The 50,412-nt window shown below is 68.1% G+C and carries 41 protein-coding genes, 3 tRNA genes and 1 riboswitch (1 of these 45 running past the window's edge); of the genes, 21 read left to right on the top strand and 23 right to left on the bottom strand.

Going from position 1 to position 50,412, the window contains the following annotated elements; all coding sequences use genetic code 11:
* Positions 1-173 carry the final stretch of a phosphatase PAP2 family protein gene (locus ACZYX4_RS10225; protein ID WP_463875487.1) on the top strand. The gene continues 622 nt to the left of window position 1, outside the view, so the window shows 173 of its 795 coding nt (coding positions 623-795); its start codon lies off the left edge, out of view; its stop codon occupies positions 171-173.
* A gap of 12 nt (positions 174-185) precedes the next feature.
* The gene (gene upp, locus ACZYX4_RS10230) at positions 186-821 is read left to right on the top strand and encodes a uracil phosphoribosyltransferase (protein WP_463875489.1); all 636 of its coding nucleotides are present in this window, start codon (positions 186-188) and stop codon (positions 819-821) included.
* Positions 822-899: 78 nt separating this feature from the next.
* Here upp and ACZYX4_RS10235 read toward each other — a convergent pair whose 3' ends face one another.
* The 3 genes from ACZYX4_RS10235 to ACZYX4_RS10245 form a co-directional block, all read right to left on the bottom strand.
* Complete coding sequence (locus tag ACZYX4_RS10235; protein ID WP_463875491.1) at positions 900-1,670, bottom strand: aggregation-promoting factor C-terminal-like domain-containing protein; 771 nt, start codon at positions 1,668-1,670, stop codon at positions 900-902.
* Between the two features lies 1 nt (position 1,671).
* A riboswitch (cyclic di-AMP (ydaO/yuaA leader) is annotated at positions 1,672-1,829 on the bottom strand.
* Positions 1,830-1,932: 103 nt separating this feature from the next.
* Complete coding sequence (locus ACZYX4_RS10240) at positions 1,933-3,570, bottom strand: sensor histidine kinase (protein ID WP_463875493.1); 1,638 nt, start codon at positions 3,568-3,570, stop codon at positions 1,933-1,935.
* Positions 3,571-3,573: 3 nt separating this feature from the next.
* Positions 3,574-4,314 carry a response regulator transcription factor gene (locus ACZYX4_RS10245; RefSeq protein WP_463875495.1) on the bottom strand — a complete coding sequence of 247 codons (741 nt, stop codon included), beginning with the start codon at positions 4,312-4,314 and terminating at the stop codon, positions 3,574-3,576.
* Positions 4,315-4,937: 623 nt separating this feature from the next.
* On the opposite strand from ACZYX4_RS10245, the gene ACZYX4_RS10250 reads away from it, so the two are divergent.
* The 4 genes from ACZYX4_RS10250 to ACZYX4_RS10265 all read left to right on the top strand — a co-directional run bounded on the left by ACZYX4_RS10250 (position 4,938) and on the right by ACZYX4_RS10265 (position 8,095).
* Positions 4,938-5,804 carry a winged helix-turn-helix domain-containing protein gene (locus ACZYX4_RS10250; RefSeq protein ID WP_463875497.1) on the top strand — a complete coding sequence of 289 codons (867 nt, stop codon included), beginning with the start codon at positions 4,938-4,940 and terminating at the stop codon, positions 5,802-5,804.
* Between the two features lie 87 nt (positions 5,805-5,891).
* Positions 5,892-6,419, top strand: a complete 528-nt coding sequence (locus tag ACZYX4_RS10255) for a SixA phosphatase family protein (RefSeq protein ID WP_463875499.1) — start codon at positions 5,892-5,894, stop codon at positions 6,417-6,419.
* Positions 6,420-6,540: 121 nt separating this feature from the next.
* The gene (locus tag ACZYX4_RS10260) at positions 6,541-7,074 is read left to right on the top strand and encodes a hypothetical protein (RefSeq protein ID WP_463875501.1); all 534 of its coding nucleotides are present in this window, start codon (positions 6,541-6,543) and stop codon (positions 7,072-7,074) included.
* Between the two features lie 79 nt (positions 7,075-7,153).
* Positions 7,154-8,095 carry an EamA family transporter gene (locus tag ACZYX4_RS10265; RefSeq protein ID WP_463875503.1) on the top strand — a complete coding sequence of 314 codons (942 nt, stop codon included), beginning with the start codon at positions 7,154-7,156 and terminating at the stop codon, positions 8,093-8,095.
* Here ACZYX4_RS10265 and ACZYX4_RS10270 read toward each other — a convergent pair.
* The 5 genes from ACZYX4_RS10270 to ACZYX4_RS10290 all read right to left on the bottom strand — a co-directional run bounded on the left by ACZYX4_RS10270 (position 8,065) and on the right by ACZYX4_RS10290 (position 13,759).
* Complete coding sequence (locus ACZYX4_RS10270; RefSeq protein WP_463875505.1) at positions 8,065-8,682, bottom strand: hypothetical protein; 618 nt, start codon at positions 8,680-8,682, stop codon at positions 8,065-8,067. The two genes, ACZYX4_RS10265 and ACZYX4_RS10270, sit on opposite strands and share 31 nt — an antisense overlap.
* 12 nt (positions 8,683-8,694) lie before the next feature.
* A complete protein-coding gene (locus ACZYX4_RS10275) occupies positions 8,695-9,348 on the bottom strand; it encodes a TetR/AcrR family transcriptional regulator (RefSeq protein WP_463875576.1) in 654 nt (217 codons plus the stop codon).
* Positions 9,349-9,368: 20 nt separating this feature from the next.
* Positions 9,369-11,417: a YhgE/Pip family protein gene (locus ACZYX4_RS10280; protein WP_463875507.1), complete on the bottom strand. Its 2,049-nt coding sequence runs from the start codon at positions 11,415-11,417 to the stop codon at positions 9,369-9,371.
* Positions 11,414-12,121 (bottom strand): ABC transporter ATP-binding protein, encoded by a 708-nt coding sequence (locus ACZYX4_RS10285; RefSeq protein WP_463875509.1) that lies wholly within the window; start codon positions 12,119-12,121, stop codon positions 11,414-11,416. Before ACZYX4_RS10285 ends, ACZYX4_RS10280 begins: the two co-directional genes overlap by 4 nt.
* A gap of 180 nt (positions 12,122-12,301) precedes the next feature.
* A complete protein-coding gene (locus ACZYX4_RS10290; RefSeq protein WP_463875511.1) occupies positions 12,302-13,759 on the bottom strand; it encodes a dihydrolipoyl dehydrogenase family protein in 1,458 nt (485 codons plus the stop codon).
* Positions 13,760-13,960: 201 nt separating this feature from the next.
* Between ACZYX4_RS10290 and ACZYX4_RS10295 the strand changes: the two genes are divergently transcribed.
* A complete protein-coding gene (locus ACZYX4_RS10295; RefSeq protein WP_463875578.1) occupies positions 13,961-14,713 on the top strand; it encodes a FadR/GntR family transcriptional regulator in 753 nt (250 codons plus the stop codon).
* Positions 14,714-14,833: 120 nt separating this feature from the next.
* On the opposite strand, the gene ACZYX4_RS10300 is transcribed toward ACZYX4_RS10295, so the two are convergent.
* Positions 14,834-14,907: transfer RNA gene (locus ACZYX4_RS10300), tRNA-Arg, on the bottom strand.
* Between the two features lie 274 nt (positions 14,908-15,181).
* Here ACZYX4_RS10300 and ACZYX4_RS10305 point away from each other — a divergent pair.
* The 3 genes from ACZYX4_RS10305 to ACZYX4_RS10315 all read left to right on the top strand — a co-directional run bounded on the left by ACZYX4_RS10305 (position 15,182) and on the right by ACZYX4_RS10315 (position 18,243).
* Entirely contained in the window at positions 15,182-17,014 is a 1,833-nt protein-coding gene (locus tag ACZYX4_RS10305; RefSeq protein WP_463875513.1) for a phosphoenolpyruvate carboxykinase (GTP), read from the top strand.
* Between the two features lie 365 nt (positions 17,015-17,379).
* Complete coding sequence (locus ACZYX4_RS10310) at positions 17,380-17,538, top strand: FAD-binding protein (protein WP_463875515.1); 159 nt, start codon at positions 17,380-17,382, stop codon at positions 17,536-17,538.
* Positions 17,539-17,604: 66 nt separating this feature from the next.
* Positions 17,605-18,243, top strand: a complete 639-nt coding sequence (locus ACZYX4_RS10315; protein ID WP_463875517.1) for a hypothetical protein — start codon at positions 17,605-17,607, stop codon at positions 18,241-18,243.
* A gap of 94 nt (positions 18,244-18,337) precedes the next feature.
* On the opposite strand, the gene ACZYX4_RS10320 is transcribed toward ACZYX4_RS10315, so the two are convergent.
* From ACZYX4_RS10320 to ACZYX4_RS10335, 4 genes are all read right to left on the bottom strand, one after another.
* Positions 18,338-19,498 carry a globin domain-containing protein gene (locus ACZYX4_RS10320; RefSeq protein ID WP_463875519.1) on the bottom strand — a complete coding sequence of 387 codons (1,161 nt, stop codon included), beginning with the start codon at positions 19,496-19,498 and terminating at the stop codon, positions 18,338-18,340.
* A gap of 176 nt (positions 19,499-19,674) precedes the next feature.
* Positions 19,675-20,124: an RrF2 family transcriptional regulator gene (locus ACZYX4_RS10325; protein WP_463875521.1), complete on the bottom strand. Its 450-nt coding sequence runs from the start codon at positions 20,122-20,124 to the stop codon at positions 19,675-19,677.
* Between the two features lie 20 nt (positions 20,125-20,144).
* Positions 20,145-20,579, bottom strand: a complete 435-nt coding sequence (locus tag ACZYX4_RS10330) for a hypothetical protein (protein ID WP_463875579.1) — start codon at positions 20,577-20,579, stop codon at positions 20,145-20,147.
* Between the two features lie 121 nt (positions 20,580-20,700).
* Positions 20,701-22,119: a phosphomannomutase/phosphoglucomutase gene (locus ACZYX4_RS10335; protein WP_463875523.1), complete on the bottom strand. Its 1,419-nt coding sequence runs from the start codon at positions 22,117-22,119 to the stop codon at positions 20,701-20,703.
* Positions 22,120-22,291: 172 nt separating this feature from the next.
* On the opposite strand from ACZYX4_RS10335, the gene ACZYX4_RS10340 reads away from it, so the two are divergent.
* A complete protein-coding gene (locus ACZYX4_RS10340) occupies positions 22,292-24,505 on the top strand; it encodes a RecQ family ATP-dependent DNA helicase (protein ID WP_463875525.1) in 2,214 nt (737 codons plus the stop codon).
* 12 nt (positions 24,506-24,517) lie between these two features.
* Here the strand turns inward: ACZYX4_RS10340 and ACZYX4_RS10345 are convergent, their stop codons facing one another.
* The 3 genes from ACZYX4_RS10345 to ACZYX4_RS10355 form a co-directional block, all read right to left on the bottom strand.
* Positions 24,518-26,173 carry a phytoene desaturase family protein gene (locus ACZYX4_RS10345; RefSeq protein ID WP_463875527.1) on the bottom strand — a complete coding sequence of 552 codons (1,656 nt, stop codon included), beginning with the start codon at positions 26,171-26,173 and terminating at the stop codon, positions 24,518-24,520.
* Between the two features lie 102 nt (positions 26,174-26,275).
* Positions 26,276-26,363 (bottom strand) — tRNA-Ser (locus tag ACZYX4_RS10350).
* Between the two features lie 144 nt (positions 26,364-26,507).
* Positions 26,508-28,799: a prolyl oligopeptidase family serine peptidase gene (locus tag ACZYX4_RS10355; RefSeq protein WP_463875529.1), complete on the bottom strand. Its 2,292-nt coding sequence runs from the start codon at positions 28,797-28,799 to the stop codon at positions 26,508-26,510.
* Between the two features lie 119 nt (positions 28,800-28,918).
* Between ACZYX4_RS10355 and ACZYX4_RS10360 the strand changes: the two genes are divergently transcribed.
* Entirely contained in the window at positions 28,919-30,904 is a 1,986-nt protein-coding gene (locus ACZYX4_RS10360; RefSeq protein ID WP_463875531.1) for an FAD/NAD(P)-binding protein, read from the top strand.
* A gap of 144 nt (positions 30,905-31,048) precedes the next feature.
* On the opposite strand, the gene ACZYX4_RS10365 is transcribed toward ACZYX4_RS10360, so the two are convergent.
* The 3 genes from ACZYX4_RS10365 to ACZYX4_RS10375 form a co-directional block, all read right to left on the bottom strand.
* Entirely contained in the window at positions 31,049-35,620 is a 4,572-nt protein-coding gene (locus tag ACZYX4_RS10365; RefSeq protein ID WP_463875533.1) for an ExeM/NucH family extracellular endonuclease, read from the bottom strand.
* Positions 35,621-36,013: 393 nt separating this feature from the next.
* A complete protein-coding gene (locus tag ACZYX4_RS10370; protein ID WP_463875535.1) occupies positions 36,014-36,823 on the bottom strand; it encodes a VOC family protein in 810 nt (269 codons plus the stop codon).
* A 194-nt stretch (positions 36,824-37,017) separates the two neighbouring features.
* Positions 37,018-37,105: transfer RNA gene (locus ACZYX4_RS10375), tRNA-Ser, on the bottom strand.
* 171 nt (positions 37,106-37,276) lie between these two features.
* Between ACZYX4_RS10375 and ACZYX4_RS10380 the strand changes: the two genes are divergently transcribed.
* From ACZYX4_RS10380 to ACZYX4_RS10410, 7 genes are all read left to right on the top strand, one after another.
* The gene (locus tag ACZYX4_RS10380) at positions 37,277-38,260 is read left to right on the top strand and encodes an NAD(P)H-quinone oxidoreductase (protein ID WP_463875537.1); all 984 of its coding nucleotides are present in this window, start codon (positions 37,277-37,279) and stop codon (positions 38,258-38,260) included.
* A gap of 127 nt (positions 38,261-38,387) precedes the next feature.
* Positions 38,388-38,924, top strand: coding sequence for a PadR family transcriptional regulator (locus ACZYX4_RS10385; RefSeq protein ID WP_463875539.1), 537 nt, complete (start codon positions 38,388-38,390; stop codon positions 38,922-38,924).
* Positions 38,925-39,123: 199 nt separating this feature from the next.
* Entirely contained in the window at positions 39,124-41,424 is a 2,301-nt protein-coding gene (locus ACZYX4_RS10390) for a carbon starvation CstA family protein (protein WP_463875541.1), read from the top strand.
* A 13-nt stretch (positions 41,425-41,437) separates the two neighbouring features.
* A complete protein-coding gene (locus ACZYX4_RS10395; RefSeq protein ID WP_463875543.1) occupies positions 41,438-41,629 on the top strand; it encodes a YbdD/YjiX family protein in 192 nt (63 codons plus the stop codon).
* Between the two features lie 170 nt (positions 41,630-41,799).
* The gene (locus tag ACZYX4_RS10400; RefSeq protein WP_463875545.1) at positions 41,800-42,510 is read left to right on the top strand and encodes a bacterial proteasome activator family protein; all 711 of its coding nucleotides are present in this window, start codon (positions 41,800-41,802) and stop codon (positions 42,508-42,510) included.
* 7 nt (positions 42,511-42,517) lie between these two features.
* Positions 42,518-42,973 carry a hypothetical protein gene (locus ACZYX4_RS10405; RefSeq protein WP_463875547.1) on the top strand — a complete coding sequence of 152 codons (456 nt, stop codon included), beginning with the start codon at positions 42,518-42,520 and terminating at the stop codon, positions 42,971-42,973.
* A 106-nt stretch (positions 42,974-43,079) separates the two neighbouring features.
* Positions 43,080-43,925, top strand: a complete 846-nt coding sequence (locus ACZYX4_RS10410) for an aldo/keto reductase (protein WP_463875549.1) — start codon at positions 43,080-43,082, stop codon at positions 43,923-43,925.
* 104 nt (positions 43,926-44,029) lie between these two features.
* On the opposite strand, the gene ACZYX4_RS10415 is transcribed toward ACZYX4_RS10410, so the two are convergent.
* Complete coding sequence (locus ACZYX4_RS10415) at positions 44,030-44,209, bottom strand: hypothetical protein (RefSeq protein WP_463875551.1); 180 nt, start codon at positions 44,207-44,209, stop codon at positions 44,030-44,032.
* A gap of 39 nt (positions 44,210-44,248) precedes the next feature.
* Positions 44,249-44,425: a hypothetical protein gene (locus ACZYX4_RS10420; RefSeq protein WP_463875553.1), complete on the bottom strand. Its 177-nt coding sequence runs from the start codon at positions 44,423-44,425 to the stop codon at positions 44,249-44,251.
* Positions 44,426-44,884: 459 nt separating this feature from the next.
* Between ACZYX4_RS10420 and ACZYX4_RS10425 the strand changes: the two genes are divergently transcribed.
* Both ACZYX4_RS10425 and ACZYX4_RS10430 read left to right on the top strand, forming a co-directional pair.
* Positions 44,885-45,358 carry a hypothetical protein gene (locus tag ACZYX4_RS10425; protein WP_463875555.1) on the top strand — a complete coding sequence of 158 codons (474 nt, stop codon included), beginning with the start codon at positions 44,885-44,887 and terminating at the stop codon, positions 45,356-45,358.
* Complete coding sequence (locus ACZYX4_RS10430; protein ID WP_463875557.1) at positions 45,355-48,288, top strand: cation-translocating P-type ATPase; 2,934 nt, start codon at positions 45,355-45,357, stop codon at positions 48,286-48,288. The genes ACZYX4_RS10425 and ACZYX4_RS10430 overlap by 4 nt, the downstream gene beginning before the upstream one ends.
* 2 nt (positions 48,289-48,290) lie before the next feature.
* Here ACZYX4_RS10430 and ACZYX4_RS10435 read toward each other — a convergent pair whose 3' ends face one another.
* Together ACZYX4_RS10435 and ACZYX4_RS10440 are read right to left on the bottom strand one after the other, a co-directional pair.
* The gene (locus ACZYX4_RS10435) at positions 48,291-49,577 is read right to left on the bottom strand and encodes an MFS transporter (RefSeq protein ID WP_463875559.1); all 1,287 of its coding nucleotides are present in this window, start codon (positions 49,575-49,577) and stop codon (positions 48,291-48,293) included.
* Positions 49,578-49,672: 95 nt separating this feature from the next.
* The coding region (locus ACZYX4_RS10440; RefSeq protein ID WP_463875561.1) for a glycoside hydrolase family 16 protein at positions 49,673-50,412 on the bottom strand (740 nt) is incomplete at its 5' end.

The following is a 50,412-nucleotide window of genomic DNA, read 5'->3' on the forward strand; positions in this document are numbered from 1 at the left end:
TTCTGGCACACCGGCTCTTCCACGTGATCCGGCACCGGGAACACGCCGGCCCCGCACCCACCTTCGACAACCCCGCGCACCTGCACGACGGCGCCGCCCCCGGCAGTGCTCCAGGGGACAAGGGCGACGTCGGCGCCCGTGGCCCCACGGGCGGCCCCCCAGCCGCCGGGTGATAGTTTTGACCCATGCGCACTTTCGTTGTGGACCACCCGCTGGTCGCCCATAAGCTCACCGTTCTGCGGGACAAGAACACCCCGTCCCCGGTCTTCCGCCAGCTCACCGAGGAACTCGTCACGCTCCTGGCGTACGAGGCCACCCGCGACGTCCGCACCGAACCGGTGACCATCGAGACGCCGGTCAGCACCACCATTGGCACCGCATTTACCAAGCCCACCCCGCTGGTGGTTCCCATCCTCCGGGCCGGACTCGGCATGCTCGAGGGCATGACCAAGCTGGTCCCCACGGCCGAGGTCGGGTTCCTGGGCATGGCCCGCGATGAAGAGACCCTGGACATCATCACCTACGCGGAGCGTCTCCCCGAGGACCTTACCGACCGTCAGATCTTCGTCCTGGACCCCATGCTCGCGACCGGCGGCACGCTGCGCGAGGCCATCAAGTTCCTCTTTAAGCGCGGCGCTTCCGACGTCACCTGCATCTGCCTGCTGGCCGCCCCGGAAGGCCTGGCGAAGCTGGAGGAGGAGCTTGCCGACGCCAACGTGACGATCGTGCTCGCCTCGATCGACGAGAAGCTCAACGAGAAGTCCTACATCGTGCCGGGCCTGGGCGACGCCGGCGACCGCCTTTACGGCGTGGCCGGTTAAGTCAGCCGAACGGCACCGGACCTGCCCTGGTGGCCGGTTCGCGCGCGGCTCCGGCTGCTCGCTGGCTGTGCCAGGGGTTTAGTACCAGTTGTGGGCGTAGTGGAAGTTCAGGGCCCCACAGGGTGAGCCGTAGCGGTCCTTGACGTACTCCAGACCCCAGTTGATCTGGGTCCGGTAGTTCGTCCGGTAGTCCGCGCCCGCGCTGGCCATCTTCTCGGCCGGCAGCGACTGGACCACACCGTAGGCGCCGCTGCTCGGGTTCGTGGCGGTCGTCTCCCAATCCGATTCCTTGGTCCAGAGCTTCATGAGGCACGGCATCTGGCTCGGGGCCCAGCCATAGGAGCCCAACTGGCTCGCCGCGTACGCCTGGGCGCCGGCAGGGTCATCGATGGCAACGGGGGCCGGTGCAGGTGCCGGCACAGTCGCAGGTGCCGGGGCGGGCTCGGGAGCGGGGGCCGGGACAGCTGCCGGGGCCGGTGCTTCGGCCGGCGCGACCTCGGCCGGCTGGGCCGCGGCGTCGCCGGTGCCGGTGACGGCCTCACTCTCGACCCGGACACGCTCAAAATCAAGGTGCGTCAGCGGATCCGCCGAGGCGGCTGCCTGCGTGGAACTGCCGGCGTCGGCATTGCGCGCGGCCGTCTCGGACGCCTGGCCGGCGGCGCCGGCCCCCACGATCATCGCGCAGGCGGCAACAACAACGGCCGCCCGGCGGCCGGTCGAACCGGCGTGGCGGGCAAACCGGGCCAAGGCTGAAGCGGGCCTGGCCGGCTCGGCGCCGTGGCCCGACAGCTTGGAGCCGGTTGAGTTTGCGGCGTCGTCAGGGCCCGATTGTGCCTTGGAGTTAGTCATGAGTGCCTCTCAACGCCTGCGGAGTTAGCTGTCGGGTTCGGATGAGGTCACCCGGCCGCACGGAATCTCACGTGTCGGCTTCACCCCAAGGGCGCAATGTGCAAAAAATGCCCGGGAACTCTGGGTCCCCCGCCTCTGCCTGTCCAGCGGAATCCGGGAGGCGGCAGAGCGTGGCGTACATCCGGACATGCGGCCCCAGTGATGGCCGCACTTAAAAACCGTACAGGAGTTGAACAGACAAGTTACAGTTTGGTAACAAGCATCACTGCGTCGGCGGGGCGGCTTGCGCCCTGACCAGCGACGGCTTGACTTCGGGCGGCGCCGGAGCCTCCGGCAGCCGAACGGTGAACTCGGTCCGGCCGGGCACCGAGGCCACACTGACAGTCCCGCCATGGGCCTCGACAATCGACTGCACGATCGACAATCCCAGCCCGCTGGTGCCCTCGGTGGAGGCCGTCGTTGCAGGGGGCGTTGTTGTGGCGCCCCCTGAGGATGCCCCGGGCGGCCGCGGCGGGTGCAGCGGACGCCGCGGAAGGGCCCTGCCGGTTGCCGGCGTCGTGAGTGCTGCCGGATTCTTGCGGGAAGCGTCCGCGCGCGTGAAGCGGGCAAAGACACGGTCCACGAACCCGGGGGCAATCCCGGGGCCGTTGTCCGTCACGGTCACCTCGGCATGTCCGTCCGGGGATCGCTTCACACCGGTCACCACGGTCGTGCCGGGGCCCGTGTGTTTGCGCGCGTTGGAGAGCAGGTTGACCAGCACCTGATGCAGCTGGCTCGCGTCCCCGCGAACCACCACAGGCTCTTCCGGGAGCTCCAAGTGCCAGACCCGGTCCGGGGCCATGACCTTCTCGTCACTGACCGTCTCGATGGCCAACTGGGTGAGATCCACGTCGCTGAGCTTGAGCGGCTGGCCCTCATCCAGCCGCGCGAGCAGGAGCAGATCCTCCACCAGGGTCGTCATACGTTCGGACTGGCTCTGCACCCGGGCCAGGGACTTCTGGCCGTCGGGGGTGAAATGTTCGGTCATCCGCATCAGCTCGGTATAGCCGCGGATGGCGGTCAGGGGAGTACGCAGTTCGTGCGAGGCATCCGCGACGAACTGGCGGACCTTCATCTCGCTCTTCTGCCGAGCTTCCAGGGCATTGGAGACGTTGTCCAGCATCATGTTCAGGGCATGGCCCACGCTGCCCACCTCGGTTTCCGGATGCGCTGCGGACGCCGGCACCCGCACAGCAAGTCCCACCTCTCCGGCGTCGAGCGGCAGCCGCGCAACCTGCGTTGCCACCTCGGAGAGCTGATCGAGCGGCTTCATGGTCCGGCGGATCAGTGCCGTCCCGGCCAGTCCGATGACCAGGAGCCCGCCGGCGGACACGAGCACCATGGTCCAGACCATGGTGGCAAGCGTGGTCTGCTTCTCCGCGAGCGGCAGGCCGGTGACGATCACGTCGCCGCCCGCCTCGGCGGCAACCAGCCGGTAGGCTCCGGCGGACAGGGTCCGGTCCACCGGCTCGAGCCACGGGGTGAGCTCCAGGAGCACTTCGTCGTCTTCGTCGGTGAGGGATTCCCGGGTGGCGTCCTCGGAGAGGAAGCCGGCGCTGCGGACCGAATCGTCATGGATTCGCGCGTTCAGGGTGCCGATGGCCAGGCCCCGCGCCTCAAGGGGGTCGGAGCGGCCGGAGCGGCCGGACTCGCGGGCACGGACCGCTGCCTGCTGCAGCTGGGTGTCGAGCTGTCTGGTCAGGAAGAAGTCCATCGAGGCATAGCTGACGATACCGACGGCCCCGCAGATCGCAACGAGCAGGGCCATGGCGACGAGGACAAGCCGGGTGCGCAGGTGCCAGGTGGACGGGGTGCGCCAGTTGAGTCCGGAGGGGCGGATCTCGGCAGGGCCTGCAGGCACGGATCAGTCCGCCGGTTTCAGGACGTAGCCGGCGCCGCGCACCGTGTGGATCATGGGCGGGTGGCTGGCGTCGACCTTCTTGCGGAGGTAGGAGATGTAGAGCTCCACAATGTTGGCCTGCCCGCCGAAGTCGTAGTCCCAGACCCGGTCCAGGATCTGGGCCTTGCTGACGACCCGTTTCGGGTTCTCCATGAGGTAGCGCAGCAGCTCGAACTGGGTGGCCGTGAGGTGCAGTTCTTCGCCTGCGCGCCGAACCTCCCTCGTGTCGACGTTCAGGACGAGGTCCCCGACGACGAGTTCGGCGGTATCCATCGCAGCCACTCCGGAACGCTGGACCAGCCGGTGCAACCGCAGCAGCACTTCTTCCATGCTGAACGGTTTGGTCACGTAGTCATCCCCGCCCGCTGCCAGCCCGGTGATGCGGTCCTGGACGGCGTCCTTTGCTGTCAGGAACAAAGCAGGCACCTCCGGCGCGAAGGCGCGGATCCTCCCCAGCAGCTCAACGCCGTCGAATCCGGGAAGCATCACGTCGAGCACCAGCACGTCGGGGCGGAAATCCTTGGCGAGCTTCACGGCTTCGGGGCCGTCGGCTGCGACAGCAACAGACCATCCCGCCATCCGCAGCCCCATGCTCATGAGCTCGGAGAGACTGGGTTCGTCGTCCACGACCAGGGCCCGGATAGGAGAGCCATCCGGATGGCTGAGCCGGGGGAGATTATTGGTCATGGAGTGCGAAGTGGCCATGGGACAACTCTCCGATCTGCCGGTTGTATGCGGCTTTGGGGATCCTGTGCGGCGCCTGTGAATCCCAGCCTAGCGAGCCGGACATCCCCCGGACCGGCGGTGGGACCGCTTTTTTCGTCGACCGGGGGTGACCGCCCTGTGGAACGCTGGACTTCTAATGCTAAGTAGGCGAAGGGTTTGCCCGCTTCGACTTACAGTGAATGATTCCGGGCAATCGGGAGGCTGGCGCGAATTAAGTTCGACGAACCGGCCAAGTTGGCGCCCGTTGACCAGGACGGGTGTTTTTTATTGACGGCTTGGAATTGTGATCTGCACTACAATTCCGCGTTCTGTCTCAGATGGTGGACTTTTGCGTCCATTGTTACTTGCAAGTTTTCATTGTTACGTTGCACACTTCAATTGTGAACAAGAACTCAACAGCACCTGCACCCGCAGTTTTTTGGATCAGCGCACCCGCTGGTACCGAGAAGCGCTGTTGTCGAATGCACGCCTAACTTTTACACCCCAAAGGTTTCTAGGCATTCGCCCCCAGCCCAGCGTCGGGCGCCCTCCCCAGTTTTCATTGCGGGGAAAAGTAGCATTCGAGCCGCGATGACGGCCATTCACATTGAGGTAAGCAATCCATGTCAGTTGCATCCGGATACGTCCACATCTCCGTCCGTAACGCCAGCAAGGCCGGCCAGGCCTCCGGTATCCGCCAGGGCTTCGGCGGCCGGGCGTCCTTCGCCCCTGCCGGATCCGGCAACAGCTTCCCCGCGGCGGGCTATGCCCCGCAGGGGTACAATCCCAACTCCTACGGACAGCTCCGCGCTGTTACGCCGGCCACGGCCCCTACTCCTGTGATTGCCCCGGGCGACGGCAGCCCCGTCCGTCCCGTCCGTCCCGTCCCAAACGACAACGTCGCCCGCGGTTTCGTCCTCTACATGGGGATCGATGAGGAAACCGCCGCGGCCGCCGGCACGTCCATTGCCAAGCTTGCCCAGGAGATCCGGGCCTACGCCCAGTCCCTGGTCTCCGGAGCCGAAAGCTACGCTGCCGTCGCCGTCGCGCCGGCCAGCGCCCCTGGTTCCGCGCTCGACGTGGTCCGTTCCACCTTTGGTGACCCCACGGTCGGCGCCCGTCAGCGTTCCGAGACCGCCCGCCTGCAGCAGCCGCAGGACCAGCGCCCGTCCGGCGTCCTGATCGACCTTGCCCGCCGGGAGGTGGCGCTCGACGGCGAATCCCTCAACCTCACGTTCAAGGAGTTCGAACTCCTCAACTACCTCGTCGAGAACGGCACCCGCACCGTGGGCCGCGACGAACTGCTCGAGGGCCTGTGGAAGAATGCCGAGGAGGTCCCCAACGAGCGGACTATCGACGTGCACATCCGTCGCCTGCGCTCCAAGCTGGGCCGTCTCGCCAACACCGTGCGTACGGTCCGCGGCCAGGGCTACCGCTTTTATGAGCACCCGGAAGTTGTTGTCTGGGCCGCCCCGGAATACTCGATCTAGCTTCCAGGCCACGCACAGCGTCCGACCCTGAACCGGGGCGGGCGCTTTTGCGTGCTCGGGGATCAGCCGCCGCACTAGGATTGATCCATGAGCGCGCATCACATCAAACGGCTGGTGATCATGCGGCATGCCAAGTCGGATTGGCCCGGCGGCGTCGCGGACCACGACCGGCCGCTCGAAGAGCGTGGCCACCGCGATGCCCCGCAGGCGGGGAAATGGCTGTTGAAGCATGGTGTGGTCCCCGATTTCATCCTGTGCTCCAGCTCCCTGCGCACGCGGCAGACGTGCACCTGGGTGTGCAGCGAACTTGGCGACAAGGCTCCGACGCCGAAGCTTGAGGACGGGCTCTACGCGGCGCCGGCGAAGCGGATGCTGGCCGTCATCAACCACGTCCCGGATACGGTGACCACCCTCATGGTGATCTCGCACATGCCCGGGGTGCAGGACCTCGCCATGCACCTTGCCTCCCGCGATTCGAACCACGACGCGTACATGGACGCGGCCACGCGGTTCCCCACGAGCGCGCTGACCGTCATGGAGACGGAGAAGTCCTGGGCCGAACTCGATGGCCAGGACGCGAGGCTCACGCACTTCAAAGTTCCCCGGGCCAAATAGCGCCCCGGCACGGTACGCCCTGCCCGGTTCCCGGGATGCATAGTCAAGCAGGCGATTCTGCGGTTTACTGATGCTGTTTACTCGTGGACTTATGGCGATCGGGAGAAAAGGCGGAATCATCGTGGATTCAGGACAGCTCATAGGACTCATCATCGGCGTCGTTGTTGTAGTCGCGATCGTCGTCGTGGCAGTCATGCTCAGCCGCAAGCGCAAGGCGGAAGCGAACCGCAACAAGGCAGTCGAACTGCGCGAACAGGCCAAGACCGAAGAGATCGGCGCCAGGGAGCGCGAGGCGAAGGCTGCCCGGGCCGAGGCCGACGCCCAACAGGCGGAAGTCGAGGCCGAGCGGCTGCGGGAGGAAGCCCACGCACGGCAGCAGGAGGCCGGGAAGGTCCGCGCCGGTGCGGAGGAACAGCTGCGGAAGGCTGACGAACTGGACCCTCACGGCGCCACCACCGAAGGCGACGCCCGGAGCCGGGAGCAGCTGCCCCGGGAAAGCGCCGGCACTGAAGAGCTGCGTCGGGACCGCAGTGACAGGAACCCTTCCGCCCCCGGACAGACCTTCACTCCGGGCGGCACTCCGGGCGGCAGGCAGGTTCCCCCGGAGCCTGCCCGCACCGACGAGCCCCGCGGTGACAACCCCCGGAACCCCTGACCATTCACACACCACCTGATCTCCGGCCCACCGGCCCGAGCCGGCCCTGGCGCCCGGCCGGAACCGGCATAGTGGCAGAGTGAACCCTCGTCATTCCGCCCTGGCCCTGCTCGTCGCTGTCCTGTGGGGGGTCAACTTCGTCGCGATCGACCTTGGCCTGCACCCGGACGGAGCGGAGATGCCGCCGCTGCTGTTCGTGGCCATGCGGTTCACCCTGGTGGTCTTTCCCTGCATCTTCTTCATCCGCAGGCCCGAGGTGGGCTGGAAGGCGATTGTCGGCGTCGGGCTGTTCATGAGCGCCGCACAGTTCGGCCTCCTGTACCTGGCCATGGCCTGGGGCATGCCCGCCGGCCTGGCCTCGCTGGTCCTGCAGGCGCAGGTGCTGCTGACCGTGCTCCTGGCCGCCGGGTTCCTTGGCGAGCGGCCGAGCCGGCGGCAGCTCGCCGGCGTGGTGCTGGGCGTGGCCGGACTCGCCGTGGTCGCCGTCGGCCGCAGTTTGGTCGCCCCGGTGCTGCCGCTGATGATCGTGCTTGCCGCGGCGCTGTCCTGGGCCGCCGGCAACATCGTGGCCCGCAAGGCGAAGGCGGCGTCGGGACTGGGACTCGTGGTGTGGTCAGGGGCCTTGGTGCCGCTGCCCCTGCTGGGACTGTCCCTGCTGGTGGACGGGCCGGGGGCGGTGTTGCAGGCCCTGCTGGAGGTCCAGCCCGTCACCCTGCTGAGCGCCCTCTATACGGCCGTCTTCGGTTCCCTGGTGGGCTACGGCATCTGGAACAGGCTGCTGGGGCTGTACCCGTCCTCCGCCGTTGTGCCGTTCACCCTGTTAGTTCCGGTGGTCGGGATGACGACCGCGTGGCTCGTCCTGGGCGAGGTGCCGACCGCCGCCGAGGTGACCGGCGGGTTTCTGCTGCTCGCCGGCGTGGCGACAGCGGTGCTGCGCCCCTGGAATTTTGGACGGCGGAATTTTCTACGGCGGGAGTCGGGCCCGCGCGCTCAGCGGCGGGTCGACGTCCGGGCCGACTGAGCCTTGGCCGGTTGCGCCGTCGTTCCACGCGGTATCGCGGACCTGCCCGCCGCGGACCTGGACGCCGGACGGGCGGTTGCGGTCCGGGATGGTGCGCGCCGGGCGGCTGCCGGCCGGGATGCCGGGCCCCTCGCGCCCGCCGCCGGTCGCCGCCGCGGGGGATGTCCGGCGGCGCGCTGACTCCGGCCCCGGCCCGGCAGGACGGTTCCGGCCACCAGCAGCAGCAGGGTGGCGGCGCCGGCCGCAGCGGCGAGGTAGAAGTACAGGTCCGGATGTTCGGAAACCACCGGGGTCGACATCGCGTCAGGATCGGTGTTGAAGGCCAGTCCCCACTGCCGCAGGAAGGCGATGCTGAAGGCAACAAACAGGATGCTCCCGATCCCGCTGGCCGCCAGGGTCCGGTGCCGGCGGCGGATGATCACCTCGGAGACGCAGGCGGCGTAGGCTGCCGCGCAGGCCGCCATAAACCACAGGAACACGGTTTCGTGCAGGGTGATGCCGGTCAGCGCCAACAGCGCCAGCGCGGCGAGAAACGCACCGATGGCTATCTTGCCGTTGTTACCCATGTGGCCCATGTTCTCAATCATCCCCGAGAGGGACTACTTCCTGATGTAGCCGCGCATGGACGCCATGATCGCGGTGACACTTTGCTCGCGGGTCCGCTCCGGGTTGTAGGTCTGACGGTCCAGGCCCACCACGAAGCAGGCGCCGAAGATGGCCGTCTCCAGGCTGCCCCGGGACACCGCCGGATCCACCGGGTAGACGGCGGCCACCGCATCGATCGCCGCGCGGACCACGGTGAGCAGCCGTTCCCGGAGCTCGGTGAACGTATCCTTCCACTCGCTGGGTGTCCGCCAGTTCTCGCTGACCCACAGCCGGGCAAAGGACGGGTATTCGTCCATGAAGTCCATGGCCTGGCCGATCATCTCGTCCATCGCCGCCAGCGGGTCGGCCGAATCGTCCCTGACGCTCAACAGCCGTGCCAGCAGGATGTCCACCCCGTGGCGCAGCAGCTGGGCGATCAGGTCCGACTTGCTGCCGAAGTTGTAGTAGACAGTACCCTTGGAAACCCCGGCCGCCGCCGCGATCTCATCGACGGTCACCCCGGCCGCTCCGCGCACGCCAATCAGGTCCATCGAGGCCTCGAACAGCTTCTGCCTGGTCGCGTTGGTGCGGGCCGGCCGGAGCTTCTTCGCGGTCCCCGTGCTTTCCTCGGGAACCGCGGGAGTCACCGCGCCGCCGGAAGGCGCCATGCTGTTGTCCGTGCGGCCGCTCATACGGTGATCTCCGGTTTCAGTGTCTTCAGGGTCCAGTACTTGTGCTTACGGACGGCCAGGGTGGACAGGGCTGTCCCCAGCAAAGTGTAGCCAAGCAGCCCCAGCATCGTGGGCAGGATGACGGCCAGATCGGCGCCGTAGATCAGGTGCCTCATGCCGTTGACGACATACCCCATCGGCAGGAGCTGGTGCACCACGTGGAGCGGCTGGGGCGTGGTCTGCCAGGGAAAGGTGCCCCCCGAAGAGACCAGCTGCAGCACCAGCAGGATGAGCACCACGAGCTTGCCGGGGGAGCCGAGCAACGCCACGACGCCCTGGATGATCGCGCTGAACGCCATCGCGGCAGCCAGCATCAGGAACCACATCAGCCAGGGGTGGGCGGGACTGAGGCCCAGCCCCACATCGACCACCAGGGTCAGCAGGCTCGCCTGGACGGCCGCGACAGCCAGGAACGGAAGCCAGCCGCCGACGGCGATTTTCCACGCCGGGGCGTTCGACGCCAGCGCCCGCTGGGTGACCGGCCGCATCGCCTGGATCAGCATAAAGACGCCGATCCACAGAGCCAGGGTGAGGAAAAACGGTGCGAGGCCCGCGCCGTGCGAGCCTGCCTTCGCCTGAGAGACGTTGCTGACGGCGACCGGATCGGCAATGACCTTGGCGAGGCTGCCCTTCTGTGTGTCGTTGGGGTTGGGGACCTGGCCGGCGCCCTTGGAGAGTTCGGCCGCGAGGGTCCCGGCGCCGTCGGAAGCCGTAACGGCCCCGCTTTCCAGCCGGGCCGCGCCGTCGTCGAGCTTTTGCGCGCCCCCGGAGAGCCTTGCGGCACCGTCCAGTGCGCTCTGCTGCCCGGCGGCGAGGGTGGTGGCGCCGCTGGCCAGCTGGTCCGCCCCGGTGGACGCCTGGGTGATGGCGCCGCCGAGGGCGGGGGTGGCTGCCGCCAGTTTGGCCGCTCCTGTACTGACGGCAGCGGACCCGTCCGCCAGTTGCTGGATTTGCGCTGCCGCGGTCGCGAGGTTCGCCGCGGGCCCCGCGGACGCCGGCGGGGCCGCGTGGGCATCGAAGTCCGCGAGGATGGCCTCCGCCTGCGCCGGAGTAAGGACCCCCGCCGTGACGAGCCGGCTGTTGGATGCGACCACACGGCTGTGTTCTGCCTGGGCGGCCGCCTTTTCGGAGGCGGCCTGCTGGCCTGCCAGGGCCTGGACCTTGGTCCCAAGAGCGGCGTTGCCGGCCGCCACCTGGGCGGCGCCGTCCGCGAGGGCCCGGGAATCGGCAGGCAGCGTGGCGGTCTTGTCCTTGAGCTGGGACAGTCCGCCGCTGAGCTGGGCCGCCCCCGCGCCGAGGGTGTTGGCGCCGTCCCGGAGCTTGAGCTGGCCGGCATAGAGCCCGGCCGTGCCGGTCTTGAGCTCACCGGTGCCTTGGTGGAGGGTGACGGTCCCGTCGCGCAGGCCGGCGACGCCGTCGGCGAGTTGGCCGGCGCCGTCGGATGCCTTGAGCATCTGGGAGTGGATGGTCCCGAAGCCGGTGAGGAGCTGGTTGGCGGTTTCCTCGCCGACCTCGGTGGCCACCGTCGTGTGCACGGCGGTGGTGAGCTTGTCCACGATGGTGCTCAGCAGGTAGTTGTTCGCGTCATTGGTGGTGACGTTGAGCATGGCCTGGCTGGCGGCGTCGAAGCTGCCCGGGGAGACGAGGTTCGCCGAGAAATCCTTGGGGATCTTCAAGGCGAAGGCGTATTTGCCTGTGCTCACGCCCTGGTCTGCCTCCTCCGTCCCGGAGACCGTCTGCCAGTTGAAGACGTGCCCGTCCGTGAGGCTCTCGGCGACCTTCCGGCCGGCCTCGAGCCGGCTGCCGTCGGCGGAGGTGGCGCCGGTGTCCTCCACGACGAGGGCCGCGTCGATCTGGTCCAGGTTTCCGTAGGGATCCCAGTTGGCGTAGAGGTACACGGCGCCATAGAGCAGGGGCACCATGGCCAGCGCCAGGATGGTGAGCTTGGGCAGCAGCCCGCCGGTCATGCGCTTGAGTTCGGAGCGGGCCAGCCGCAGCACAGTCACTTTGTGTCCTCGGTTTCGGGTGTGTTGGATACGGCAGGTACGTCCCGGGGAAGGTCCCCGGGGGCAGGGGGGCGCGCGTTGCCGATCGCGGCAGCCGGTCCGGTCCAGCCGTCCGGGACGCGCATGAGCGTGGCGACGACGGCGAGCGGACGCCCGGCGTCGTAGGCCAGCTCCTCCAGCCGCGGCAGCCAAACATCCGGATCTCCATGACGGTCAGGCGAGTCCACCACGAGCAGATCCGTGTGCGGGTTCGCCAGGGCAAGGGCCGTGAGCAGCCCGATCCTTCGGGCGGGAGGCAGCTGCTCGGTCCACAGGCCGGCGATGTCCTCGAAGCGGTTGACCTTGAGCCAGGGCTTGCTCAGCAGCGAACCCCGGTAGCGGCGCGGAATGAGGGCCAGGTCCTCGGTGACTAGGTCACGGACGCTGAGGTGATGCTCGGGTTCGTTCACTCCGGGGGAGTCCACCACGGCGCTCGCCTGGCGCAGGATCTTGATCCGGGCGCTTCTGTCCCACTCCGCCCCGTCCCATTCAAAGTGGCCGCCGGAGGGTTTCAGCCGTCCGCTCAGGGCCAGGGCCAGGGCGGTGCGCTCGTCCTGGCGGCTGCCGGTTACCAGCAGGACTTCGCCGCGCCGGACCTGAAGGGACGTGGCCGGCAGCAGCACGTCCCGTCTGCCGTTCACGGAGAGCTGTTGCACGCGGAGCAAGGGGGGCCTTTCGCAGAAGAATGTCTACGCCAAGGCTAACTGAACTGTCCGGTCAGTTCAAATAAGAGGGAGCGAATGTGATCAAACAGCCGGGGTCCCGTCCGGCGGACCGTTCCGCCGAGGTCAGACTTGGCGCCCATGTTCGGCCAAAACATCGGCGCGGAGTCACACCTCGGCGGCTCAGAGGCCGTATTCCTCGAGCAACCGCAGCCAGACCTCGCTGATCGTGGGGTAGGCCGGCACGGCGTGCCACAGCCGGTCCAGCGGGATTTCGCCGACGACGGCGATCGTCGCCGCGTGGAGCAGCTCGGCCACATCCGGACCGGCAAAGGTGGCGCCCAGCAGCACCTTCTTGTCCTCGTCGACCACCAGCTGCGCCCAGCCCTCGTACCGTTCGGCATGCAAGGAGGATCCGGCCACTTGAATGGGCAGTTCCACGGACGACGCGTTGAAGCCGTCCCGTTCCGCCTGCTGCACGGTCCGCCCCACGCTGGCCAGTTCCGGATCGGTGAACACGACGCTGGGCACCGCATTCTCGTCCGCGGTCCGGGCGTAACGGCTCCACGGGGCCGCCTCGCGGCCGAGCTCGCCCCTGGCCCGGGCGGCGATGGCGTCGCCCGTGGCCCGCGCACCGTACTTGCCCTGATGGGTCAGCATGACCCTCCCGGCGGCGTCGCCTGCCGCGTACAGCCATGGCTCGACGTCGTTCCCGGACCCGCCCGACACCAGACCGGTGGAGTCGGTGCTGAGCCGCAGTTCCCTGCCGTCCGCGGCGGCGAGTCCGACGCTCTCCAGACCGATCCCTTCGAGGGCTGGATGCCGCCCGGTGGTGACCAGGAGCTTGTCCGCCGTCACGGTGCGGCCGCCCGCCAGCTCGAGGGTAAGGGAGCCGTCGTCGTTCTCGCGGACGCTGTTCGTTCCGGTGTGAAGGTGGAGGTCGACGCCGTCCGCCCGCAGCCCGGCCGCGACCAGCGTGGCTGCCTCCTCCGGGAAGGCCCCCAGCAGGGCACCGCGGGCCACGAGGGTCACCGAGGCGCCCAGCCGGGCGAAGGCCTGGGCGAGTTCGGTGCCGGCGACGCCGCCGCCCAGGACCGCCAGCCGGCCCGGGACGCCCCGCGCGGAGGTCGCTTCCCTGGTGGTCCAGTAGTCCACGTCGGACAAACCTTCAATGGGCGGCACAGTGGGCGAGGATCCGGTGGCCACCACGACGGCGTGGCGGGCAGAGAGTGCGTAACTGTTGCCGTCCAGTCCCGCGACTTCAACCCTCCGGGTGTCCGTGATCCAGCCGTGGCCGCGGATGAGCTCTATCCCGGAGTCCTGGAGCCACTTGACCTGGCCGTCGTCCTGCCAGTTGGACGTGAAGTAGTCGCGGCGTTTCAGGACGGCGGCTGTGTCCAGGGTCCGGGTGACGGCCTCTGCGGCACCGGGCACGGTCTGGGCGCCGTGGAGGGCGGCGCCTGGGCGAAGCAGCGCCTTGGAGGGCATGCAGGCCCAGTAGGAACACTCGCCGCCCACCAGCTCGGCCTCGATGAGTACTGCGGTCAGCCCGCCCTGCACGACGCGGTCCGCCACGTTTTCGCCCACGGCGCCGGCGCCGATCACAATGACATCGAATTCCCGTTCAAGCTGTGCTGTCATGGAAAAAGCCTACGCCCCCGCCGGGCCGCAATCCTTGACGAACACCCTTTGCAGGACATGGGACCACCGCTACTGTGGGGGAGATACTTGGGGGAGGGCAGGGCGATGGCAGAAGGCAACGTGACCGCCGGCGGCGCGGGCCGGGCGGGCGGCAATGCGGCGGGCGGCCCGGACACAGCGGGCGTGACCGGATCTGCGCCCATGCCGCCGGCAAGGTTCAGCGCGCAAGCCAGGCTCAGGGCGTTGCAGGCGGAGATTATGGAACTGATCCTGGAGCGTGAACTGGATGCCGGGGATCCCTTGCCGACCGAGCATGAGCTTGCCGCCGCGCTGGGCGTTGGCCGGAACACCCTGCGGGAATCGCTGAAGGTACTCCAGGCCCTGGGGGTCATTGAAATCCGCCACGGATTCGGCATGTTCGTGGCCCCCAGCAATTTCGACGCCCTCACCGACGGACTCTCGTTCCGGGGCCGGTTGTCGCTGCGGCATCAAGGGCAGGAGGCCCTGGAGCTGGTGGATGTCCGGCAGGCTCTGGAGGCCGGGCTGATTGCGGCCGCCATGGACCTGATGACCCCGGAGCACCTGACGGCCGTCGAGGAATCCGTGCTCCGGATGGAGGAGCTGGCCGTCGCCGGTGCGAATTTCGTCGAACCGGACGCCGAATTCCACCGACGGCTGTTCGAACCCCTCAACAACGCGCTGCTGGTCAGTCTGCTCGGTGTCTTCCGGCAGGTGTACCGGCGGCTCCATCTTGAGTTGGGAGCAGTGGAGCCGGGCGGAGCCGGTGGCGTCGATCTCCTGGAAACAGCGGCCCTGCACCGGGGGATCTACGACGCTGTCTCAACCGGCGACAAGGTTCTCGCGGCGCAGCGGCTCAACGGCCACTTCGACGGCATCCGGCTCCGGATCGGCCAGGCCGTCGCCCGGCACCGGATCCCGGCGGCCCGGCCATGAACTGCAGGGCCGGGCTGCCGGAGGGCGCGTGGGCAAATCCCTGGCGTGCCACGTGCGTCCCGCCGTCGGGCGTTAAACAAAAGATCCGCACCGGCGGACTGGTGCGGATCTTTTTCTCTGTGCGCCCAAAGGGATTCGAACCCCTGACCTTCTGTTCCGTAGACAGATGCTCTATCCAGCTGAGCTATGGGCGCATTTTCTGTTCTTGGAACTTCTCGCTCCCCGAACCTCGAATTACTTTACGCGAGGAGGGGGCCCAGTGACAAATCGAAACGGGTGTAATCTGTGCTACTAGACCGGTCTACGTGACCTTGGTCACAAAATACGGCCACTTCGTACCGTCTAAACCCTGTATTTCTGGGGTTTTTGATTTCCGGGCCCCCGGACATCCCACATCTTGCCCCGATTTCGGGGGGTGATCTAGCCATACATTAGGGAACACGACTGAACCCGAGGAAGGGAACCGTAATGGGAGATCTGGCGCGACTGCCGTTGCTTGAAAAAGCACCCACCACACATGCTGGCCTGCTGGCATGGGTTGAAGAGGTAGCTGGACTGACCCAGCCGGACCGGATCCACTGGGTGGACGGCTCCGAAGAAGAGAACACCCGGCTCACGGATGAACTCGTTGCCGCGGGCACCCTGACCCGGCTGAACGAGGAGCTGTTCCCCAAGTCTTTCGCGGCATTCTCCGACCCCGCCGATGTGGCCCGCGTCGAAGAGCAGACCTTCATCTGCTCCGAGAAGGAACGCGATGCAGGCTTCACCAACAACTGGATGGCTCCGGCGGAGATGAAGGCGAAGCTGCGCGGCCTGTTCAGCGGCTCCATGCGCGGCCGCACCATGTACGTCATCCCGTTCGTCATGGGCCACCTTGACGCCGAGGATCCCAAGTTTGGCGTGGAGATTACGGACAGCGCCTACGTTGTCGCCTCCATGCGCATCATGGCCACGATCGGCACCGAGGTCCTGGACAAGATCACCGCCACGAACGCCTTCTTCGTCCCCGCCCTGCACTCCCTGGGCGCACCGCTGGCCCCCGGCCAGGCCGACGTCGCATGGCCCTGCAATCCGGACAAGTGGATCGTGCACTTCCCCGAAGAGCGCTCCATCTGGTCCTTCGGCTCCGGCTACGGCGGCAACGCCCTGCTGGGCAAGAAATGCTATGCCCTGCGTATCGCCTCCGTGATGGCCCGGGACGAAGGCTGGCTCGCGGAGCACATGCTCATCCTCAAACTGACCTCGCCGGAGAAGAAGAACTACTACATCTCTGCTGCCTTCCCGTCGGCCTGCGGCAAAACCAACCTCGCCCTGCTTGATCCGGCCATCGAGGGCTGGAAGGTCGAAACCCTCGGCGACGACATCACCTGGATGCGGATCGGCAAGGAAGGCGAACTGCGCGCCACCAACCCGGAGGCCGGCCTGTTCGGCGTCGCCCCGGGCACCGGCTGGGGCACCAACCCCAACGCCATGCGCGCCATTGCCAAGGGCCACAGCATCTTCACCAATGTTGCCCTCACGGACGACGGCGGCGTGTGGTGGGAGGGCATGACCGAAGAGACCCCCGCGCACCTGACCGACTGGCAGGGCAACTCCTGGACTTCGGATTCGGACCAGCCCGCAGCCCACCCGAACTCCCGCTTCTGCACCCCGATCTCGCAGGTCGACATGCTGGCCGAGGAATACTTCAGCCCGGAGGGCGTGGAGCTTTCCGCGATCCTCTTCGGCGGCCGCCGCAAGACCACCGTTCCGCTGGTCACCCAGGCCCGCAGCTGGACCAACGGCATCTTCATGGGCTCCACACTCTCCTCCGAGACCACGGCGGCCGCGGCCGGCCAGATCGGCGTGCTGCGGCGCGACCCGATGGCCATGCTGCCGTTCATCGGCTACGACGCGGGCGACTACCTGAAGCACTGGATCAGTGTCTCCGGCAAGGCCAACCCGGAACGCCTGCCGCACATCTTCCTGGTCAACTGGTTCCGGCGCACGGCCGACGGCGACTTCGCCTGGCCCGGCTTCGGCGACAACGCACGTGTCCTCAAGTGGGCCATCGAGCGCATCGAAGGCACGGCGGACGCCGTCGAGACCCCCATCGGCTTCGTGCCGGCCGGGCATTCGCTGGACCTCACCGGCCTGGACCTGACGCACGCACACGTGGAAGATGCCGTCCGCGTGGACCGCGGGGAGTGGGATACCGAGCTCGCCTCGATCGAGGAGTGGTACGCCAAGTTCGGCGACTCCCTGCCCGATGCCCTGCGCACGGAGCTCGAGGGCCTGAAGGAACGCATGGCAGGGCACTAGCAGCCAGACGATCCGGCGACGGCGGCCCCGCACCTTCCGAAAGGTGCGGGGCCGCCGTCGTGCCTTCGCCGTCGTGCTGTCTCCAGGGGGCAGGCCGGGACTTAGGTCCCAGACCGCGGCCAAAAGAGGGTACTGGACTCAACTGCAATCATCAGCCGGGCCGTCCGCCGACTGGGGAGAATGCTGGGGTCGTTCCACGCGTGCGCTGCCGTGCCCCCAATCTGCTCGCAGCACGCGGGCGCAGGAGCTCATCATGTTTGTCACCGACGACATCCAGTCCTTGTCCACGGCGGTCAGTGGTCAGGCCGTTTTGCCGGACACCCCCGAATTCGCGGCCGAGACGTTCCCGTGGCGCTGACTCGGTGGTGGACGGCGGCCTGCTTATCAACACACGGCGCCTGCAGGATCTGCAGATCGATCCGGTCGAACGCACCGCGCGGGTGGGCGCCGGGGTGAAGTGGCGCAGCGTGAAGCGAGCGTGCCGCTCGGGCTGGTCGGCCTGCACGGTTCAAGCACCGACGTAGGCGTCGTCGGCTACGCCCCCGGCGGGGCTGCCCCTGCTGGGCCGCGCCCGTGGGTTTGCGGCGGACATGGAGTTCGTCCCTGCGCCGCTGCGGGGGCAGTTCGTCGTGCACCTGCCCTTTGCCTTCCTGGGGACCCGCGAGGACGGCGATGCGTTGCTTGCCCCGATGCGGGCGGTCTCGAGGACGTTGATGGACACGGCCGGGCCCATGCGATACCTCGACGTTGACCAGATCTGCATGGACCCGGCGGATCCGCTGCCTTTCACGGCCGGCGGGGCGCTGCTCACAGACTTCGGCGAAGAGACGGTCGAGGACCTGCTCAAGCTCACCGGCGAGGGCTCGGACTGTCCTCTGCTCCTCGTCGAGATCAGGCCGCTGGGCGGTGCCCAGGCCCGGCCGGGGGCGCTGCCGGACGCCGTGTCGGGGCGGGACGCGGCGTTCCTGCTCTTTCTTCTCGGGTTCAAGATGCCTCCGTTCGCCGAGGCCGTCGCCGGATCCATCCGCGGGGTCCTGGCCGGGATGGCTCCACACTCCACGGGACACACGCTGGTCAACTTCCACGGCGAACCGGGCGATGAAGCGGACCGGGCCAGGGCATGGCCGCCCGCCGTTTACGAGCGGATGCGGGCGGCAAAGTCCAGCTACGACCCGGATAACCTCCTGCGCTTCGGCCACGCGATCACCGGACTTCCGTCCGCGGCCTGACACTCCGTGCGGGTTGCGCTGCGCAATGCGCCCAACAACGACGGCGGCCCCGCACCTTGCGAAAGGTGCGGGGCCGCCGTCATGCTCTCATGGATCAGCTGGCCAGCCAGATGTCCGGGCCGAAGACCTCGTAGTGGATCTTCGTGGCCGGGATGCCGGCGTTGATGGCCTCGTTGCGGATGCTCTTCATGAACGGCAGAGGACCGCACAGGTACAGCGAGGCGTCGGCCGGCAGGTCCACTTCGCGCAGGGACATGAACCCCTCCTTGGTTCCCTCGACCGGCCGTTCGAGCCAGAGCTGGAGGTCGGCGCCGTCGAGGCGCTCGACGTCGTCCGTCATCTGGGAGCGCAGGGCCCAGGACTCCAGATCGCTTTCCGCATGCAGGACCAGGACCTGGCGGTCCGAGCCGGCGTCCGCGAGGGAGCGCAGGATGGAGGCGGTCGGCGTGCAGCCAATGCCGGCCGAGGCCAGGACGACGGGGCCCTCGCCCTCCTTGAGTGTGATCTCGCCGTAGGGGTTGGAGATCTCGAGGATGTCGCCCACCTGGACGGTGTCGTGCAGGACGGGGGAAACTTCGCCGCCGTCGTCCTTCTTGGTGGTGAAGCTGCGGCTTGTGCCGGCGTGGCCGGAGAGCGAGTACTGGCGGACCTGGCGCAGCCCGTCCGGGAGGACGACCTTGACGCTGACGTACTGGCCGGGCAGGGCGGGGGTGATGGGGGTGTCGTCGGCCGGTTCCAGGGTGAAGGTGAGGGAACCGGTGCCCGCGGGGGTCTTGGCGGCGACCTTCCAGGGGCTCCACATCGTGCTGTTGGCCTGCGCCGCGTAGAGGCCCTTTTCGAGCTTGATCAGCGCGTCCGCCATCAGCCAGTAGACCTCGGTCCAGGCTTCGGCGATTTCCGGGGTGATGACCTCGGCGAGGTTTTCGGCGATGGCGGCAAAGAGGTGTTCGTAGACCACCTGGTACTGCGGTTCGGTGATGCCCAGGGAGGTGTGGCGGTGGGCGATACGGGCGAGCACGGTCTCCGGCAGGGTGCCGGGGTTGTTCACCAGGTGGGTGGCGAAAGCGGCGATGCTTCCGGCCAGGGCCTGTTGCTGGTTGCCGTTGCGCTGGTTCGAGCGGCTGAAGAGCCCGTCCATCAGTTCCGGGTGCGCTGCGAAGAGGCGGGCGTAGAAGTTGGGGGTGATGTCGCCGATCCGGGAACCGACCAGCGGGAGGGTCGCCTCGATGACGGGGAAGGACTTGTCCGAGAGCATGTTGACTCCTGAGTTAGGGGCCCGGGGTCTTCAACCGAACCGTCGATAATACATGTATTTAGAATGCAAGTATTTATACCTCCTTTTTACATGGCGTAGAAAGCATCCCCAAATCGAGGGGATTCCCGGGCGTGGCGGGTTGGGCTCGTGGGTTTCGGTTAGGCAGCGGTTCCGGCTCAGAGGCCGGGGCGCAGGCCGATCGCCTGGAAGACCGGCGTCATTTGCCGGGAGGTCGGGAGGGACGCGATGACGATGTCATCCAGTTCGCGGTAGAACGCCTCGCGGGCCCGGGAAAGGGCGCCGCGGAGGTGGCATTCGTTGATGAGCGGGCAGGCCCCGCCGGCGCCGACGCAGTCGGCCGGGTCCATGCGGGTGTCCAGCCGGCGCAGCAGCTGGCCGACGGTGGCGGTCCGGCCGGCGCTGCTGAGCCGGGAGCCGCCGTGCCGGCCACGTTCGACGTCGATCATTCCCAGCTCGCGCAGCCTGGCCATCGCCTTGCTGACGTGGTTGTACGGCGTCGCAACGGCGTCGGCGATGCTCTGGGTGGTGAGGAGTGCGCCGTCGGGAGCGGCTGCGAGCACCATCATGGCGCGCAGGCTCACGTCCGCGAAGGCGTTGATCTTCATAACACCAGTTTACGGGCGGTCTAGTCCACCCAGACGCCGGGCTTGTTGGTATCCGCCGAGAGCTCGCCGAACTCCAGCTCCTGGGTCGCGGGGTTCGCGGCGTAGGGCAGGACCGCGGCGAAGAGGGAACCGTCCCGGTGTTCCGCGGCCACGTGGATCGCGTCCGAGGCTTCCTCCAGCAGGGTGATGTCACACACGACGGCGGCGGCGCGGAACTCGTCCCGGTGCTGGCGCAGCAGTTCGGTGAGGTCGCTGATCATCGAGTCCGCGTCGAAATCCGCGTCCGTTCCCTCGGCCGCGTCTGCGGGGGTGACGGCAACCAGCCGGACCTCGCCGTCGTTCTCGACCACCAGGGCGAACGGCAGGAACCCGCCGTTGCGCTCGAGTTGCTCCTGCGCGGCGCCGACTCCGGTTCCGAGCAGGTTCTCCAGATCGGTGGCGCTGGCGTCCGGCACGCTGCCGCGCCAGGATCCGGCGGTCTCAGTTGCGGTCCCGGGAGAGTCCGCGGCAGCGGACCCGCTGGCGGACCCGGTGCCGGTCTCCGTGGCGGGGTCCGCCGGCCGTTCCGACACGCTTCTAGCCCCGGACCAGTGCCAGGACGCGGTCGCGGACCCGCTCCATGGTGGCCCGGTCCGTGGCCTCGACGTTCAGGCGGAGGAACGGCTCGGTGTTGGAGGGCCGCAGGTTGAACCAGTAGCTGCCGTCCCTGGCGATGAAGGTGCTGCCGTCCAGGTAGTCCAGATCGACGTCCTCGGTATGGAAGTCGTGCCGGACCCGTTCCACGGCGCCGGCCTTGTCTTCGATTTCCGAGTTGATCTCGCCCGAGGACATGTACGGCTCGTATTCGCGGCCGAGCTCGGACAGCGGGCCGTCCTGTTCGCCGAGGGCGGCCAGGACATGCATGGCAGCGAGCATGCCGGTGTCTGCGTTCCAGAAGTCGCGGAAGTAGAAGTGGGCGGAGTGTTCGCCGCCGAAGACGGCACCCTCTGAGGCCATCACAGCCTTGATGAAGGAGTGGCCCACCCGGGTGCGCACTGCCCGGCCGCCGAGGCGTTCCACCAGCTCGGGGACGGCGCGGGAGGTCAGCAGGTTGTGGATGACGGTGGGGTTGGCCTCGCCGAGCCCCTGCGCGCGGCCGATCTCGCGGCGGGCCACCATGCCGGTGATCGCGGACGGCGAGACGGGTTCGCCCTTTTCGTCAATGACGAAGCAGCGGTCGGCGTCGCCGTCGAACGCCAGTCCAATGTCCGCCCCGTGCTCGACGACGGCGGCCTGCAGGTCGCGCAGGTTCTCCGGTTCCAGCGGGTTGGCGGGGTGGTTCGGGAAGGAGCCGTCGAGCTCGAAGTAGAGCGGGATGATCTCAAGGGGGAGCTTGGGCAGCAGGGCGTCGCCGAGCGCGGCGGGGGTGGTGAGCCCGGCCATGCCGTTGCCGGCGTCTACGACGACCTTCAACGGACGGATGCCGCGGAGGTCCACGAGGCTGCGGAGGTACTCGGAGTAGCCCTTCAGGACGTCGTGCACGCCGATCAGGCCGCGGGCGGGGGCGGCGGGGATGGACCCGGAGTTGAGGTATTCCTCGGCGCGGGCCTGGATTTCCTTGAGCCCGGATTCGGAGGAGATCGGCTCGGCGCCGGCCTTGGCCATCTTGATGCCGTTGTACGCGGCAGGGTTGTGGCTGGCGGTGAAGGTGGCACCGGCTGCGTTGAGCGAGCCGCACGCGTAGTAGAGCTCATCGGTGGAGATGAGGTCGAGCAGCTGGACGTCAGCGCCGCGCCGGGCGGCACCGTTGGCAAAGGCCTTGATGAACTCGGGGGAGGACGGGCGCATGTCGCCACCGACCAGCACCGTTTTACCCTCCAGCTGCAGGACGTCGACGAATGCCGCGCCCACCGCTTCGACGATCTCGGCGGTGATTGATTCGCCGACAATGCCGCGCACGTCGTAGGCCTTGAAGGAGGCCGAGAGGTCAAAAGTCTTTGTCTGGTCCATAGTCACGCGTCTTATCATACGTGGACGGCCGAATCTTACGTGGACGGCCGGGCCGGGCCGTGACGGGGCGGTCGTGTGGCCTTCCCGGCGCCGGACCGCAGGCGGATCTTCTGTGATTGTCCACATAGCGGGGCCCCCGGGCTTCGCGGCTGTCGGAGGGGGCTGGGATACTGAAGCAATGGCCAATAACCAGAACGCTGCAGTCCTTTCCGCTTCCCCTGCCACAACCGGCGGCGCCGTTTCCGCCGCTTCCGCCGGGGCTGCCGGGACCCGCGAGCAGGCCCAGGAAGTGCTGCGCGAGCTGGTCGGGCACCCGGGCGCGGAGTTCCATGACGGCCAGTTCGAGGCCATCGAGGCCCTCGTCGACGGCGGGCGGCGGGCCCTCGTCGTGCAGCGCACCGGCTGGGGAAAGTCGGCGGTGTACTTTGTCTCGTCCCTGCTGCTCCGGCGCCGCGGCGCCGGGCCCACCCTGATCGTCTCCCCGCTGCTGGCCCTCATGCGTGACCAGGTGGCCGCCGCGGCACGGGCCGGGGTCCGGGCCGTGGCCATCAACTCCGCCAACCAGCTGGAATGGGATACCGTCCGGGAACAGCTCGCGGCGGATGAGGTCGATGTCCTGCTGGTCTCGCCCGAGCGGCTCACCAGTCCCTCCTTCCGGGAGAACCAGCTCCCCGAGCTGATCCGCCGCACCGGGCTGCTGGTCATCGATGAGGCCCACTGCATCTCGGACTGGGGCCACGATTTCCGCCCCGACTACCGGCGCATCGCGGACCTGATCACCCAGCTGCCGGAGTCGGTTCCGGTGCTGGCCACCACCGCCACGGCCAACTCCCGGGTGGTCCACGACATCGAGGAGCAGCTGGGCGCCGGCGTGCTGACGATCCGCGGCGCGCTGGGCCGGGAATCGCTGCGGCTCGGCGTGCTGAGACTGCCGGACTCCCGCGACCGGCTCGGCTGGCTGCTCACGCACCTGAAAGACCTGCCCGGCAGTGGAATCATTTACACCCTGACGGTCTCCGCCGCCGAGGACACCGCGCGGCTCCTGGCCGAAGCCGGCCACGAGGTGCTCGCCTACACCGGACGTACCGACCCCGCCGACCGGGAACGCGCCGAGCAGCTTCTGAAGGACAACAAGGTCAAGGCCCTCGTGGCCACGTCCGCCCTCGGCATGGGCTTCGACAAGCCGGATCTCGGGTTCGTCGTGCACCTCGGGGCGCCGTCCTCGCCCGTCGCCTACTACCAGCAGGTCGGCCGCGCCGGCCGTGGGGCCGCCAACGCCGACGTGCTGCTGCTGCCCGGGTCCGAGGACCGGGACATCTGGCAGTACTTTGCCACCGCGTCCATGCCGTCGGAGGCGAAGGCCGGTGCGGTGCTGACCGCCCTCGCCGAAGCGGGGACCGCCGTGTCCACGGTCGCGCTGGAGGCCCGCGTGGATCTGCGCCGGACGCCGCTGGAGCTGCTGTTGAAGGTCCTGGCGGTCGACGGCGCCGTGGAACGGGTCGGCGGCGGCTGGCGTTCCACCGGCCAGCCGTGGACCTACGACGCCGAGCGGTACAGCCGGATCGCGGAGGCCCGGGTGGATGAGCAGGACTCCATGGTCATCTACCAGGACACCGCCGGCTGCCGGATGGAATACATCACCTCGGTCCTCGACGACGAGACCGCCCGCGCCTGCGGCCGCTGCGACAACTGCGCCGGACAGTGGTTCCCGGCGGACATTGCCGCCGCGGCCACCGAAGCCGCGGGGCAGACGCTGAGCCGCGCCGGTGTTCCGCTGGAACCCCGGCTGCAGTGGCCCAGCGGCATGGACCGGCTGGGCGTGCCCGTCAAGGGCAAGATCAAGCCCGAGGAAAGCGTCGCCGCCGGCCGTGCGCTGGCCCGGCTCACGGACCTGGGCTGGGGCGGCGCCCTGCGCGAGGCCTTCGCCGCCGGAACCCCCGACCGTACCGTGGACCCCGGCATGCTGCAGGCATGCGTCCAGGTGCTGCGCGAGTGGGGCTCCGGTGACAACCGCACCCCCGGCTGGAGCGGCGCGGGCCGGCCCGCCGCCATCATCAGCATCCCGTCCCGCGGCAAACCTGCCCTGGTGGACTCGCTGGCCCGGGGCATCTCGGAAATTGGCCGGATCCCTTACCTGGGGCAGCTGCAGCTTGAGCACGGCGGACCGACCGGCGGGCGCGGTGGCAACAGCGCCTACCGGCTTGCCGGGGTCTGGGACCGCCTCGTGGTGGGGCCGGAACTGGAAGCGGCCCTGGCGGGCATCCAGGGCCAGAGCGTGATGCTGATCGACGATCTGGTCGACAGCCGCTGGACCGTGACCGTCGCCGGCCGGACCCTCAGGCTCGCCGGCGCCGGCGCGGTGCTGCCGCTGGTGCTGGGCCAGGCCGGCTGACCGCGGCCAGGTTCAGCCCTGCGGGGCGCGGCTGGAGTCCAGCGGGCCGGACTCCAGCGACCCGGACTCCAGCACTGCCATGGCCGCGTTGTGCCCGCCGATGGCGCTGACGGCACCGCCGCGGCGGGCCCCGGAGCCGCAGAGCAGGAGCTGCGGGTCATCTGTGGCGACGCCCCAGCGCTGCGCCGGAGTGTCCAGCGGTGCGTTGTCCTCGACGAAGGGCCAGTCGAGGCCCCCGTGGAAGATATTGCCCCGCGGCATGCCGACTGCGCGTTCAATGTCCAGGGTGGTTTTGGTTTCGATGCAGGGCTGCCCGTCCGGACCGGCCAGTAGCAGCTCCTCGATGGGTTCGGCAAGGACCGAGTTCAGGGACTTCAGGACCGCGGCCTGCAGTTCCGCCCGGCGCTGGTCGTTGTTCTCGGCTGTGATCAGCCGGTCCGGGACGTGCAGGCCGAACACGGTAAGGGTCTGTGCCCCGGAGGCCTGCAGCTCGGGGGACAGGATGCTGGGGTCCGTAAGGGAATGGCAGTAGATCTCGCAGGGCAGCGGGTCCGGGATGGTTCCGGCCGCGGCGGCGAGGTAGGCGGCGTCGAGCTGCGACCAGGTCTCGTTGATGTGGAAGGTCCCGCCGAAGGCCGCTTCCGGGCTGATCCGCGGGTCCAGCAGCCGGGGGAGCCGTTTCAACAGCAGGTTCACCTTGACCTGGGCGCCTTCCCGGAGATGGTTCGGGTTCTGTGTGGTGTTCGGGGCGGTGCCGGCGGAAGCCCCGGAGCTCCTGAGCCGGTCCAGCACCACCGGGGCCACGTTGGCGAGGACCCAGGCCGCGGTGGCCGTGTACTCTGCTGCACCATGCCGGTAGCTGACCACACCTCCCGGGCGGACGGCGGTGACCTCCGCTGACGTCAGGATGGCCGCCCCGGCCTCACGCGCTGAGCGTTCCAGTTCCCCGGAGACCGCGCCCATCCCGCCCACGGGAACGTCCCAGTCGCCCGTCCCGCCGCCGACCAGATGGTACAGGAAACAGATGTTCTGCTGCAGATCCTCGTCGCCTGCCCGGGCAAAGGTGCCGATCAGGGCGTCGGTCAGCACCACGCCGCGGACCAGGTCGTGCTGGAGCGACCGGGTGATGCTGTCCCCGAGGGGCCGTTCGATCATGTCATCCCACGCCTCCGCGGCTCCGGCCCCGGCCGCGAGAGCCTTGGCCTGGGAGCGGGTCGGCAGTGGTGACGTCATGGTCGGCCAGAGGGCCTCGGTGAGCCGGCGGCAGCCGGCGTAGAACTCGGTGAAGGCGTGGAACTCGCTGGCGGGAGCGCCGACGGCGCCAAAGGAGGCCGCGGTGGCTGCGGCGTCCCCGTTGTCGATCAGCAGGGCACGCCCGCCGTCGTGCGGGGCGGGGGTGTAGGACGAATACCGGCGCCGTGCCAGCCGGATGCGCAGGCCAAGGTCGTCGATGACCTGCTGCGGGAGCAGGCTCACGAGGTAGGAATACCGCGAGAGGCGCGCGTCGACGCCGTCGAACGCGTGGGCTGACACGGCGGCACCGCCGGGGTGTTCCAGCTTCTCCAGCAGCAGGACCTTCCGGCCGGCTTTGGACAGATATGCTGCCGCGGCCAGGCCGTTGTGGCCGCCGCCTACGATGATCGCGTCAAACGCGTTGGTGCTCGACATGGGCTCATCCTGCCATCCGGGCGGGGGAAATGCGTACGGTGTCCGGTACCCGGACGTGGCCGGGTACGCAAAAGGCCCCGGTCCAGGGACCGGGGCCAAACGCGGAGACGGGGGGATTTGAACCCCCGGTGGAGTTGTGCCCCACACTTCATTAGCAGTGAAGCCCATTCGGCCGCTCTGGCACGTCTCCAATTGCTAGTAACTAGCCAACCAAGGATACGCAGAAGCGGCCATGCAGTGCAAAACGAGCAACGCGGGGTCACTTCCGGCCCATGGTTGCCCTGCAAATGGGCGCTACGTGACCCCGCGTTGCTCGTCCGGGGGAGGGGACGGCTCAGGCGCCCCGGCCGGCCAGGGCCCGCCAGAGGAAGTGCTGGCTGCGGCTCTGCAGCGCCGCGGCCTGCCGGTTGTCCGAGGCGCCGGCATGGCCGCCTTCCAGTGACTCGTGGAACCAGACGTTGGCGATGCCCATCGCCTGCATGCGGGCCGCCATCTTGCGCGCCTGGACCGGGCCCACGCGGTCGTCCGAGGTGGCCGTCCAGATGAACGTCTCCGGGTAGTCCACCCCGTCCCTGAGCAAGTGGTACGGGGAGAACGTCTTGATGAAGTCCCACTGTTCGGGAACGTCCGGATCGCCGTATTCGGCAATCCAGGAGTACCCGGCGGACAGCCTGGAGTAGCGGCGCATGTCCAGCAGCGGCACCCCGCAGGAGACGGCACCGAAGAGCTCCGGATACCCCGTGAGCATGTTCCCCACCAGCAGGCCGCCGTTGGATCCGCCAACACAGCCGAGCCGCTCGCGGGAGGTCACGCCGCGGGAGATCAGGTCTGCCGCCACGGCGGCGAAATCCTCGTACGCCCGGTGCCGCTTCTCCTGCAGCGCCGCACGGTGCCACGCGGGGCCGTATTCGCCGCCGCCGCGGATGTTGGCCACCACGTACACGCCGCCGCGGGTGTGCGGGGCATCCCCCTCGTGCCCGGCGGATTCTGTCGTGCGGCGTTCCAGCCAGGCGCGGCCGACCGCGCCGCTGTAGGCAGGGGTCCGGGAGATCTCGAAGCCGCCGTAGCCGGACAGCTGTGTGGGGTTCTGGCCGTCCAGCACGAGGTCCTTGGACGCCACCTGGAAATACGGCACGCGGGTGCCGTCCTTGGACACGGCAAAGTGCTGCTGGACCTCGTAGGCGTCTTCGTTGAAGAACGACGGCGAGGACCGGACTACCTCGTGCGTGCTGTCCACACCGCCCCGGGCGGTGCGCGTGAGGGTGCCGCGGGTGAGGGTGCTCGGCGTGGTGAATCCGGTGGCCACGAGCCAGAAGTCGTTCCCCGCGCCGGGGGCCTCCTCTGCGGCTACCGGCGCGGCGCCGTCGGTGCCGTCATCGTCCGAGTCGTCGGCATTGTCCTCGTCGTCGACGGCGTAGGCGTTGACGTCGTGCAGCGGAGGGCAGGCATCCAGCAGGGTGGAGGCCCACGCGGTGTCCGTCCCGGGCTGCCGCGGATCGAGGACCCGGATCTCCGAAGAGACATCGCGGAGCAGGTTCAGCAGCAGGAAGTCCCGTGTCCAGCTCCAGGACTGCAGGGAGGTGTGCTCATCCGGGGCGAACAGCACGGACAGCTCCCGGCCCCCGGCCAGGAAATCTTCAAAGCCGGCGGCGAGCAGGGATCCTGCCGGGTAGGTCCTCGCGCCGACGGTCCAGTCCTTTTGCGGCCGGAACAGCAGCCAGTCGCGGTGCGAACTGAGGTTGACGTCCACGGGCACGTCGAGCTGCACCCACTGGCCGTCGCGCAGCACCGAGGTGGTCTTCTCGAAGAAGCTGATCAAGTCCACGGCAAAGGTCCGCTCGAACCCCGGGGTGGAGTCGTGCGCCACGAGGGCCATCATGTGGTCCTCGGGGATTTCGAACAGCCGTTCCGCCGAGGCCAGGGATCCGCCGCGGCATAACTTGACGCCGGTCCGGGCGTAGGAGGACGTGGTGGCGGGCAGTCCCTCGGCAGTGGAGGAGACCAGCAGGGTGTCGGCGTCGAGCCAGGAGGCGTTGCCCTTCGCTGTCGGCAGGTCGAAGCCGCCGGCAGCCGGGTCCACGAAGCTGCGGGACCCGACGTCGAATTCGCGGTAGCGGTTCGCGTCGCCGCCGTCGGGCGAGAGCGCCAGCAGCGCCCGCCGGTGCGGTTCGCCGGCGGCGGGGCGCAGGAAATTGGCGCCGTGGAAGACCCACTCCTGCCCTTCCGCCGCGGCCAGTGCGTCCACATCCAGCAGGATGTCCCACTCCGGTGCTCCGCCGCGGTAGCTGTCCCAGCTGGTCCGTCGCCACAGGCCCTTCGGGTTGTCCCGGTCCTTCCAGAAGTTGTAGTACCAGTCGCCGTGCTTGCCCACCATCGCGATCCGGTCGGTGGAGTCCAGCACCTCGAGGATGCTGGACTCCAGGGCGGTGTACTCCGCGTCTTCCAGCAGCTCCTCGGTGCGGGCGTTCTGCTCCCGGACCCAGGCCAGCTGTTCCTCGCCGTAGATCTCCTCGAGCCAGATGTTCTCGTCTACGGGTTCGGGCGCGGTGCCCGCGGCGGTGTCTGCCGGGGCGCCCGCGGCGGGGCGGTCGGACGCGGGCGGGGGAGCAGCTTCAGCGGTGGTCATTTTTCCATCCAAGCAACATCGGCGCGCCGGTGGCAAGTCGAGCCCAAGCCCCGCGGAACCCGTCCCGGGGACGTCAGCCAGGTCCGGGCTGCGTGCTGGTAGCGGATACGCTGGATGCCGTGGGCATATCGCAGAGCATCCGGACGGCAGTGATTGGCGCCGGTCCCCGGGGCATGAGTGCGCTGGAGCGGCTGCTGGCCAACTGGGCGCCGGCCGGACCGGGCGCCACCTTGCACATCGACGTCATCGACCCCTATCCCGCGGGGCCGGGACACATCTGGCAGCCCGGCCAGTCCCGGCTCTTCCTGATGAATACCCAGTCGTTCTATCCCACCGTCATCCCCGAGGACCCCGATCTCGCGCGGCCGCTCGCCGGCCACACCTTCGACCGCTGGCGTGAACTGCAGCAGCAACAGCCGCACCCCTCCCTCACCGCCGACGAACGCGCCGAACTCTCGGGGCTGGGTGCGGCGGACTTCCCCAGCCGGGCCCTGTACGGGCGCTACCTGCGCTTCACCCTGGAAGAGCTGCGGGCCCGCATCCCGGCCGGCGCAGCGGTGGACTTCCATGCCACAACGGCGACGTCCGTCCGCCATGCTGCCGCGCCCCGAGCCGGGGAGGGCGACGACGGCCGCGTGGGGTTCGACGTCGGGCTGGCCGACGGCGGGGTCCTCACCGTCGACTCCGTGGTCCTGGCCCTCGGCCACCTGGAATCGCGGCTCAACCCCGAACAACGCGACCTCCAGGCGGCGGCCGAGGAACTCGGGCTGCTGTACCTGCCGCCGGCGGCTCCGGCCGACGTCGACTGGTCGCGGGTGCCGGCGGTCAAACCGGTGCTGGTGCGCGGCATGGGCCTGAACTTCTTCGATGCGATGGGCCAGCTGACCGAAGGCCGCGGCGGACAGTTCCTGCCCGGCGAAAACGGCAGGCTGAGCTACCTTCCCTCGGGCCGCGAACCGCTCATCATCGCGGCCTCCCGGCGCGGCACCCCCTACCGGGCCAAGGCGACCCTCGCGGGCTACTATCCTGACGCCGTGACGCTGAGGTACTGCACCGAAAGCGCCGTGGCGAAATTCGCGGAGGCGGGAATCCGGCCTGCCTTCGACCATGACCTCTGGCCCCTCCTGCACCGTGACGCACTCTGGGCCTACTACTCGACGCTGGCGCGCTCGCAGCCCGGCGCCATCCGGACGGAACCGGAGGAGTTCCTGAAGGCGCTGGAGGAGGCCCTGCGTCCGCACGCGCACTCCGCCGCGAAATGGGACGACCTGGTGGACTCCGTCCTGGACATCCACGTCCGTCCCGCCCACCGGCTGAACCTGCTGGGACTTGCGGCACCGCTGGCAGGGAGGTCGTTCACCTCCCGCGCGGAACTCGACAACGCCGTCGTCGACTACCTGCTCGACGACGCCCGGCGTTCCGCGCTGGGCGAGGATGATCCGGTGAAGATGACGATCGGTGCCCTGCACCACGGGCGGGCAGTGCTGAAGACCGCCGTCGCGGACGGCGGCATCACCGATGAATCGTGGGTCGCGGGCCTCCGCGGCTGGTTCGAATCCTTCGTGGAAGGTCTGGCCAGCGGTCCGCCGGCGCTGCGGGCCGAACAGCTCGCTGCCCTGGTCGGCGCCGGCGTCGTCCGGTTCGTCGGCCCGGACCCGAAGTTCGGCGTGGACCGCAAAGCGGGGACCTTCACGGCGGTCTCGCCCTGGGTGGGGAACAGTGTGGGAGACGGTCCCGGGGAAGTGGTGCAGGCCGTGGCCATGATCGAGGCGCTGGCGCCGGCCAACAAGGTCACGGTCAACGAGTCACCCCTGCTGGAGCAGATGTTCGCCGAAGGCCTGGTCCGCCCGCGGCTCATGATGACGGTGGAAGGGATGCCGGTGCCGACATCCGGGCTGGACGTGGCGCCACATCCCTACCGGCCGCTGGGCGCGAACGGATCGGTGACCGAGGGCCTGTATGTCCTGGGGCTGCAGCTGTCCGCCGTGCAGTGGGGAACCGCCATCGCGGCAGAGGCCCGGCAGAAGTGCGGACCCGTGTACCGCAGCGGCCAGCGCACCCTGCGGGACGCCGACGAGATTGCCCGGGCCATCCTCGGCCGTTAGACCCCCGAAAAATGGGCATGCCCTCCGGACCTGTGTCCGAAAAATGGGCATGCCCTCCGTCCGGGCTGAGCAGTGGACATATGGGCTATATGTCCACTGCTGCAGCCCGGGGGAGGGCATGCTCACTGGGTCAGGGCCGGGAAACTAGCCCCTCAGGCACTTCTGGTACTGGAGCCAGGTAACCGTGTACTTGATCCAGCCCTTGAAGTCGTACCATTTCGTCGGCGGAACCGGCGCGGTGCACTTTGGCGGGGCCGGAACGCTGGCTGCGACCAGGACACCGGTCTTCACCACGGTTCCGGACTCGGCGGCGGTGAGCACCAGGGTGCCCATGCCGGCCGCGGCGCCGGCGGGAACCTTCACCTCCACCGTGGCGGCACCGGCGGAAACCGGTACCGTGCCCAGGGCGGTGACGGTGCCCTTGGCATCGGTGAACTCGGCGCGCAGCGAGGTGTTCACCGGGCTGCCCAGCGAGGTGAGGTCCAGCTTGGAGACGGCCAGGGTGATGGTCTCCCCGCCCTTGACCTGGGCGGCGGTGGTGTTCACCACGGCGACAGAGCGGCGGGCGAAGTCCGGGGAGACCGGGCTGTGTGCCTGCAGGTACTTGATCCACGCGTCGCGGTCCACGAGTCCGGAGTCCTTGGTGTTGGTGCCGGAGGTGAAGATGCGGAAGTTGTCGCCGCCCGTTGCCAGGAAGTTGAACGTTCCGATCCGGTAGGACTGCGCCGGGTCGATCAGTGCGCCGTTGACCCGGATCGAGGTGATCCGGTCACCGGCGGCGCGGGCGGCGTCGTAGGTGTAATTGACGTTCTTGGACAGACCGAGCTGCTGGTAGGCGCGGCTGGGAACCGTGCCGTCCGGGTTGGTCTGCCACTGCTGTTCCAGGAGCGTCTTGAACTGCGCGCCGGTCAGCGAGGTGGTCCACAGGTTGTTCACGAACGGCAGGACCGCGTTGGCCTCGGCGTAGGTGATGGTCCCGTCCGGCGCGTAGTACAGCTCGTTGCGCAGGCCGCCCGGGTTGACGACGCCGATCTCGGCGCCGCCCAGCTCGGGCGTCTTGAGTGAATCCACCAGGGAATCCGCGACCAGGTTGCCCAGGGTGGACTCGCTGCTGCGGTCATCGCGTGCTGCCGCGGTGGCGCCGGTGGCAGGTGTGAACGCGGTGGTGATATCCGCGCTCACCTTGCCGACCGGCTGGTTGCCGACCACCGCTGCGTCGGCCAGGGCCTTGTCAACGATGGTCTTGACGGCGGCGACCCGCGGGTAAGCGGCCACGAGGTCGGCTGCCGGCTGGTCAGCCGAGGTGGTGCGCTTGACGTTGCCGGCCGTGTAGCCGGTGACCGACTTGGTTTTCGTGTCGATGGTCAGCCGGATCTGGCCGATGAACTCGCCGTAGTTGCCGGTCTGGACGATCGGGCGCGTCTTGCCCTCGACGCCGGGGACCGGGGCATCCCACGCGTACTGCTTGTGGGTGTGGCCGTTGAAGATCGCGGCAACATCCGGGGTGACCCCGGTGACCATCTTGGCGAAGGGGCCGCCGGCGGCGACTTCCTGCTCCAGGGTGGAGCCTTCGGGCGCGCCGGAACCGGCGCCGTCGTGGTTCTCCACGATGATTACGTCGGCCAGGTTGTCCGCCTTGATCTTGGCGGCGGCGCGGTTGATGGCGTCGACGGCGTCGCCGAACTCGAGGTCGGCGATCCCGGCAGGGGTGACCAGCGACGGCGTTTCCTGCGTGACCGTGCCGATCACGGCGACCCTGATGCCGTTCATGTCGAGCACGGTGTATTCCGGCAGGACCGGCTCGGTGGTGCCCTTCTTGTACACGTTGGCACCCAGGTAGGGGAACTTGGCATTGGTCCCGCCGGCGATGACGCGGTCGCGCAGGTCGGCCCAGCCGCCGTCGAACTCGTGGTTGCCCACGGCCGAGGCCCGCAGTTCGAGGGCGTTCAGCACGTCGATGGTGGGCTGGTCCTTGGCAACCGCCGAGGCGAACAGCGAGGCGCCGATGTTGTCGCCGGCGGAGAGGAAGGCCGTGGCGCCGGGCGCAGCCGCGGCCCGCAGCTTCTCGATGGTGCCCGCAAAGAACACGGTGTTCGAGTCGATGCGGCCGTGGAAATCGTTGATGCCCAGGAAGTTCAGCTCAACGCTGGCAGGAGTGGAAGGCAGGTTGAGTCCGACCACCACCGGGTCGTGGTCGCTGGCCCGGAACTGGTCCGGAGCGTAGTAGTCGGTCACGTTGTTGTTGTAGCGGCTGTACTCCAGGGCCACGGACTCCACGGAGTTGATGTTCCAGATGTCGGCGCCGGTGACGATGGAGTTGGCGCCCGGTGAGGCGAGGATGTGGTCCAGGGAGCCCACCAGGCCACCGAAGAGGTAGGAGTGCTTGGCTGAACCGTCGGCGTTCCGGGCCTTGTCGTCCTGGTTGACGTATCCCGCGGCCGTGAAGACGTTGATCGGATCTTCCTTGGCGTAGGCATTGAAGTCGCCGATCAGGAAGACCTTGTCGGTGCCCTTGGCGGTCTGCAGTTCGTTGGAAAACTCGAGGAGGGACCGGGCCTGCGCGGTGCGGGCGAGGTTCGAGGCGCCCTGGCCCTTGTCGGTGTCCTCCGGGGTGGCGGCTGAGCCCTTGGACTTGAAGTGGTTGGCGATCGCGATGAACTTCTTGTCATCGGCGGCGCCGACCGGCTTGAAGACCTGCGCCAGCGGCTTGCGGGCATTCGCGAAAGCGACGGTGTCGTTGTGGATGATGGACTCGCCCACCGGCTCCGCTGCGGACTTCTTGAAGATGAAGGCGGTGCGGATCATGTCCTCGTCGGCCAGCGGGGGTGCGTTGGCGGGAGTGCGGACGTAGTCCCAGATGCCCGGCGTGGCGATGTTCAGGGAATCGACCAGCTTGGCCAGGGCGTCGTCACGGTTCTTGCCGAACTGCGCTGAGTTCTCGATTTCCATGAGGGACACGACGTCGGCGCCGGACTTGGTGATGGCGGCGACGATCTTGTCCTGCTGGCGCTGGAGGTTTTCGGCGTTGGCCGCGCCGCGGGCGTCGCAGCCGCCGCGGACGGTGATCGGGTTGCCGGCGCGGTCGGTGTAGTAGGTGCATCCGGTGAGCTGGTCGCCCGTGGTGGGGAAGTAGTTGAGCACGTTGAACGAGGCGATCTTGAGATTGCCTCCCACGGCCGCCGGAGCCTCCGTGCGGGTGGTCGCGCCGAAGCTGACGGGCTGGACTGCCTCCGCGTTGGCGGGGGTCAGGTGGGTCAGCGGCTGGAACTTCCAGGAGCCGTTGGCGTAGTTGAGCACCACGTTGGTCTTGAAGGTCACCGGTGCGCCCACGCGGACGGGGTCAGCCGTGGTCAGGTAGGGCAGTTCCAGGGCCTTGGTGCCGGCGTCCTTGAGGAAGTTGGTGGTGGCGCCGTCGTCGAGCCTGATGCCGCGGGCGGCGTTGGCGGCGACGGTGGCGGAGTGTTCGGCAGAGCCGTACGGCGCGACGGCGGTGGGCTGCTCCAGCGGTGTGGTGCCTCCGGCCAGGCCGATTTCGCCGTACTGGTTCAGCGAGTAGTTGTCAGTGACCGTAACGGGTCCCTGCGGGGTCAGCAGCATGCCTTCGAGCGCTTCGCGGAAGGCCTCGCCGGCCGGGAGGGCAAAGCCGGTGGCCTTGACCTCGGGGGCTGCCTCGGTGAGCTTTTTCAGGCCCGCCGCGGCGGCAACGCCCACCTGGGTCATGCCGAAGTATTCGCTGACGGTGCCCGTCACCTCGACGTGGTCGCCGATCTGCACGGAACCGGCCGTGGCGGCCGAGAAGACGAAGACGGCATCCGACGCCGTGTGGTTGGCCGGGGTCAAATCTCCGCCGGTGCCGGGGGTCTGGATGTAGTAGCCGGCGAACCCGCCGGTGGGGAAGGTCGCGGTGACCTTGCCGCGGGTGGTGACCGAGGTCCCGGCGAACGGGCTTGCGACGCCGTCGCCCTGGATTTCCGCGATGGTCCTGGCGGCCGGGGGAGTGGCGGGGCCGGGATCGACCGGAGGATCGACCGGGGCGGCTGCACCGTTGGGGGCCTTGGGGGTGATGGTGCCGTTCAGCGTGAAGTCCGCGGAGTTGTTGTTGCTGTCAGCGCCGTTGCTGCGGTTGATGCTCTTGACATCGGTGTTGCTGGCCGGGGCCGGAGCCACCCGGGTTTCGAAGGTGTTCGAGGTCCCGTAGCCGAGCAGATCAGCGACGTTGGCGGACTCGATGACCGAGCCCGGGGCCAGCGGGTTAACGGCCGTCGTCTGCTTCGCCAGCAGGATGGTGCCGGTGGTGCCGCTGGGTGCGAATTTGCTGCCTGCGTCCAGATCAAACGCGGGCACTTCCGGCGCCGTCGACGTCGTGGGATTGTTCCCGGTTGCCTTGATCAGGTAGAAGCTCTTGGCGGCAATACTGCCGGTCAGCGGGACGACGTTTCCGGGAGCGCCGGTACCCGACGCGGAGCGGTACTGGAGGGACCAGCCGTCCAGCGAGACCGGGGCGTCGGAGGTGTTCTGAAGCTCGACGAACTTGTTCTTGAAGGCTGCCCCGGCGCTGCCGCCGCTGAGGTACGCCTCGTTGATGATGACTGGCGAGTTGCCAGCGGCTGCCGGGGAGGGCTCCACGGCGAACGCCGGCACAGCGGCCAGCGGGGCTGCGATGAGCCCCGCCGACAGCGCTGTGCCCAGCGCGGTCTTCCAAGGTATGTGTTTCATCCGCTCTAACTCTCATTAGGTGCCCGGGTGAGGGCTGGGTGGAAGGTGCCCGCGTGATGCCGCGGACCGCCGGTGCTGCTCCTGGTCAAGCAGTTCCCGGCACATCAAAACAGCGGTGAATGAACAGAGGGTGTCCTTCATGTGCATTCGGCGAGACGTCCCCCAGCGGAACGCGTCACAGCCGTCACGGACCACCAACGGTGCGCCCCAGCGACGGAGTTGGTGCTTCATCTGACCTGCGTCAGTTGAAGCTGCCCGGTGCGGAGGCGGCGGGCATGACAAGAATACCGGCCAGTGGCCGCCGTTGAAGCGGCCGGCCGGTATTCCCGCGGCAGTTTTGCGGAAGGATTTCCCGAAGTTTTTGCTCAGCTGTTCCCGAGGTCAGTGGCGGGCTCAGTTGCCCCGAGCCGGGTCACCGGCACCTTGCTGTGTGCTCTCTGCAATGATTTTGAACATCGCCCCGGTGGGGTCAGCGAGCGTGGCAAGCCGCCCGAACGGGGTATCGGCTGGCCCGTCGATCACCGTGGCGCCCAGGGACACGGCCTTTTCGGCTGCGGCGTCCGCGTCCTCCACAGCGAAGTAGACCTGCCAGTGGGACGGGGCCTCTGCGGGGAGATAACCCGAGGCATCCATGATCGCTGCTTTAGCGGCGTCGCCCGCGCCCAGCGTGGTGTAGCGGAAATCAGGAGTGTCACTCATGACCTCGGTTTCCCAGCCAAAAACGTCCTCGTAAAACTTGACGGCGGCGGCATAGTTCTTGGCGTGAAGCTCATGCCACGCCGGCGTTCCGGCTTCGGCAGCGAGTTCGTAGCCCTTCATCCCGCCGGGCTGCCAGATGCCGATGGATGCCCCGGTGGCATCGGCGATCATCGCCATGCTGCCCAGCTCGGGCACGTCCATGGGTTCAAGGTAGACCTGGCCGCCATGCTCCGCCGCGTTCCTGACCGTGGTCCCTGCATCATCCGTGCGCAGGTAAGTGGACCAGACGTCCGGGAGGTTCGCCTGGCTTTCCTGCTTTTGCATCATGCCGGCCACGGGTTTCCCGTCCTTCGCGGCTGTGATGTACCCGCCGTACTTCTCCTGGTCGCCCGTTTCGAAAGTCCAGCCAAACAGCCCGCCATAGAACGCCTTGGCCTTTCCCGTGTCGGCGGTCATCAGGTCGATCCAGCATGGTGCGCCGTTGGTGTGCTCCGGTATTGGCATGGTGGGCTCCTTCTCTGCCCCGCGGCCACGAGTTGTGCTGCAAGGGAAGCGGATTCATGTGGGCCGTGAGGACACACAGAGACTATTCCCGGATGCTGACGGTTTTCAATGGTCCGGTTGATTGGTTCCCGCCGGCCCGGCGCACAAAAATGCCCCCGGTTCCGCCATCAGAGGGGAACCAGGGGCATTGTTTGCGGAAGGTAAGAGATTCGAACTCTTGGTACGGGGTCACCGCACACTGGTTTTCAAGACCAGCTCCATCGGCCGCTCGGACAACCTTCCCTAACGAGTAGTGTTTCATAGGCAGTCGGCAGCAACAAAAAACGCGGTTGCGCTCGCGGACGGCGGCAACTCCTCCGCCTACTCTGGAAGAGGGCGCTTCGGATGTGGTGTGCCGCAGGCGCATCCCTGCAAGAAGCTGCAGCCAGTTGAGTTAGGAATCGGGAGTTCTCCATGAAGGCTGTTTACATTTCGGAGCCGGGCGGACCCGAGGCCCTGGTGGTCCGCGAGGTTCCCTCCCCGGTGCCCGGCGCCGGGGAGGTGCTGATCGACGTCGTCGCCGCGGGTCTCAACCGCGCCGACGTCCAGCAGCGCAAAGGCCACTACCCGCCCCCGCCCGGGGCCTCGGACATTCCGGGGCTTGAAGTCTCGGGCCGGATCGCCGGCTTTGGGCCGGCCGTCGCCAAGCCGTTCTCCGTGGGGGACAAGGTCGTCGCCCTGCTGGCCGGCGGCGGCTACGCCCAGCAGGTGGCCGTTCCGGCCGGGCAGGTACTGAGGGTCCCTGACGGCATCGACCTCGTCACCGCCGCAGCCCTGCCGGAAGTGGCGGCGACGGTCTACTCCAACCTGATCATGACGGCGCAGCTGCAGCCCGGCGAGACCGTCCTCATCCACGGGGCAACCGGGGGCATCGGCACGATGGCCATCCAGCTCGCGAAGGCCTTCGGAGCCGTGGTCGCCACCACCGCGGGCACCGCAGAGAAGGTCAGCACCGCCAAGGCCTTCCTTGGTGCCGACATCGCCATCAACTACGCCGAGGAGGACTTCCCGGAGAGCCTGCGTGCGCAGAACGGAGGCAAGGGCGCGGATGTCATCCTCGACGTCGTCGGGGCCAAGTACCTGACGCAGAACGTGGATGCGCTGGCGGACTACGGGCGGCTGGTGGTCATCGGGCTGCAGGGCGGAGCCAAGGGTGAACTGGACCTGGGCAAGCTGCTGGGCAAGCGTGCTGCGATTATTGCCACGGCGCTGCGCCCCCGGCCCGTGGAGGAGAAGACCGTGATCATGGATGCTGTCCGCGACGCTGTCTGGCCGCTGCTGACCGACGGCCGGATCCGGCCGCTGGTGGCAAAGACCTTCCCGCTGGAGCAGGTCGTTGCCGCGCACCGGTACTTCGACTCCGGCGACCATGTGGGAAAGATCCTGCTGCTCATGTAGATATTCCAGTTCTGGCATATCCCGAAGTTTCCCTGCATTACGAATGACTGTAATGTAATTCCATACGCGGTATACACGCGTCTTGGGGCGCGTGTATGCTGTCGTCCCGCTATCCTCCGGGAGCATCATGTCCATCCGTCACAGCATCCTCGCCCTCCTGCAGGACCGGCCACGCTATGGCTACCAGCTGCGGATCGAATTCGAGGAACGCACCGGATCCTCCTGGCCCCTGAACATCGGGCAGGTCTACACCACCCTTGACCGCCTGGAGCGCGACGGCCTTGTCCGCAAGGACGGTGCCGACGGCGAAGGCCACGTTGTCTACACCATCACCCCCGAGGGGCGCACTGAAGTACGCGCCTGGTTCACCACCCCGGTTCCGCGGACCAACCCTCCCCGGAACGAACTGGCCATCAAGCTCGCCCTCGGGTTGACGCTTCCCGGCGTCGACGTCGGCGCAGCCATCCAGGCCCAGCGCGCCGTGTCGGTCCGGGCCCTGCAGGACTACACCAGGGCCCGGCGCGATACGGCATCCCAGGACCGGTCCGCGGACACCGCCCGGCTGCTGGTGCTGGATTCACTCATCTTCCAGACCGAGGCCGAGGTGCGCTGGCTTGACCTCTGCGAGGCCCGGCTCATGCAGCTGGCCGGTCCGTCCGCCTGACGCCCGCCGGTACGGCGGCTACCCGCGGGTAACACCCGGCGGTAACAACCCGGCCGTTCGTCGCGGCGGCCCAACCGTTCACCGCCTCTGCGGAACCGCTGGCGCAAACCCATACCCAAGAATCGCCGTCGTTGGTAGGGTGCCTTGGGGCACATCTGTCGAGTGGATTGGCCTGGTTGGGGTTTCTCAAGGAGGAGACATGGGCACAATGCCTGATAGCACGCCAAAAAACTTACTCGTCGACGACGGCATAACGCCCGATCCGACGCTGCCGCCCACTGCCGTGGACGAGTCCCTGCGCGAGGCCGAAGAGCGCAAATGGACGCCGGCCAAGATCGCGCTCTGGGTGGCAATCTCCCTGCTGGGCGCCGTGGCATGGTTCATGCTCGCGATTGTCCGCGGTGAAACGGTCAACGCCATCTGGTTCGTGTTCGCAGCAGTGAGTACGTACCTGATCGGCTACCGCTTCTACTCCAAGGTCATCGAGCGCTACCTGCTCAAGCCAAACGACCGCCGGGCCACCCCCGCAGAGTACAAGGCCGACGGCAAGGACTACGTCCGGACGGACCGCAACGTCCTGTTCGGCCACCACTTCGCCGCCATCGCCGGCGCCGGCCCCCTCGTAGGCCCGATCCTCGCGGCCCAGATGGGCTACCTCCCGGGCACCATCTGGATCATCATCGGCGTGGTGTTCGCCGGAGCAGTCCAGGACTACGTCGTGATGTTCTTCTCCATGCGCCGCGGCGGACGCTCCCTGGGCCAGATGGCCCGCGAGGAGCTCGGCGTCATCGGCGGTACCGCCGCGCTGATCGCCACCCTGCTGATCATGGTGATCATCGTCGCCATCCTGGCCCTCGTCGTCGTCAACGCCCTGGCCGAGAGCCCGTGGGGGGTCTTCTCCGTCGGCATGACCATCCCGATCGCCCTCTTCATGGGCGTCTACCTGCGCTTCATCCGCCCCGGCAAGATCATGGAAGTCTCGCTGATCGGCTTCGTGCTGCTCATGGCCGCCATCATCGGCGGCGGCGTCGTTGCCGCGACCGAATGGGGCGACACACTCTTCACACTGGACAAGGTCACCCTCGCCTGGGCCCTCATCATCTACGGCTTCATCGCCGCGATCCTGCCGGTCTGGCTCCTCCTGGCGCCGCGTGACTACCTGTCCACCTTTATGAAGATCGGTGTCATCGTGATGCTGGCCTTGGCCGTCATCGTGGTCCGCCCGGAAATCTCCGTCCCGGCCTTCAGTGAATTCGCCAGCCGCGACAACGGTCCCGTCTTCCCGGGCGCCCTGTTCCCGTTCCTCTTCGTCACCATCGCCTGCGGTGCGCTCTCGGGGTTCCACGCCCTGATCGCCTCCGGCACCACGCCGAAGCTGATCGAAAAGGAACGCCAGACTCGCTACATCGGGTACGGCGGCATGCTGATGGAGTCCTTCGTGGCCATCATGGCCCTCGTCGCAGCGATCTCCATTGACCGCGGGCTCTACTTCGCGATGAACTCCCCGGCAGCCCTCACCGGCGGCACCGTGGAAACCGCGGCCGCCTGGGTCAACAGTCTGGGACTGTCCGGCGTGAACATCAGCCCCAACATGCTCGCCGAGACGGCCGCCAACGTCGGCGAGGAAAGCATCGTCTCCCGCACCGGCGGCGCCCCGACGCTGGCCGTGGGCCTTGCCCACATCATGCAGCAGTTCATCGGCGGCACCGCCATGATGAGCTTCTGGTACCACTTCGCCATTATGTTTGAGGCGCTGTTCATCCTCACCGCGGTCGACGCCGGCACGCGCGTTGCCCGGTTCATGCTGCAGGACTCGATCGGCAACTTCATTCCGAAGTTCAAGGAGCACTCCTGGCGTCCCGGTGCCTGGCTCGCCACCGCCGTTATGGTCGGCGCCTGGGGCGCCGTGCTGCTGATGGGCGTTACGGACCCGCTGGGCGGCATCAATACGCTCTTCCCGCTGTTCGGCATCGCCAACCAGCTGCTGGCCGCCATCGCGTTGTCCGTCTGCCTCGCGATCGCTGCGAAAAAGGGCTCCTTCAAGTTCATTTGGATCGTGGCGCTCCCGCTGGCCTTCGCAGCCGTCGTGACCATCACGGCCAGCTACCAGAAGATCTTCTCTTCGACGCCGGCAGTTGGCTACTTCGCCAACAACGCCGCGTTCTCCAAGGCACTCGAGGAGGGCAAGACCTCCTTCGGCACGGCCAAGACCGTCGCGGCCATGGAAGCCGTGGTCCGCAACACCGCGATCCAGGGCTGGCTCTCGGTCATCTTCGTGGTGCTCAGCATCATCGTCATCACGACGGCGCTGATTGCCACGTCCAAGGCGTTCCGCAACGCCAAGGCCGGCCTGCCCACCACCAGCAACGAGGATCCGGCGCTGCCGTCCAGGGTCTTCGCCCCGGCCGGTCCGGCTCCCACGGAGTCCGAGCGGGAGCTCATGGCCCGGTGGAACCAACTGCCGGCGGACAAACGGGTCGAGAAGGCCGCCCACCATTAATGCGGAGGCACAGATGAACGCTGTAGTTGCAGGCTTTCGGGGATTCACCCGGTACCTGGGCGGTGTCATGGGCGCGGACGCGTACACGAAGTACCTGGCACACCATGCCGAAGCCGGCCATGGCTCCCAGCCGATGACCGAGCGGGAGTTCTGGCGGGACCAGACGGACCGGCAGGACGCCAACCCGCAGGGCCGGTGCTGCTGACCGGTTCCGGCTGATCGGCGTTGCCTCCTGAGGGCGCCGCGGGGCACATTCGTGCCCGGCGGCGCCCTCAGCTGTTTGGTGCGCCGTCTGGTGCGCTGTTTGGTGCGCCTTGGGGTGTGGCCCTGCGGCTGGCCCGCGCCGCGGCAGCAGGCTCATGAGAGTATGAAGCCATGAGCGATCCACACGACACTCAGCCCCGCGGCGGGTCCCCCCTTGAGGGCGCCGCCCTGGACCCCCGGCCAGCCGGCGGCGACGGAAAGGCGGCCAGGGACCACCCTCCAGAGCCCGGACAGTCCGGACAGCCAGGGGGACCGCGGGGGCAGGGACAAGCTGTCGCGCCTCCGGCGCCGGCCGGGGCACGCCCCAAGTCCAGCCAGCTCCAGGACCTGGTTGACGAACCCGCGAAGGTGATGCGGATCGGCACCATGATGAAGCAGCTCCTGGACGAAGTGAAGTCCGCCCCTCTCGACGACGCGGCGCGGGTCCGGCTGGCAGAGATCCATGAACGTTCCATCAAGGAACTGGAAGACGGCCTCGCGCCGGAACTGGCCGAGGAGCTGGAACGGATCACCCTTCCCTTCCCCGAGGACGGAACCCCCTCGGACGCGGAACTGCGGATAGCCCAGGCCCAGCTGGTCGGCTGGCTGGAGGGCCTCTTCCACGGCATCCAGACCGCCCTTGCAGCCCAGCATGCCGCGCGGGAACACGCCGTGGCGCAGGCTCAGCTCCGCCAGCTGCCGCCCGGAACTGTGATTGCGCCCGGTGTGGTGATCGGCAAAAACGGGGAGCCCCAGCGCGCGGCGGAAGCCAGTCCAGGAGCGGATCACTCGCAGCCTGCCGTCCCAGCGGCCCCGGACCACGGTCCCGGACAGTACCTGTAAGGCACCTTTGGGATTCTTCAGCGCCGCCCGGCAGGGGCGGAAAGACGACGCCGAACTCGGCAAAGGCCTCTGGCGCCGCGCCCATGACCGCTTCACCCGCGGCCTCGACCGCTATCACCAAATCCTCGCGGGGGTGGAGGACGATGCCCTCTATGCCGATCTCCTGGAGATCGCCAACGAACTCACGGCGCTCTCCGGGCGGGTCCGGCAGATCTGCGTGGAGGCGCAGCGGCGTTCGCCCAGCGAAGGACTCGACATTCCCGGAAGCCTGGGCGGAGTCCACCGGGCTTTGTCCACGGCCGGCAACTCGCTGGCCACCACGGCCGAAGCGGCCGCGATGCTCCGGCTTGCCGTCGGCTCCGTCCCGGCCGGTGCAGAGTCGGTCCGGCGCCGCGCCGAATCGGTGCTGGAACAGGTCAACGACGCCGAACGCCGGCTTGCAGAGGCGGCCGGCACTGACTGAGGCGTCGAAAACTGGCCCTTGCCAGGCCGGAATTCCCGGTTAAGCGCCTAGCTTAGCCGCGCCCTTTACGCTGGCGGTATCGCGGGGACGTTGGCAGGATAGCTGGATGACTTTTTCACCGGTACTGACTTTCAATGACGGCAACACCATTCCCCAGCTTGGCTACGGAGTGTGGCAGGTTGAAGACGACGTCGCCGAGAAGGTGGTTGTCCAGGCCTTCGAGGCAGGCTTCCGCCACATCGACACCGCCAAGATCTATGGCAATGAGGCAGGGGTGGGCCGGGCGATCGCGCGCTCGGGCCTCAAGCCCGAGGAAATCTTCATCACCACCAAGGTGTGGAACGCCGACCAGGGATATGAATCCACTCTGAAGGCCTTCGAGGAATCCATGGAGCGCCTGGGCCTGGAGACGCTGGACATGTACCTGATCCACTGGATGCAGCCCAAGCAGGACAAGTACGTTGACACCTGGAAGGCTCTCATCGAGCTGCAGAAGCAGGGCCGCGTCAAGACGATCGGCGTCTCCAACTTCACCAAGGAAGGCCTGCAGCGCCTGATCGACGAGACCGGCGTCGTGCCGGCCATCAACCAGGTCGAACTGCACCCCTTCTTCAACCAGGCCAAGCTGCGTGAATTCAACGCCTCCAAGGGCATCCTCACCCAGGCATGGTCGCCGCTGGGTCAGGGCGGCGAACTGCTGGAGAGCGCGGTCATAGGCCAGATCGCGGCCAAGCATGACGCCACTCCGGCGCAGGTTGTCATCGCATGGCACCTGGCCATCGGCAACGTTGTTATCCCCAAGTCCGTGACCGAATCCCGCATCCGCGAGAACTATGCCGCGCTGAATGTCAGCCTGGACGAGACCGATGTGCAGGCCATCAACGGCATGGACAACTCGGCCGAGGGCGCGGGCCGCATCGGCCCGGACCCGGCAGTCTCCGACTTCGCCTAGGCCACCCCGGCCGCACAGCCGGCCGGCGCCCCGACCAGCGCTGGGGGCCTTCACCCGTACCGGGTGGGGGCCCTTTCCGCTGCCCGGCGACCTGCGGATCCCGCCTAGGCGGCCTTCCGGCCTTCCTGAACCGGCACCGCGTCAATAATGACCCAGCCGTGCTCGTCGGCCACCCGGCGGCTGGCGAAGCGTTCGGCGTCGGAAACGTCGTCGAAGGTCTCGGCTCGGATGCGGCCGCAGTCCGTGTCCAGGTACGTGACTTCAAAGTACTGGTTGGTTTCCATGCCTTAAGTGTGGCGCCGGCCTCCGACACTTTCCGGGCATCAGTCCGGTGTGTTGCCGACCCGCAGCACCCGTTCCCGGGCAAGGTCCTCGGTGCGCCGCGCCTTGGCCGCTGCCCGGGCTGCCTGCTGCGCCCGGGCAGCGGCCAGTTCGCGCCGTTTCCTGACGGCTTTGAGCTCCTGCTCGCGCGCCGCGAGTTGTTCCCGCAGCGTGTCCACCGCGTCGGCGAGTGCTGCGGCCAGGGCCGTCGACTCGGCCAGCTCCTGCTCATGTTGCCGGGTTTCCCCGGCGGCAGCGCCGGCGGGAGCTGGCGCCGTTCGTGTCCCAGCCGGCGGAGTTCCAGAGCGTTGAGGGAGGATTGCGCGGCGCGCATCGACGTTCCCAGTCCGGCGAGTTCCCGGAGGGTTTCCGGCCGCCGGGCAGCGAGCATGTTCACCGTCCACGCCGCCACGGACGGTTTGGGCAGGGACCGGACCTCTGCGGCGAGGGACCGCTGCTCTTTGGCGGCAGCAGCGTCCTTGGCTGCGGCTGCCCGTGCGGCGACAAAATCGTCGAACGGGAGGGCATAGAGCAGTGCCGCGACGTCTGCCAGCCCCTGCTCTCCCATGCAAGAATCATAGAAGCCCGTCCCCGGCAATGCCGTCACCACCGGGCAGTTCTGACCGATAAGGGCACACATGATCGAAATTGCGGGGCTCCCGGCCCACATCCTGCTCATCCACGCCGTCGTCGTGCTGGCTCCGATCGCCGGTCTCGGCGCAATCGCCTACGCCGCGGCGCCCCGCTGGCGCGGCTACCTGGCCTGGCCGCTCGGAGTGCTGTCCCTGGGCCTGGTTCCGTTGTCCCTCATTACGGCGGAGGCGGGCGAACAGCTGGAGGCGGCCCGCCCCTCGTCGGCTTTGATCCGGGAGCATGCGGAACAGGGAGACGTGCTCAAGGCCGTTTCTGTGGTGTTCTTCATGGTTGTCGCGGCGACGCTGGTAGCGAGCCATGAGCCCATCGGGCGGCGTTTCGCCTTCCTGGGGAGCCTGCGGACCAACCGCGCCGTCCGGATTGCACTGCTGGTTGCCGCGGCGGCAGCCGGAGCCTTCTTCATCTACCAGAGCATCATCACCGGCCATTCCGGCGCCACATCCGTCTGGGCCCCGTGAGCGGACCAGCACGCGGCGTCAGTCCCGGCAACACGCCGCACAGTCTTCCCCGCCCGCCCTCCGGCGACGCGGCGGGTGCCACTGACGGCGCCCTCCCGTGGCACCTCCGCCGGGCCTCTGAGGCCCTGCACACCCTTGACGTCAGCCCGGAGACTGGTCTGGACTCGGAGGAGGCGGCCCGGCGCCTGGGACTCTACGGCGCCAACGAACTCCGTTCCGCACCCCCGGTGCCGCTGTGGCGAAAGATCGTACGGCAGTTCCAGGACCCGCTGATCTACCTGCTGCTCGTGGCCATCGCCATCTCGGTCTTTGCGTGGGCGGTGGAAGGCGCCTCCGGCGTGCCGGTTGACGCGTTCGTGATCGGGGCCGTGGTCCTGTTCAACGGCGTGCTCGGCTTCGTCCAGGAAAACAAGGCCGAGAGCGCCGTCGCGGCGCTGCGGCTGATGACGGCAGCGAACTCCTCGGTGCTGCGGGACGGCCAACTGAAAACGGTGCCGTCCTCGGAGCTGGTGCGCGGTGACATCCTGGTCCTCAACGAGGGGGATTCCGTCGGTGCCGACGCCCGGCTGATTACGGCAAGTTCCCTGGGCATCGCCGAGTCCTCGCTCACCGGAGAAAGCTCGCCCGTGTTCAAGGACCCCCGGGTCCTCGGCGGCGACGTCCCCCTCGGCGACCGTCTGAACATGGTCTACAAGGGAACAGCCGTGGCACAGGGCGTGGGCCGCGCGGTGGTGACCGGAACCGCGATGGACACCGAGGTCGGTGCGATTGCGGGAATGCTGGCGGCCGCTGAGGACGCCCCGACCCCGCTGCAGCGCGAAATCGCGGGCGTCAGCAAGATGCTCGGCATCACGGTGATCGCGATCGCCGTCGTTGTGATGGCCACGATCATCATCGTCAACGGGGTGTCCACGCTGAGCGGGCTCGTCACCGTCCTGCTGCTGGGGGTCTCGCTCGCGGTGGCCGCCGTACCGGAGGGCCTGCCCGCCATCCTGTCGGTGGTGCTCGCCATCGGCGTCCAGAACATGGCCAAACGCAACGCCGTGGTCAAGGAGCTGCACTCGGTGGAAACCCTCGGCTCCGCCTCGGTCATCGCCTCGGACAAGACCGGAACGCTCACCCGCAACGAGATGACCATCTGCAGGATCACCACCGCCTCCGGCCAGGTCGAGCTCACCGGTGTCGGGTACCGGCCGGAGGGCGGTGTGCTCCACAACGGCCACGAAGTTCGTGATCCGGCCCTGCTCCGGGAAGCACGCATGGTGCTGGCCGGGGGCTCTTTCGCCAACAACGCCCAGCTGCGGGAGAACGGCGGCGAATGGGAGATCCAGGGCGACCCGACGGAAGCGGCGTTCCTCGTCGCTGCCCGGAAGCTGGAAGGGGTCACAGACCGGACCGGGGAGTTCGACCGGCAGGGCGAGATCCCCTTCACCTCCGAGCGGAAGCTGATGTCCGCGCTGGCCCACCACCGGGAGGGCGGCACCCTGTCCCTCGTCACCAAGGGCGCCCCGGACGTCCTGCTGGAACGCTGCACCGGACTTCAGCTCGGCGGAGAGATTATTCCGATGGACGCGGACCGCCGCGCCCGGGCGCTGGCCGACGTCGAGGAGCTCTCCTCCCAGGCCTTCCGCACGCTCGGCGTGGCCTACCGCCAATACACCGAAGCGGACCGTCACGAAACGGACGTCCTCGACGAGGAGGACGAGAGCACACTGGTGTACATCGGCGTCGTCGGAATCCTGGACCCGCCCCGGGCGGAAGCGGCCTCCGCGGTGGCCGAGGCGCGGCGGGCGGGCATCCGCGTCGTGATGATCACCGGGGACCACCCGCTCAGCGCGGCACGGATCGCCGGCGACCTCGGGATCGCCAAACCGGGGGAGCGGGCGGTTACGGGCGCGGAGCTGGACGCACTGGACGAGGACGGGCTGCGCGCGCTCACCCGGAACAGCTCGGTGTATGCGCGGGTGGCACCGCAGAACAAACTGCAGATCATCACCTCCCTGCAGGCGCAGGGCAACGTGGTGGCGATGACCGGGGACGGCGTCAATGATGCGCCGGCGCTGAAAACCGCGGACATCGGCATCGCCATGGGGGTCACGGGCACTGAGGTCACCAAAGAGGCCTCGAACATGATCCTCGGCGACGACAACTTCGCCACCATCGTCTCTGCGGTGCGCCAGGGCCGGGTCATCTTCGAGAACATTGAAAAATTCCTGCGCTACCTGCTGTCCTCGAACATGGGTGAGGTGTTCACGGTTTTCCTTGGCGTCGTGTTCGCCGGCGCCATGGGCCTGGCCGGAGCGAGCCCCGGTGAAGTCGCGGTGCCGTTGCTGGCCACGCAGATCCTGTGGATCAATCTCGTGACAGACTCCGGCCCCGCGCTGGCGATGGGCGTTGACCCGGAAATTGACGACGTCATGGCGCGCCGGCCCCGCCAGCGCGGCGACCGGATCATCGGCACGCGCATGTGGCTGGGTATCCTGAGCATCGGCCTGGTCATGGGCGTTGTGTCCCTGCTGACCATCGATATCTTCCTCCCCGGCGGGCTGGTCCCTGGCGGCAGTGACTCGCTTGACGTCGCACGGACCGCCGGCTTCACCACCCTCGTGTTCGCCCAGCTGTTCAACGCCTTCAACTCCCGTTCGGAGACGACGTCGGCCTTCCGCCGGCTCTTCGTGAACAAGTGGCTCTGGGGGTCGGTGCTGCTGGCGACGGTGCTTCAGGTGGCGGTCGTCGAGTTGCCGTTCCTGCAGCGGGCCTTCGGGACCGCGTCCCTGGACGCAGGCCACTGGGCCGTCTGCGTTGCGATGGCTTCGATTGTGTTGTGGTTCGATGAGCTCCGCAAGCTCGTCCTTCGGGCCCGCGGGCCGCGAGCGGAAGTGCGGCCCGCGCGGGTGGGGAACGACGCCGGATCCCGGCACGATGGCTGACGCTAGGGCTTGCCCGTCCGGCGGAGCGCCATAATCATCACTCCGAGCGCGATCAACTGCAGGACCGCCACGGCCGCAATCAACAGCGGACGGGTGTCATAGAGTGCGCCGTACAGTACCCCTCCGGCCAACGCCCCGGCCCCTTCGAAAGCGGCGAAGACGCCGTAGGCCGTGCCCTGGCGCGGTTCGAAGACCAGATCCGCGACCAGCGCCTTGACGGTCGAGTCCTGGATGCCCAGGGCGGTGCCCCAGACGAGCACACCACAGAACGCCAGCGCGATTTCCGGTGACAGGGCCAGCACCGGTACGGCAGCGGTCAGCAGGGGAAGCGCAAGGAGGACCCGGCCGCCGGATCGGTCGTAGGTGACGCCGCTGGCGAGGGCGCCCAGGGCCGCCGCCGCCATCGCGCCTGCGTACAGCAGCGCGGTCACCGCCACCGGAACGGCCGCCGCCGTCGTGAGGTGGAACGAAATGACGCCAAAGGCGACCAGCCCGGCGCTCCAGAAGAAAGCGGCGACAGCGAACAGGGCAAAACTCCCGGTGAACAACGACGCCGGACGGCCGGCCGCACCCGGGGACTCCGGTTCGACGGGCGGCGGGCCTGCGCCGGCTTCGGGCGACGGCGGCCGCCCGGTGCCGGGATCCGGCACCGGGCGGCGCAGCCGGAACAACAGGAGCATGGCCGCCGCAGCCGGAACGGACAGCACCGCGAAGGAAGCGGACAGGTTTCCGGTGGCCGCGAGTACCGCGGCGACGAGGACCGGCCCCAGCAGGGCTCCGAGAAGGTCGAGGGACTTGTGGACGGCGAAGCCGCGGCCGCGGCCGACGGGTTTGGCGGCCGCGGCCAACAACACGGTCTTTGCCGGGCTGCGCACGGCTTTGCCGACCCTGTCCCCGATGATCAGCACTGCAGCCAGAAGCAGCCCGGATTCTCCCGCCCAGGGCACCACGGCCAGCAGGGGCACACAGACCGCCGTCAGCGCGTATCCCGCCAGCGTGAATGTCCAGTACTTGCGGGTCCGGTCCGCCCACGGTCCGAACACCAGCCGAAGCCCCTGGGCCGCAGCTTCGGCGCCGCCCGTGACGACGCCCACGAGAAGCGCGGAGGCGCCCAGCTGGGCGAGCAGGGGACCCGCCAGCGGCCGGGCGCCGTCGGAGACGACGTCGGCGGCCAGGCTGACGAGCCCGAAGCCGATCACCGGACCCCAGACAATCCGTCCGGTGGCGCCGGGCAGGGCAGACCGGCTCGCCCGCTCGCGGGCTGACAAGCTTCGGTCGCGCCGGCCCATTTCCCAAGAATTACGGACGCTCCATGGAAGGGCAAGGGGGTGCGGGAACCCGCCTGCTGCCAGGCGGGCTCCCGGTCATTCAGGAGGGCTCCCTGTTACTGCCAGGCCCTGACGTAGTCGACCTTCATCTCGGAGGCCGGGCCGTACGCGGTGCTGGCGCTCGCCTTGCCGACGTTCAGCACGAGGTACTGGGGGGCGTTGCCGTCGTCGGTGGGGAAGGACTTGACCTTGACCCCGTCGACGTAGACCTCGGAGAGGTTTCCCTTCCGCCACAGGCCGTAGGTGTGGTACCCGTTCCCCCAGTTGCCGGCAATGGTGCCGTGGTTGTGGGTTCCGGAGCCTGAGTGGTAGTTGGACGTCAGCTTTCCCTGGAGAACTTCGGCGATGTCGTTCTCGCCGGTTGCCGGCCAGGACTGTCCGGTGGTCCACCAGGCCGGCCAGTTGTGCAGCACCGTGCCGTTGCCGGGGAAGGAGATGCGGGCCTCGGTGTAGCCGGTCCGGAACTCGTAGCCGGTGGTGGCGGCGTCTTTCGGGTTTGACGATACGAGGCTGCCGGTGCCGGCGTCCGAAAGTTTCAGCGAGAGGTTTCCGCCGCCGACGGAGACGTTGGCCGGGTCAGTCTTGACCTTGTTCATGGTGCCGCCGCCGAACCAGGAACTCGACCACTTGCTGGTGTCGAGGGTGGTTCCGTTGAAGTCATCGCTGAACGTCCGCGACCACGCTCCGGGAACGCCCAGGGGCATCAGCGCGGTGCCGGCCGACGCCGGCACCACCGCGGCGGGCGCGGCGGGTGCGGGGGGCGCGGCGGGTGCGGGGGGCGCGGCGGGTGCGGGGG

The sequence above is a fragment of the Pseudarthrobacter leeuwenhoeki genome (genome assembly GCF_055412885.1).

Excerpts from the sequence above, each read along its gene's own strand:
- upp (WP_463875489.1), top strand. The coding sequence starts at position 186 with ATGCGCACTTTCGTTGTGGACCACCCGCTGGTCGCCCATAAGCTCACC.
- ACZYX4_RS10235 (WP_463875491.1), bottom strand. The coding sequence starts at position 1,670 with ATGACTAACTCCAAGGCACAATCGGGCCCTGACGACGCCGCAAACTCA.
- ACZYX4_RS10245 (WP_463875495.1), bottom strand. The coding sequence starts at position 4,314 with ATGGCCACTTCGCACTCCATGACCAATAATCTCCCCCGGCTCAGCCAT.
- ACZYX4_RS10250 (WP_463875497.1), top strand. The coding sequence starts at position 4,938 with ATGTCAGTTGCATCCGGATACGTCCACATCTCCGTCCGTAACGCCAGC.
- ACZYX4_RS10255 (WP_463875499.1), top strand. The coding sequence starts at position 5,892 with ATGAGCGCGCATCACATCAAACGGCTGGTGATCATGCGGCATGCCAAG.
- ACZYX4_RS10270 (WP_463875505.1), bottom strand. The coding sequence starts at position 8,682 with ATGATTGAGAACATGGGCCACATGGGTAACAACGGCAAGATAGCCATC.
- ACZYX4_RS10275 (WP_463875576.1), bottom strand. The coding sequence starts at position 9,348 with ATGGCGCCTTCCGGCGGCGCGGTGACTCCCGCGGTTCCCGAGGAAAGC.
- ACZYX4_RS10290 (WP_463875511.1), bottom strand. The coding sequence starts at position 13,759 with ATGACAGCACAGCTTGAACGGGAATTCGATGTCATTGTGATCGGCGCC.
- ACZYX4_RS10295 (WP_463875578.1), top strand. The coding sequence starts at position 13,961 with ATGCCGCCGGCAAGGTTCAGCGCGCAAGCCAGGCTCAGGGCGTTGCAG.
- ACZYX4_RS10305 (WP_463875513.1), top strand. The coding sequence starts at position 15,182 with ATGGGAGATCTGGCGCGACTGCCGTTGCTTGAAAAAGCACCCACCACA.
- ACZYX4_RS10315 (WP_463875517.1), top strand. The coding sequence starts at position 17,605 with ATGGAGTTCGTCCCTGCGCCGCTGCGGGGGCAGTTCGTCGTGCACCTG.
- ACZYX4_RS10320 (WP_463875519.1), bottom strand. The coding sequence starts at position 19,498 with ATGCTCTCGGACAAGTCCTTCCCCGTCATCGAGGCGACCCTCCCGCTG.
- ACZYX4_RS10325 (WP_463875521.1), bottom strand. The coding sequence starts at position 20,124 with ATGAAGATCAACGCCTTCGCGGACGTGAGCCTGCGCGCCATGATGGTG.
- ACZYX4_RS10340 (WP_463875525.1), top strand. The coding sequence starts at position 22,292 with ATGGCCAATAACCAGAACGCTGCAGTCCTTTCCGCTTCCCCTGCCACA.
- ACZYX4_RS10345 (WP_463875527.1), bottom strand. The coding sequence starts at position 26,173 with ATGTCGAGCACCAACGCGTTTGACGCGATCATCGTAGGCGGCGGCCAC.
- ACZYX4_RS10355 (WP_463875529.1), bottom strand. The coding sequence starts at position 28,799 with ATGACCACCGCTGAAGCTGCTCCCCCGCCCGCGTCCGACCGCCCCGCC.
- ACZYX4_RS10365 (WP_463875533.1), bottom strand. The coding sequence starts at position 35,620 with ATGAAACACATACCTTGGAAGACCGCGCTGGGCACAGCGCTGTCGGCG.
- ACZYX4_RS10370 (WP_463875535.1), bottom strand. The coding sequence starts at position 36,823 with ATGCCAATACCGGAGCACACCAACGGCGCACCATGCTGGATCGACCTG.
- ACZYX4_RS10380 (WP_463875537.1), top strand. The coding sequence starts at position 37,277 with ATGAAGGCTGTTTACATTTCGGAGCCGGGCGGACCCGAGGCCCTGGTG.
- ACZYX4_RS10385 (WP_463875539.1), top strand. The coding sequence starts at position 38,388 with ATGTCCATCCGTCACAGCATCCTCGCCCTCCTGCAGGACCGGCCACGC.
- ACZYX4_RS10390 (WP_463875541.1), top strand. The coding sequence starts at position 39,124 with ATGGGCACAATGCCTGATAGCACGCCAAAAAACTTACTCGTCGACGAC.
- ACZYX4_RS10395 (WP_463875543.1), top strand. The coding sequence starts at position 41,438 with ATGAACGCTGTAGTTGCAGGCTTTCGGGGATTCACCCGGTACCTGGGC.
- ACZYX4_RS10400 (WP_463875545.1), top strand. The coding sequence starts at position 41,800 with ATGAGCGATCCACACGACACTCAGCCCCGCGGCGGGTCCCCCCTTGAG.
- ACZYX4_RS10410 (WP_463875549.1), top strand. The coding sequence starts at position 43,080 with ATGACTTTTTCACCGGTACTGACTTTCAATGACGGCAACACCATTCCC.
- ACZYX4_RS10415 (WP_463875551.1), bottom strand. The coding sequence starts at position 44,209 with ATGGAAACCAACCAGTACTTTGAAGTCACGTACCTGGACACGGACTGC.
- ACZYX4_RS10425 (WP_463875555.1), top strand. The coding sequence starts at position 44,885 with ATGATCGAAATTGCGGGGCTCCCGGCCCACATCCTGCTCATCCACGCC.
- ACZYX4_RS10435 (WP_463875559.1), bottom strand. The coding sequence starts at position 49,577 with ATGGGCCGGCGCGACCGAAGCTTGTCAGCCCGCGAGCGGGCGAGCCGG.